At 30.8% G+C, this 43,822-nt stretch carries 42 protein-coding genes and 1 rRNA gene (1 of these 43 only partly in view); 1 reads left to right on the top strand and 42 read right to left on the bottom strand.

Going from position 1 to position 43,822, the window contains the following annotated elements:
* The 41 genes from BMW96_RS02695 to nagB all read right to left on the bottom strand — a co-directional run.
* On the bottom strand, positions 1-474 hold the start of the coding sequence (locus tag BMW96_RS02695) for a VirB4 family type IV secretion system protein (protein ID WP_092352239.1). 1,347 nt of this gene lie to the left of the window's left edge; only the first 474 of its 1,821 coding nucleotides appear in the window; the start codon lies at positions 472-474; its stop codon lies off the left edge, out of view.
* Positions 471-1,145, bottom strand: a complete 675-nt coding sequence (locus tag BMW96_RS02700) for a hypothetical protein (RefSeq protein ID WP_143050698.1) — start codon at positions 1,143-1,145, stop codon at positions 471-473. The genes BMW96_RS02695 and BMW96_RS02700 overlap by 4 nt, the downstream gene beginning before the upstream one ends.
* On the bottom strand, positions 1,111-1,461 hold the full coding sequence (locus tag BMW96_RS02705; RefSeq protein ID WP_092352243.1) for a hypothetical protein: 351 nt from the start codon (positions 1,459-1,461) through the stop codon (positions 1,111-1,113). Before BMW96_RS02705 ends, BMW96_RS02700 begins: the two co-directional genes overlap by 35 nt.
* A 49-nt stretch (positions 1,462-1,510) precedes the next feature.
* Positions 1,511-3,385 (bottom strand): hypothetical protein, encoded by a 1,875-nt coding sequence (locus tag BMW96_RS02710; RefSeq protein WP_177165809.1) that lies wholly within the window; start codon positions 3,383-3,385, stop codon positions 1,511-1,513.
* Between the two features lie 281 nt (positions 3,386-3,666).
* Positions 3,667-4,032 carry a hypothetical protein gene (locus BMW96_RS02715; RefSeq protein ID WP_092352247.1) on the bottom strand — a complete coding sequence of 122 codons (366 nt, stop codon included), beginning with the start codon at positions 4,030-4,032 and terminating at the stop codon, positions 3,667-3,669.
* Positions 4,033-4,383: a single-stranded DNA-binding protein gene (locus BMW96_RS02720; RefSeq protein WP_092352249.1), complete on the bottom strand. Its 351-nt coding sequence runs from the start codon at positions 4,381-4,383 to the stop codon at positions 4,033-4,035. It abuts the gene before it with no gap.
* Between the two features lie 88 nt (positions 4,384-4,471).
* Complete coding sequence (locus BMW96_RS02725; protein ID WP_092352251.1) at positions 4,472-5,371, bottom strand: SpaA isopeptide-forming pilin-related protein; 900 nt, start codon at positions 5,369-5,371, stop codon at positions 4,472-4,474.
* Positions 5,368-6,165, bottom strand: a complete 798-nt coding sequence (locus BMW96_RS02730) for a class C sortase (protein WP_092352253.1) — start codon at positions 6,163-6,165, stop codon at positions 5,368-5,370. Before BMW96_RS02730 ends, BMW96_RS02725 begins: the two co-directional genes overlap by 4 nt.
* Positions 6,165-7,979, bottom strand: a complete 1,815-nt coding sequence (locus BMW96_RS02735; RefSeq protein WP_092352255.1) for an isopeptide-forming domain-containing fimbrial protein — start codon at positions 7,977-7,979, stop codon at positions 6,165-6,167. Before BMW96_RS02735 ends, BMW96_RS02730 begins: the two co-directional genes overlap by 1 nt.
* A 2-nt stretch (positions 7,980-7,981) precedes the next feature.
* The gene (locus tag BMW96_RS02740) at positions 7,982-11,602 is read right to left on the bottom strand and encodes a SpaA isopeptide-forming pilin-related protein (RefSeq protein WP_092352257.1); all 3,621 of its coding nucleotides are present in this window, start codon (positions 11,600-11,602) and stop codon (positions 7,982-7,984) included.
* Positions 11,603-11,998: 396 nt separating this feature from the next.
* Positions 11,999-13,339, bottom strand: a complete 1,341-nt coding sequence (locus tag BMW96_RS02745) for a hypothetical protein (RefSeq protein ID WP_092352259.1) — start codon at positions 13,337-13,339, stop codon at positions 11,999-12,001.
* 458 nt (positions 13,340-13,797) lie between these two features.
* Positions 13,798-14,019 (bottom strand): hypothetical protein, encoded by a 222-nt coding sequence (locus tag BMW96_RS02755; protein ID WP_092352264.1) that lies wholly within the window; start codon positions 14,017-14,019, stop codon positions 13,798-13,800.
* A 2-nt stretch (positions 14,020-14,021) separates the two neighbouring features.
* The gene (locus BMW96_RS02760) at positions 14,022-16,067 is read right to left on the bottom strand and encodes a DNA topoisomerase 3 (protein WP_092352324.1); all 2,046 of its coding nucleotides are present in this window, start codon (positions 16,065-16,067) and stop codon (positions 14,022-14,024) included.
* A 47-nt stretch (positions 16,068-16,114) separates the two neighbouring features.
* Positions 16,115-16,699 (bottom strand): hypothetical protein, encoded by a 585-nt coding sequence (locus tag BMW96_RS02765; RefSeq protein WP_092352266.1) that lies wholly within the window; start codon positions 16,697-16,699, stop codon positions 16,115-16,117.
* 1 nt (position 16,700) lies between these two features.
* On the bottom strand, positions 16,701-17,606 hold the full coding sequence (locus tag BMW96_RS02770) for a ParA family protein (protein ID WP_092352268.1): 906 nt from the start codon (positions 17,604-17,606) through the stop codon (positions 16,701-16,703).
* A gap of 57 nt (positions 17,607-17,663) precedes the next feature.
* On the bottom strand, positions 17,664-17,897 hold the full coding sequence (locus BMW96_RS02775; protein WP_092352271.1) for a hypothetical protein: 234 nt from the start codon (positions 17,895-17,897) through the stop codon (positions 17,664-17,666).
* Positions 17,898-17,998: 101 nt separating this feature from the next.
* Positions 17,999-18,439 carry a hypothetical protein gene (locus tag BMW96_RS02780; protein ID WP_092352273.1) on the bottom strand — a complete coding sequence of 147 codons (441 nt, stop codon included), beginning with the start codon at positions 18,437-18,439 and terminating at the stop codon, positions 17,999-18,001.
* Positions 18,440-18,467: 28 nt separating this feature from the next.
* On the bottom strand, positions 18,468-18,743 hold the full coding sequence (locus BMW96_RS02785) for a hypothetical protein (protein WP_092352275.1): 276 nt from the start codon (positions 18,741-18,743) through the stop codon (positions 18,468-18,470).
* Between the two features lie 19 nt (positions 18,744-18,762).
* A complete protein-coding gene (locus tag BMW96_RS14025) occupies positions 18,763-18,903 on the bottom strand; it encodes a hypothetical protein (RefSeq protein WP_157796056.1) in 141 nt (46 codons plus the stop codon).
* A gap of 179 nt (positions 18,904-19,082) precedes the next feature.
* Positions 19,083-20,153 carry an immunoglobulin-like domain-containing protein gene (locus BMW96_RS02790; protein ID WP_092352277.1) on the bottom strand — a complete coding sequence of 357 codons (1,071 nt, stop codon included), beginning with the start codon at positions 20,151-20,153 and terminating at the stop codon, positions 19,083-19,085.
* Complete coding sequence (locus tag BMW96_RS02795; RefSeq protein ID WP_092352279.1) at positions 20,153-21,775, bottom strand: hypothetical protein; 1,623 nt, start codon at positions 21,773-21,775, stop codon at positions 20,153-20,155. Before BMW96_RS02795 ends, BMW96_RS02790 begins: the two co-directional genes overlap by 1 nt.
* A gap of 57 nt (positions 21,776-21,832) precedes the next feature.
* On the bottom strand, positions 21,833-23,911 hold the full coding sequence (locus tag BMW96_RS02800) for a type IV secretory system conjugative DNA transfer family protein (protein WP_157796057.1): 2,079 nt from the start codon (positions 23,909-23,911) through the stop codon (positions 21,833-21,835).
* Positions 23,912-24,651: 740 nt separating this feature from the next.
* On the bottom strand, positions 24,652-26,265 hold the full coding sequence (gene mobL / locus BMW96_RS02805; protein WP_092352283.1) for a relaxase MobL: 1,614 nt from the start codon (positions 26,263-26,265) through the stop codon (positions 24,652-24,654).
* Position 26,266: 1 nt separating this feature from the next.
* Positions 26,267-26,665, bottom strand: coding sequence for a hypothetical protein (locus BMW96_RS02810; protein ID WP_092352285.1), 399 nt, complete (start codon positions 26,663-26,665; stop codon positions 26,267-26,269).
* Positions 26,666-26,685: 20 nt separating this feature from the next.
* Complete coding sequence (locus BMW96_RS02815; protein WP_092352287.1) at positions 26,686-27,162, bottom strand: hypothetical protein; 477 nt, start codon at positions 27,160-27,162, stop codon at positions 26,686-26,688.
* 265 nt (positions 27,163-27,427) lie between these two features.
* Complete coding sequence (locus BMW96_RS02820) at positions 27,428-27,634, bottom strand: hypothetical protein (protein ID WP_092352289.1); 207 nt, start codon at positions 27,632-27,634, stop codon at positions 27,428-27,430.
* A gap of 140 nt (positions 27,635-27,774) precedes the next feature.
* Positions 27,775-28,689, bottom strand: coding sequence for a class II glutamine amidotransferase domain-containing protein (locus BMW96_RS14430; protein WP_244881242.1), 915 nt, complete (start codon positions 28,687-28,689; stop codon positions 27,775-27,777).
* 214 nt (positions 28,690-28,903) lie between these two features.
* Positions 28,904-29,881: an amidoligase family protein gene (locus BMW96_RS13840; protein WP_143050700.1), complete on the bottom strand. Its 978-nt coding sequence runs from the start codon at positions 29,879-29,881 to the stop codon at positions 28,904-28,906.
* Between the two features lie 195 nt (positions 29,882-30,076).
* Positions 30,077-30,787: a ParB N-terminal domain-containing protein gene (locus BMW96_RS02835; protein WP_092352291.1), complete on the bottom strand. Its 711-nt coding sequence runs from the start codon at positions 30,785-30,787 to the stop codon at positions 30,077-30,079.
* A 239-nt stretch (positions 30,788-31,026) separates the two neighbouring features.
* Complete coding sequence (locus BMW96_RS02840) at positions 31,027-31,545, bottom strand: hypothetical protein (RefSeq protein ID WP_092352293.1); 519 nt, start codon at positions 31,543-31,545, stop codon at positions 31,027-31,029.
* A gap of 232 nt (positions 31,546-31,777) precedes the next feature.
* Positions 31,778-32,443, bottom strand: coding sequence for a sortase domain-containing protein (locus BMW96_RS02845; protein ID WP_092352295.1), 666 nt, complete (start codon positions 32,441-32,443; stop codon positions 31,778-31,780).
* Between the two features lie 38 nt (positions 32,444-32,481).
* Positions 32,482-32,997: a hypothetical protein gene (locus tag BMW96_RS02850; RefSeq protein ID WP_143050701.1), complete on the bottom strand. Its 516-nt coding sequence runs from the start codon at positions 32,995-32,997 to the stop codon at positions 32,482-32,484.
* Positions 32,998-33,077: 80 nt separating this feature from the next.
* On the bottom strand, positions 33,078-33,473 hold the full coding sequence (locus BMW96_RS02855; RefSeq protein ID WP_092352299.1) for a hypothetical protein: 396 nt from the start codon (positions 33,471-33,473) through the stop codon (positions 33,078-33,080).
* A 28-nt stretch (positions 33,474-33,501) separates the two neighbouring features.
* On the bottom strand, positions 33,502-33,774 hold the full coding sequence (locus BMW96_RS02860; protein ID WP_092352301.1) for a hypothetical protein: 273 nt from the start codon (positions 33,772-33,774) through the stop codon (positions 33,502-33,504).
* Between the two features lie 122 nt (positions 33,775-33,896).
* Complete coding sequence (locus BMW96_RS14030) at positions 33,897-34,058, bottom strand: hypothetical protein (RefSeq protein WP_157796060.1); 162 nt, start codon at positions 34,056-34,058, stop codon at positions 33,897-33,899.
* Between the two features lie 148 nt (positions 34,059-34,206).
* A complete protein-coding gene (locus BMW96_RS02865; RefSeq protein WP_092352303.1) occupies positions 34,207-35,070 on the bottom strand; it encodes a hypothetical protein in 864 nt (287 codons plus the stop codon).
* Positions 35,071-35,182: 112 nt separating this feature from the next.
* A complete protein-coding gene (locus BMW96_RS02870) occupies positions 35,183-36,208 on the bottom strand; it encodes a hypothetical protein (protein WP_244881243.1) in 1,026 nt (341 codons plus the stop codon).
* Positions 36,209-36,307: 99 nt separating this feature from the next.
* A complete protein-coding gene (locus tag BMW96_RS02875) occupies positions 36,308-37,033 on the bottom strand; it encodes a hypothetical protein (RefSeq protein ID WP_092352305.1) in 726 nt (241 codons plus the stop codon).
* 185 nt (positions 37,034-37,218) lie between these two features.
* Positions 37,219-38,163, bottom strand: a complete 945-nt coding sequence (gene metA, locus BMW96_RS02880) for a homoserine O-acetyltransferase MetA (protein ID WP_092352307.1) — start codon at positions 38,161-38,163, stop codon at positions 37,219-37,221.
* Positions 38,164-38,224: 61 nt separating this feature from the next.
* A complete protein-coding gene (locus BMW96_RS02885) occupies positions 38,225-39,469 on the bottom strand; it encodes a deoxyguanosinetriphosphate triphosphohydrolase family protein (RefSeq protein ID WP_092352309.1) in 1,245 nt (414 codons plus the stop codon).
* Positions 39,470-39,891: 422 nt separating this feature from the next.
* Positions 39,892-40,623 carry a glucosamine-6-phosphate deaminase gene (nagB, locus tag BMW96_RS02890; RefSeq protein WP_092352311.1) on the bottom strand — a complete coding sequence of 244 codons (732 nt, stop codon included), beginning with the start codon at positions 40,621-40,623 and terminating at the stop codon, positions 39,892-39,894.
* Between the two features lie 838 nt (positions 40,624-41,461).
* Here nagB and ptsP point away from each other — a divergent pair.
* Entirely contained in the window at positions 41,462-43,171 is a 1,710-nt protein-coding gene (gene ptsP / locus BMW96_RS02895) for a phosphoenolpyruvate--protein phosphotransferase (RefSeq protein ID WP_092352326.1), read from the top strand.
* 390 nt (positions 43,172-43,561) lie between these two features.
* Here ptsP and rrf read toward each other — a convergent pair.
* Positions 43,562-43,670: ribosomal RNA gene (gene rrf / locus BMW96_RS02900) — 5S ribosomal RNA — on the bottom strand.
* Positions 43,671-43,822 lie beyond the last annotated feature (152 nt).

The raw sequence follows: 43,822 nt of genomic DNA on the forward strand, positions 1-43,822 counted from the left end.
AATCAATGACTGTAACTGCCATCCCATCACACTCAACTGCATCTTCAATTTTTGATATTCTTCATTAAGTTCACTTACACTATCGGCAATGATCATTACATTAATAACGACATTATATGTTTTATCCCTTCTCGCAACTAGATGAGCAACCATGTTGTTTAGCGCTGTCACATCCTGAGATATTTTCTCTCTTTTAGTAACATCAACTGTTTCACGATATTCTCGCTCCATTTTATTTACCTGATTTTTTATCAGATTTGGGATGTTCTCACTTGATGGTTCACACATCATATCGACTTTAATATTTGGATTTGAAGTCAATACGGAAAGAATCCCAGCATAATATTCTTTGGGTGTATTCAAAACAGTAACTATTTTGACATACTTATCCCCCATCTGGATATAATTTCTATTAAATGATAGCCCTTTGGGTGCAACCTTTGATTTAAAACTACGTTTTAATAAAGAACTCATTTTTTCTCCTCCAATCCGATCTTGCCATCCTTTAATTCAAATCTTTCAATTTCTTTTAAAACCGAGAAATAATATTCATCAATTACCGGATTGTCAAAATCATAAGCAATCATATTTCTAAAATCATCATTTGTCATAGGCGATATCATTAAGCGAGTTTCAGACATAAAACGTTTCAGATCACTGTATACTTTGTCTATCATTTTTTCATTTTCCATTACAACTAAATAGAATGAAATTTCTTTAAAGTTATTAATATACCATTCATGATAGTTTAAAAACATATCTCCAAGATTAAGTATTGACTTATCTTCTTCGTTTTTTAGTCTCTGCATTAAATTATGATTTTGTTCATCCAGATTTGGCTGCTGATAGACAAACTTCCAGTAAAATTTGAAATCAATTTTATTAAAAGCAATTGCAAGTGATTCGATTACTCTGTAATTGTCGTCAACATTAAGCATATGAATATTTAGCGGATGTATTTTAATACCTCTTACAATATATTTAGTACCAGAATCATCGATAATACATTCATTGTGTTCAATACTTTCAACATCAAGCCAATTAAGCGTTGTAGCTAATTTTTTTGCTCTCTTTTTTACACTCTTTTTCTCTTTCTTAATGCTTTTCAAGTCATTCTTCTTTATTTCTTTCGTCTTTTTCTTCATCATAATTTACTATCCCCTCAAATACATAATCTTTGTTTGAAACAAAGTAATCCAAATATTCAATCAAAAAAACCATGATATTGTGGTATACTGAATAATTCGTTGTTAGTATCCAGCACAATCCGCCAATAAATACAAAAATAATAATCCCAACAATTAGCGCTGTTCCAGATAAGTTGTTAAAACAGATAATACAGCCAACAATCATTAAAACAGTACCACTGGCAATAATGATCAGATCACTAATTCGATACATTCCAAAAATAAGTCTACCGCCTTTAAAATTAGACGGTGCTATATATCTATGTTCATCCATAGATTTGCCTCCTAACATAAAAGATGGAACAAGTTCCATCTTTGATTAATTACCATCTTCCTCTATGGCGCATGGTACTTCCTATAGTTGTTTTTCCAACATTTTGAAAAGCAGCCGCTTTAGAATTTAAAAAGTTTCCAACTCCAGAATTTTGACGATTACGCTTATCTACATTCTTTGTATTCATCATAGATGCCCGATTAACCGCAACCGCATCAATACCGCTCATACCACCAGCACGATTAAATTTGACGGCATCACCTCCAGCGTTCACAACTGCACTGCCAAGCTGTGAACGTGACATCGTATTAGCGTTATCAATTCCAAGCGAATTGGCATAGCTGATTTGACTGCTTGTCGGCGGTATGCCATTGTCACCTGACAGCATAGAAAATACCGCTGAACTTCCACCCGCATCAGTTACTGCACTGTTTAGTTCCTGAGCTGTCATCCCAGCACCGTTTATACCAAATGAATTAGCATAATCAAGCTGTGATCCTGTAGGGGCAGTATCATTCATTCCCATAGCTTCAAACGCTCCTAAAGAGCCACCTGCTACCTCAACAGCCGAAGCCATTTCACCACGAGTCATACTGGCACCATCAATTCCTAGAGAACTGGCATAATTCTGCTGATCACTGTTCGGGGCTAAGTCACTCATACTTGAATCACTCATACCGCCAAAGCCATCTGCACCGCCAGCTGCAGGATTTCCTTTACCACTGCCAAAAACGTTACTAGCCATATTTTTTAAACCAATACCTTGACCAACACCAGCTTTGCTTGAAATTTTTCCTGCTGCTGAAAATCCCTTACCAGCAAGTCCCAATGCTCCACCAGCTGCAAGTATACCAGCTCCTGCTGTTACAGCTGTCATTCCAGCTCCAAAAGCCATCATGCTCTGCATTTGCTGTAACGTACTTGCACTGGACATCTCACTACCACCTATAATTGCAGCAACACCGCTTGGAGATTTATATACAGCAAGCAATCCGCCGAGTAATATAAAAATCTTAGCAACTGTTCCTACAACAGTAGTAGACTTTAGAAAACTATCTAAAGTTGAGCTTCCAATAAAGCCAAACAAAAGCATCATCATATACAGCTGTAGCCAATTAGAGATTAGATCAGCTGTAATATATTTACACCATGTCGAATATGTATTGCTCTCTGGATCAAGAAGACTTGATATTGCATATGGTGCTAAAAAGACTTTAAAAACAAGCGATATTTGTCTTTCTGCCATCATTAATAATACTGGTATGAATACTAGCGCAACTGCAATAACTGTAGCCACACCAAAAAATAAACTGCTCCAGCTTGGATACATGTAGTAGACTTTATCAACCGCACCTGCTAAGCCAAATGTTACAGTATCAGCAATTTTTTCTAATATGTTTCCTTTTTCTTCACCAGCATTTATGTCAATGTCATTAATATCACCGCTAAACCAGTAACTCTTATAAAATGTTGATTCTAAAGCTGCATTCATTTTCTTTACATATGAGTTATATACTTTATTTATCTGACTAGAGGATAAATCAGCTCCAGCAATGTTTTTTATTGAGTTTTCGGTTTCAGTGATTTTATCAGCTGACCAATATCTAACCATTGATTTGAAAGTGTCTTTAGACATAACAAACATATCTTTTGCCTGCTCCATCTGCGAAGACAGATAATCTTTCATTGTGCTTGCGTTGCTATTCATATTACTACTATTCAAATCAATTGAAGAACTATCCACAAGCAATGTAGACAGTTTTTTACTGTCATACATTTTTGTATCATCCGTGAAATACTCAACATTGTTAACCAGCGAACTTACTAACCCTGTAGCCTGTTTCATAGCAAAAGGAACAGCAGATATAATTATTACTGTAACTGCCATCTTGATAATCATTTTTCCTGGATCAAGCTTATTCATGTATTCATCATCAGTAAAAGCTTTAAAAACTATTTTTAAAAGCCTAAAGACAATAAAAAGCACTAGAAATAATTCAATGTATATAAACCAGTTCCATATCCAGTCAAAACCATCATTAGAAAAATCAAGTCCGCATATCAGTTTTGCTGCTTCCCACAAAATATCAATGACGTTTAAAATCATTTGCATAAGTCCCCAGATTATGCTTCTTATTAATTCAGCAATATCTAACATTTCATCACCACCTTTTTGAACTTAAAAAGATGGAACTAGTTCCATCTCTAATTTGCCTGACTTAACCCAAAAACTTTGAAAATCTCAACAAGGGATTCAATAATAATTACAATTATTACCCCTCTTTTAATATTACCCCAAACATTAATTCTTTGACGTTCTTCCTCAGTTGCCTGTAAATATGTAAGTCCAATTCGACCAACATAAATAATTCCTAACCCGACCGCTGCCCACTGTACGATTAAAATACCAGCCTTGATCCAAGGATTAAGCAAATTTTTTGCTTCATCCGTATTAGGCGTTGCAACAGCTGATACAGATACAATATTTTGCAGTCCAATATAGCCTGAAATCAACAACGCTTCTAACTGATCTTTCTTTTTTAATACAAATCTTTTTATTTTATTAATCATTTATCGTTCCTCCATATTAATTTTTTCAGCGTTAATATCAATTCTTGGTGCAGTTTTAAAAAACTGAAATGTATCTACAACTACAACAGTTTTCTTCTTTTCTTCATATTCCTCAGTTTTTAAATGACCTTCAACTTCGCAAAAAAGTCCATCCTCAACATACTGAACGAATCTTTTAGCATTTTTTCCCCATGCCTTGCATGTGATCCAGTCAGTATACTCATTACCGTTAGAATATTTTGTTACTGCTATATCAAAGAAACAGCACACACTATCAGTTTCCTGATTTCCATAAAGCTGTTTATTTACTTTGCCTAAACGTCCGCTTAAAAAAACTCTATTCATTGACATGATGTAATTCCTCCATATATATAAATTAAAAGGTGGAACAAGTTCCACCTTTTATGCATGTAAAAAATCCATATCTATCTTTGCTTCATTAATTTTCACTTTTTCTTTTCTTAAATACAGCAAGTCCGATAAGTACAAAAGATAAACCGCCTAAACAACAGTACATTGCAATATCAGTGTTATCTCCTGTTTTTACCTTTTTAGGCAACAGTTCATCATACATGATTACTTCTTGAATTTTGCCTGTTTCTTCAACCTTAAATTGAATTGATTGAGCTATCTTGTATCCTTTTGGTGCAATCGTTTCTGTAAGTCGATATACATGATTTGCATACAGAGTTTTCATCATATGAGGAACATCTGTAGAAATCCATTCTTCTACTGGCACGGTTTTACCAGTAGTGATATCTTCAAGACTTAAATGCGCTCCAGGCAACTCTTTTGAAGTAGTTATATCCTGTTTAGATACCGATACCTTAAAAGGGGTATGTTTAGGAATAACTGTAACATCAAAATTCATTGAATTCTGAACATCTTCATCATATGTTGGAATACTAATTAAAGTTGGTTCAACATATTCATATTCATTGTAATCAGTTACTCTTAATAAATAGATACCTACCTTTAATTCTTTAAAAACAATTTTACCAGTATTATCGGTTATATCTGATATACCAGTAATTTTATTTTCATTTGCAATTTTATTTAATCTGATTGCTAGTTCTTCCATTTCGTCAGCTTTTTCAACTTTATTTAAATCAGTTTTTTCATCTGAGAAATCTTCTGTATATTCATACAGTCCGTCAACAACATTTCCAACTTGAATTAATTCAAATTTAACACCTTCTGTTGATGTGCCAGCGACACCGTCTTCTAGTGCAACTGTTATCGATCCAATTTCGCTATATGCATCTACTGTACTTACAGTACTTATAATTCCAACTGTACTTAATAATGTAACAGCGAAAACCATAAATTTTTTGATCATTTTTTTGCTCCTTTCTTTCTGAAAATTATAATTCCTAAAACAACAAATAATAACGGTATTGTATAAATGATAAGTTCGTGCGAGGATGGCAGACTCTTTCTTATTGCATCTTTTACACCCTGATCATATTGAATACGATGACCTGTTACCAGCAGTCTATGTGTGTTAATACCATAAGGAGTACATGTTACAAGGGTTGCAAGGTCTTTACCATCTTCAATTGTATAGTCTGCTTTTTCAGGCAATACTATTTCAATTTTATCTATTTCATATGCAAGAACTTCATCAAGTATATAAATATAAAATTTATCATTTTTTTCTAATTCATCCAGCCTTGTAAATAATTTATTTGATGGCAGACCGCTGTGCCCAGTTATAACTGTATGAGTATTATTACCACCTAAAGGTAAAGAGGAATCTTCCACATGACCAGCACCAGTATTTAAAACACTATCACTAGTACCATGATAAACTGGAATATTTACATCTATTTGAGGTATTTCAATTGTTCCAATCACACCATTACCGATATCTAAAACATCTTCATAACTAGTATTATTTTCAACAGCTATTCCTCTTTGCTGTAAATACAGGTTATTATTCCATTCTTTTGCCTCTTCCAGCATTTTTTCTTTTTGATTTTCAGTTAATATAGTAACTTTATTATCATAAGTAGAAATTAGCTTAGAAGTATCAATAGATTTAAAATAATTAGAAACAATAGGGTAGCATATTAAAGCTAATCCTATTGTAAAAATAAAAATATCTTTTCTAAGAAGTTTTTTTAATTTCATTATTTTTCAGCTTCTTTTTTTCTTTTAATTAAAGCAGTTAACATCATTGCAGTACCTGTACCAGCTAGCATTACTGTCATTGCAGAACCAGTAGCTGGCAACTTTGAACCAACCTTATTTACAACCTTAATATTTAATGAACCTTTTTCTAAATCAGTAGTTAGATTATTTACATACTCACTGTATTCACCTGTATAGAATTCTTTAAACTGAGCAGTTGCTTCTAATTTCTGTAATGTCTTATTAGTTGCACCGTCACCTTTAGTATAGTTCACACGGTTATCTTCACTGTATGTAGCTTTGATATTAATTTTAATTGGATCTTTTAATAATCTGTACCCAGCAGGGGCTTTGGTTTCCTTTAAGTAATATGTCTGACTATCAAGTCCAACGATATTAAATAACCCATCAGCATCAGAAACCATTTCTACCGCTTCAGCTGGCACTTCACCATCTGTAACACTGTCTCTGTTGATTACTATATAATCATCTCCATTATCTGCCTTTTTTACATAAACTTCTTTTGTGCATAAGCTGTCGCTATACAATCTAAATTTAGCACCTTCTAATGGTCTTTCTGGTGTCTGATCATTTACCTTTACTCCATCCATTCTAAATGTAAAGCAAACTACTGTATCCCAAGGTGTTTCACCAGTTTGCCCAATACCATCAGAATCAGGATTATTAGAATATTCTAATTTGACATCATTTTCAAAACCTGGTCTACCAACATCATCTGTCGCTTTTTCATTTAATGTTGCATTGTATTCTATTAAAATTTCTTGTCCATAATATTTCTCCATTTCAGGATTAGCACCTTCATATTCCTTAAAGAAATATTTATTTATAGTTGCTTTCAAATCCATAATTTGGATTTGAAAAGTTTCATCAACTGGTATACCTGTTGTTACAACTTTATAATCGGTATCTTTAACTAATGTTTTATCAGCAATCTTTACAGTAACAGAATCAGAATTGAATGTTAATTCTTCATCCATCTTATCATGAAGCGCAAAATAATAACTATCATATCCATTCATATTTGGTGCATATGTTAAATAGCGGTAAGGAACAGTTTGTCCGATTTCGAAATCAGCAACATCATTCCATCCATCATGATCTTTTCCAATACTTGTTCTTAAATCATCTTCTCTGATCTGTTTTTGGATAACAGGAAAATCTGATTTAATATTGATAAATACGTTTGGATTTGCAGTATTGACCATACATAAAGATGATGCACTGTGTTCTCCAGCTACATTAGTAATTTCATCTATGACATACCATCCAAATGGTACATCTAATGTATAACTTTCTTTTGCAGATGCAGGAACTGTTACAACCTGTGTCGGCTCTGCTTTATCTGCAACAAGCATATTTCTTAAACTTTCGATAAAATATCTAAAATTAGAATATCGACTTTCATTTAACTGCGGTGCTTCTACATTATTGATTACTGTATTATTATTCATTGTTTGAATGTAGTCAATTATGCTGTACTCAGTATTTTTTCCAGTTACTTTCTTTAAAGATTTTTCATATGCAGGATTCATTGTATAATTGATACTTTCCATTCCTACTGAATTTTCAGCATCAAAGATGCGGTAAACATTAAATTTCTTTCCTGCTAAAGACTGTACTTCGCCATTATCCCCAATGTTTGCATTGATAGTAATGCAACCTTGTTCTTTAGCACTTACAGAAGTAATTAAATTACTATTTGGAGCAACTAAAGTAGCAGTTGCTAATGCTCCAGAAAAAGCTGTTGATACAGCTAACAATCCAACAATTGATTTTTTTATTTTATTATTCATTTTTATTCTTCCCCTTTATTCTTATTATTTTTTCTTTTTTGATTAATTCCAATTAAACACATACATATTCCTGCACCAGCTAATAACATAGTTCCTGATGAGCCTGTTGCTGGTAACTTTGAACCTCTTTTATTAAAAATTGTCATATGACCAACATACCAGTCATTTTCAATCGTCATATTGTAATTTCCTATTGTATCTTTGATAGGTACATCGTTGACTAAGAACGTATGTACGCCATCAATACATTTAAATTCTACTTTGATTGGATCTAGTAATTTACGATACCCTGTAGGAGCTTTCGTTTCTTTTAAGTAGTAAGTACCAACTTCTACTTTATCGAAACGTAAGTTTCCATCTTGATCTGTCATTCCCTTCATCACTTCTTTAGTGCAATCAACATCTTTAAACAGAGTGAATTCAGCACCTTCCAATCTTTTACTTACATCATTCATTTTAACAATATCAAGCTTAAACCATCTCAATTTATTACTTAATGAAATAGTCATATCGCCTTTATCATTGATAGTAAACATATCTTTATTATCATCACTGTTTTTATCAGATACTTTCACAAAACCATTACTGTCAATATCAAAATAGAATTTTGTATCATTGATTTCATATCCATTAGGAGCTGTAACTTCCTGTACGTAATAGCTGTTTCCACCAGCAAGTTTGTACAAATCAATAATACCTTCATCATTTGTTTTGTAGCGACCAACTTCCTGATTTGTAGTTTCGTTAAAAATCATATATTCAGTTTCCCTTAAAGGAGCTTTAGTTTCTACATCATATTTATACAATCTAATATGTGTTTCTTTATCAGTTACAGTAATATGCTGTACTTTAGTAGTTTCACTAACATCTTTATCAATAGTGAATTCAATATCATCAGCTTTTACATAACCTGATGGTGTACCAGTTTCACGTAAGATGTAGGTACCGAAAGGCAGGTCCTTAGTAACTGCCTGTCCGTCTTTTCCATCAATATTTGCAGTAGTTACAATATCGTATATTTCTGCATTATCCCATCCATTTTCAGATACATCACTTTTTAATTTAATAGTAAATTCAGCACCATTTAATGGAGCAGTGTTGCCTTCCTGATCCAGAGCAACTTTTTCGATTTCAATATGATGTTTTTTTACCTCATCTTTAACAATTGGAAAATTTCCAGTGGTAACTTGAGCAGAACCATTAATATCATTTTGTATAATTTGTGTCAAATAGATACCGTTATCAATATTTTCAGTACTTCCATTTCCATCAACTAGTGTAGCACCATCTAATAAGTATCCGTTAGGTGCTTTTGTTTCCTGAACAGTGATTGTTCCTATTGGCAATGTTACTATCCCATATTCTCTATAGAAATCATCTCCACTAACTTTATAACTGTCCAACATTAACGCTTTATATGTTCCATTTGTTTGCTTCTTAGTTTTTAATACCCATGTTCTTGTCGCCTGTTCTGGGAGATCACTATGCTTATCATATAATGCATTATAGTATTTTACTGTAAATTCAGCACCTTCCAACGAAGCATTTCCTTGAGGATTGCTTTCACCAGAATCCATATCAGCTTTAGTGATCTGAATAGCAACTGGGTCATTTGCTGGCTGTTCAACTAAACACCCTACACCATTTAGGGTAGTAGTCTGTCCTGCATTAATAGTTACAGATGTATGTTCAGGATTAAGCTCAAATCCTGGTGATGCTTTAGTTTCTACTAATATATAATTACCAGCAATAATGTCACTGGCATAAGCATTACCGTTTACATCGGTAATCAGTGTTGCGACTGTACTGCCATTTTCATCACGAAGCTGATATTCTGCATCTGCCAAAGAGTAGCAGTCATTACCACCAGTTAATGATGAGTTGCCATTAACCTTAGTAATGCTTAGATTGCCTTTTTTAGGTCTTTTTCTAAACTTAACGATACTTGCTCCTGACTGTGAATTTACCCGTTTAGTTAAGAACCCAATTACGATCTCACTGGCTGTTTCATCTAACACTCTGACATTAATCATTTCATCCTTCCACTCACCCCCTTTTCCTGTATCAGGGTTGGAAAGATGAGTACACTGCAGTCTTAACCATCCGTCTATTTGTGTAGCTCCTGAAATTCCTTCTGTCGACCAGTTCCAGAAATTTGGATGAGCAATACCTGTAGTAGTATCAATTCCACCTTGAAGCCATACCCCTAAACACATTTGTGTACTTTGTGAATTAAGCCTGCTGTAATCTAAACCACCGCCATGATAGATCAAATTCATCAAACCAGCTTCATCTCCGCCTAAACCATATGCTGGTAAAGTGGGATTTTTCCAATCACTTGCATAGGCTTTGAACAAAGAAACTTCTCCTTTCCAGCCAACTCCTACACCATCTGGTACATCAATCGTACCTGCACATCCCATCTGGTTCATTGAAACTGCATGTACATCTGCAATATTAAAGAATTTATCAGCCAGTTTTTTAATAACTGATTCTTCATCAACCTCTACATTCACTGACTGTACAGCTGTAGAAGACTGTTCAACAGTTACTAAACCAGTTTTAGAATCATACTTAAAATCTTCAACAGGCAGACCATTGACAGATACCATCAGTTCAGACTTTTTCAGTCCTTTTTCAGTTTTTACACTAGTTTCAAAGTTAAAACCACCAACTTTACCACTGCCTACTTTTACAGTACTGCCATCATCGGTAACTGAATACTGTACATTAGAAGACAGTTTTTTAACTGACTGAGATACTGCCTGTAAAAACTGTACCTGTACATTGCCTGCAATATTACCAAAAAGATCTTTGGAAATATAAGCAATACCTGTATCCTTATCAAAATAACAGCCTTTTTTAATTACTTCACCATTATTATTATTGAAAGCAAAGATCCAGTCTTTAACCTCAGCAGTTTTATCATTAAACATAGTATCTGCAAGCCCAACATAATAGTCACTGCTTTCATCGGTATTGTATAGGGCGACATGAGCAGGAACAGTTGTAATAAACAAGTCACCAGTATCCTTTCTTAAAAAGAAGCTGTTAATCGTTTCATTATCACCAATCCTTTTTGCATCAACCAAAGTATTTTTTACTACCAGCACCTGATCAAGACGCATCATATCCGCCTTAGCGTAATCAGTATTAATATTCTTTTTGATATAGTCAGCAGTTACAGGATCTAAAATATCTTCTGATTTATCCACTTCAATTTTCTGTTTAGCCTTAACAGCATCCTTTTTCTTATCTATAACTGTAATCACTATTTGTGCTGAAGCAATAACAGGAGACTCAGAGCCTTCAACAGTATAGCTGATTGTCACAGTGATCTTAGCATTACCTGCTCCAGTTCCAATAACAGTTGCAGTATTTTCTTTACTGGAAACAGTTGCAACAGCTTCATTATCACTTATCCAGCTGTATGAAACATTTTTTGAATCTTCAGACAAAGTTACCTCAGCTTTTAAATCAGTTTTTTCATCTATCTCTATTTCTGTTTTTTCAGAAACTGCAGTAATCAGTTCAGTATTTGTTGCACTGACAAATGACATATCACCTGCAAATATTCCAAAAACCAACAATAGAGACAATAAGAACGAACTTATTTTTTTCATTTCGTTAATTCCTTTCTTTAAAAAATTTTTTGTGATGCAAGTTGAAGCTTAAGAATTATTTCTATATAATATTTATTTTTTATAAGCCAGCATCACCATACTTCTTTAAAATTGGTATTACGATCAAGCAAATTGATCAACCAGCAAAATAACAATGAGCAGTCACAAGACTGCTCATAAATGAAACATCCATATATAAACTTTTTTCATTTTTTCAATTCCTTTCCAATAAAAAAAGACAATCATTACGACTGTCTTTTGTTATTTAATTTTGTGATGGAACAAGTTCCATACCTCTTTTAGAGTTATCTCTATGATAATATTATAACACATCTATTTTAAAAAAATGTCCCCATTTTTTTAAAGGAAGATGGAACTAGTTCCATCTTAATATTACTATTTCTTTTTTGTTTCACCGCAGCTGCACTTGTAACCAGTTGTAACTGTTTCATCCCAAGCTGGTTTTACGACTACAGTTTCATCCCATGCTTCTTTAATTACTACTGTTCTTTCCTCTTGATGAGTAACAGCATCATGATGTTTTGTTCCTATTTGAACTTTTTTGATAGTATATCTACCACCACATGAGTCAGCGTGTTCAGCCCACTTTTCTACAGCATTATCACCAGCACCAAAATCTTTATTACATTTCAAGCAAAATACATGACCTTCATAAATTGGTTCATCCCAAGCTTCCTTATCAACAACAGTAACTGTTTCTGTTTTTGTTACAGCATCATGATGAACCGTTTTAGTTTCTGCTTCGTGATGTACTATTTTTGTCACCGCTTCCCAGCTGTGTGAATGGGCAGGTTTATTATCTCCTGTGTTTCCGCTATTACTGTTTCCACCGTTATTTCCTGTATTTCCACCAGTTGATCCGCTAGGCGTAGACGGTTTAGTTGCACTGTTTCCTGAACCGCTTTCTACTTTGCCTGTATTTTCTACAGGTTTTCCAGTTGTTACATTATCTTTAGCACTTACTTCACTGCTTGATTTCTTAGTTACAACAGTTTTCTTGTTTCCGTTTTCATCAGTTACGATTTCAGTTACTGCTACTTCACCTTCAGCTACAATTGGTGCTTCAACAACATTGATTTTCATTTCTTTTTCAGCTTTGTTTTTTTCAACATCACTGATAGAAATTTTTAAATTATACGTTCCCAATGTGTTGACATCAACTTTACTAGTATCAATTTGCCAGTCTTTTACATCACTGTAATCCGTTACTTGTAGTAACTGATCAAAGTTGAAAGTAGATAAATCAGTGTACTGGATTATATCAATTACATCTGGTGCTGTAATTTCTGGTTTAGTAGTATCTTTAACAGTTACTTTAACTGTTTCTTTTTCTTCTTTATAAGAGAAATTGATTTCATATTCTCCTACTCGTGGATAATCCTTTTCTTCTTTAGACACAACATTAGCGTTTTCATCCTTTGTTTCTACAGTAGCGTATTTGAAATTGTTAGTTGATTTTGCGTTTTTAACAATATATCCCGCTTTTTCTGTACTTACTTTTTGATAATTTAAGTAATCTACGACATCAGTCGAAACGATTTGCCCTAATTCAGCATCAATGTGATTTTTTGTTAAAATCAAATCTCTTTCGTTTCCAATAGATAAAGCATAACTACCAATACCGCCAAGAATCAACACACCAGCAGTCACTCCAGCAATGATTTTCTTTTTCTTTGTATTTAATAAACTGTTCAAATTTAAATTTAATTTATTCATAATTTCCCTCCAAATTAATTAGATCATTTATATCATGATGGAACTTGTTCCATCACTGTTATTTTTTAAACACTTTTCGATAATAACATTATAACATGTTTATTTTAGAAAAATGTCCCTATTTTTTTATAAACTTTTCATCATGGAACTTGTTCCGTTATTGCTACTTTCAAAAAATCCTAGCAAGAAGAATGATAAGGGCAATGAAAAGCAAAGAATCACTAATCATCCAGAATACAGGATACCTTCCTATCAGTCCCAAAGCTATCCACCATCCTCCTTTTGATCCCTTTTTCTTGTTACAGGTATCACACGCAGCAACAAGATTTCTAGGGTCATTTATATTTTTAATTCCTCCTTTTTTTAATATGTATTTATATACATTCCTATCTTTGTTCCGTTTTACCTTTTGTATTGGTAAAAGGTGATCAATTGTTACTATAACAAGCATATTTAATTTATACTTTTTTACATAATGAAGTCAATTCATCAATAGTAATTTTATTGACGTTGCCTTCCCAGTGTCCTGCATATTTTCCGGTTCTTCTATACTTGAGTCCCAGCCCTTCAAGTTTATCTTTTGCATAATAAGATTTTCCTTTTCCATTCCTTACTTCTACAGAAACAAGTTCAGTATTCAGGATGGAACTAGTTCCATGTTCACCATTATCCTTTAACATAACTACTTATTGCCTTTCTTAATGTACTTACATTTAGGATAATTTGAGCAACCTATAAAACTGCCGAAACGCCCTTTTTTTTCTATTAAAGCACTACCACACTCAGGACATATCCCTTTTGTTTTAACAGCAGGCTGCTGATCTTTTTCTTTCTTTTTAATATATTTGCATTTAGGATAGTTTGAACATCCTTCAAATGCACCATATTTTCCTTGTCTAATAACTAAGGCACTGCCACATTCAGGACATATATTTCCTGTTTTCTCAAGTTCTTTCCTAACTACTGAATCCTTTTGTTTATAATTATTTTTAATAACATCACAAACATAATCTTCTATATGCTTAACAAACACATCGGATTTAACATTGCCATTTTTTATCTCAGCAATCTGTTCTTCCCAGCTGATTGTCATTGAAACATCGGAAATTTCATTTGGTACGATATCAATAAGCTTGATTCCACGTTCAGTAGGAACAAGGTTTTTCTTTTTTCGTTCAACATAACCCCTATCCAGCAATACCTCAATTATTGCTGCACGAGTAGCACCAGTACCAAGTCCCACTCTCTCAATTCCATCAATGTTTTTAAAATCTTTAAGTCCGGCATTTTCCATAGCTGTTAATAAAGTATCGTCAGTAAATCTTTGCTTTGGTTTTGTTTCAATACTATTTACATTAGATTTTACATTATTCCAAACATTATTTTCTTTATAGCTGAAAAGATTAATGTTTTTGTTCAGTTTATCATCAGATATGGAACTTGTTCCATCTTCAAAATCTAAAGCTTTCCAGCCATGACTAACAGTACAATTAGCATTAGCCTTGAAAATATACTGTCCTGCTTTTATTGTTGCAGTTATATGCTCATACAACATATCTGGTGACATTGCTACAATGAAGCGCAGCATAATCATTTCAAGTACATTATTTTCTTCTTCAGTTATAGAAAACTTATTCAATGTTTTAACTGTTGGAATAATAGCGTGGTGATCAGATACTTTTGTATCATCAATCACCGCTTTAGGATTGAGAATAATATCAATATTCCTCTGGTTACAAATTCTCTCTGCCAATTCATGAGTATCATTTTCCATTGATGCGTTTAAGAACTTAGAATCTGTTCTAGGATATGTTATAAGTTTTTTTTCATACAGCGACTGAGCAATATCAAGCGTTTTTTGTGCATTTAATCCTAAGTGTTTGTTGCATTCTTTTTGCAATGAAGTAATATCAAACAGCATTGGTGCTTTTTTTCTTTTAGTTTCTTTTTTTACAGACTGGATGATGGAATTTGTTCCATCTACAGCTTCAGCTATTAATTCAGCTTCAGCTTTGTTTTCAAATTTAGTATCATATTCAGCTACAATATCATCATAAATTATCTGAGCTTTGTAGTAATAATTTTTCACAAAGCTCTTGATCTCTTTTTCTCGATCAACAATCATTTTTAAAGTAGGTGTCTGAACACGACCTATTGACAATGGTTTTTCACCATAAGCACAGTGCATATTAGAGAAACATCTTGTCATATTCATACCAACTAGCCAGTCTGCCTTTTCTCTGGCATATGCACATTCATATAAGTTAATGTATTTAGGTGAATTACCATTTTCAAGATTGTTAAATCCCTTTTTAATATCCTCCTCAACCATTGAATTAATCCAAAGTCTTTCTATTGGCTTTTTACACTTTAAAAAATTGTAGATGTGTCTAAAAATAAGTTCTCCTTCACGACCTGCATCTGTTGCACATACGATAGAAGTAACATCGTTCCTATTCATAAGTTTTTTTATGACAGACATCTGTTTTTTTATACCACTGTTTTTACTTAATTTAATTTTAAACTCTGCTGGTATAACAGGTATGTTTTTCCAGCTTTTCCATTCTTCCTTATAATCAGCACAGTCATATAGAGTAACCAGATGCCCGAACGCCCAAGTGCAGATATAACCATTTCCTTCACAATAACCATTACTGTTAGATAATGCACCTAATACCTTTGCAATATCTCGTCCTACTGACGGCTTTTCAGCAATTACCAGTTTCATTCCAATTTCCTCCTGTTTTTATTACACATGATGGAACAAGTTCCATCTTAGTATACCAATTCTAAATAATCTCTTAATTTTCTTAATATTACTTCCCTTGGTGTTTGAATCTTTTCAGGTACATCATGTCTTTCGTTTATACGCTGAAGATCGATCCATCTCATTTCATCAAATCTCATTAATGACGGCGTTAACATGCCATGATTAATAACAACGATTTCTTCTTCCTGCTGTTTTAATTTTCTTTCGTTGTTTTTTAAAGAAACCAGCGGGATTACTAGTGCTTTTCCATTCGCTACTTTATGCACATATGCAAAATGACCATAACGAAGTTCTTTGGGATACCCGCATCCAAAATTAATATAGATAATCGAATGTGGTTCAACATACTTTTTAGTTTTATAATATCTTTGATAGTATTTAGATAAATCCCCATTACAGATCACGTCAATATAGAATCTATTAGCATGGACTGTATCAGTGAAAGATTTTACCCAGTATTTAACATCTTCCCCTGCAACTTTTTTTGTTTCAGATAATTCAAGTAAACAGTTTTTGATATATTCAGATTCAGTTTTATCAAATGAACATTTTTTCATGATACTATTAGGATAAGATAGAACTTGTTCCATCTTATCTAAACTCCTTTTCAATTACTTCATCAACAAGCATTTGATAATCTTGTGCTACTGGGCTATTTGATACTGCTAAAAGAACATCTTTATTTAATGAAGCTTCTGTTATTGGTTTAGCCTGATGTCTAATAGTTGTACTAAAGCATCTTTCCTTATAAAGATTCTTTACCATTTCGACAACACTTCTCTCAATTTTATTTCTGTTTACCATAGTCAAGAGAATCTTAAAATCAAATCCTAACGGCATAACTGAAAGCCAATCTAGCATCATATGAACTGTCTTTGATAGTCCTACGATACTATAACTGTCAACTTTAGCTGGAATGATAATTAAATCCCCCTCATTGCAGCAGGCATTTAATGTATTGTATGTTAGAGCATTTGTATATGGTGAATTATCAATCAATGCAACATCATATTCACTTCTAACATGATCAAGTGCCATCTTCAATTTTTGTTCAACAAATCTGCCTTGCTGTTTCAATTTTAAATCCACTTCTGAAAGATTAAATGTTGATGGCAGAATAAAAATATTTCTAAATATCTCATCAGTAACATTAATATAATCTCCTACATTGATTACAGTTTCTTTCGTTACTGTATGATCCAAAAGAACATGGCTAATATCTTTTTCAAATACTGATGCACCAGTATATTCATCAATAATATTTGTGGCTGCTTCAATTCCCCCGTCTGTATCTTTAAAAGCATTGTTAATTTTATCTATAGTTTTTAAATCAATTTCATCATTTAACTTTAGTAATGTCCCTGTTGTATTCCCCTGCGGATCAAGATCACACACAAGAACCTTTAAACCTTTTTTTGCTAATCCGTAAGCTAAATTAACAGTTGTAGTTGTTTTACTTACTCCACCTTTTTCGTTAATAATTCCAATTGTTTTCATTTTTTCTTACCTCTTTCTTACTCTGATGGAACAAGTTCCATCTAAAATTTTTTAAACTTATTTTAATCTCTTAGCCATTTCTTTCAGATGAATATCATCAATTTTACGATTAGCCCATAAATGAATAGGAAACAAAATAATATACCAGCAAATAATTGCTAGGAACGAAAAAAGCAACTCAGCACTTATTCCTGTCTCACTAATTTTAAATGGCAATGCAATTGTCAACAGTATTAATACTGAACAACAGAATTTTGTGATAAATCTAATAATTTTAAATACAGCTAGCATATATATTCCTCACTTCCTTTATATTATTTTTATTGCCTCCTCACTTTCTGCTGGCACATAATCGAGCATAAAGCAATGTGGTTCCATCTTTGACTTTTGATTTATTTTACTCCCCATCTCTTGATTTTTAGCATTCTTTCAATTTCATCAATATCCATTCCTTCTCTTACAAAACTAGTAAGATAATCAATGCAATCTCCATCAAAGTCATCAGGAACTTTTATAAACTCAAATGCATATTTTTCAGATGCAATATCAATACCTTTCTTCAACATGTATCTATTATCTATATAAAATTTTGCACTACGTTCTTTGACAAGCATAATATTCACTATTTTCAGCTGTACAATTGATGATGTTAATCTCCGCACATCAAAATATCCTTCAAGTTGTTTATCTAAACACGCAACAATTTCTTTTCTAATATCAGTTGCCCAAACAATCTGTTTTTCACTCCCAGTTAAATCCGGTAAATCTTTGATAATTTGATAATACTCCTGTTTTGCTTCGTTAAATTTTTCAATACGTTCTGCTTTTTTCATAAAAATCTATTTCCTCCTTAAATTAGTTTTAAATATTGTTAAAATCATAATGATTTTGATGATGATAGTAGTATTCAATTAATTCTTCTGTATGAAATGCGTAAATTATTTTGCTTTTAACTCGAATTGCCCTTTTAAATTTCATAACAAACCAAACGATTTCACGATCATAATCTTCATCGTTTCTTTTTGGCAGCTTATTTAAACAAGAACTTGCATTATATGAATTTTTCCACGCATCTTTTAATAATCCGTATATGTATTGCTTAATTTCTTCTTTTGTTAGTTCTTTATCTCTTTCCAATTTCTCTTACCACTTCATCCTATTTCTTAAATTTTCCTAGTAGCTGCGCTCCGTAAAATCTCATCATTTCATAATCTTTATCTTTTTTGAATTCTAATAATGTTATAAACGTTGAATCAAATTCTTTAAATGCTTCCTCTTTACATGTATCAATGCTCATATTTAATTTCTCCTTCTATTTTTATTTTCAAGAGCTGCTCCCTTCATCTTCTACCAGAGCGTGATCTTCGATCAAAATCAAGGTGGAGACTTGTACTACCTTGATTTTGATCGAAGATCACGCAATGTTCCTAGACCAACAATTTTCAAATAAAAAAGATGGAACAAGTTCCATCTTTCCTAATAACAAGTAACCTGTACACCTGTTCCAGTTGGATTTACCTCATATCCAGAAATTTTACCAGCATTTTTTAGTCCTTCAGCGTAATCACATGCTGAATTATAAGAATCAATACTGTATCCCTCAAAAAACTTATTATAACTACTTGCATTAGAAGCCTTTTTACTACTATTGCTGTTTTTTTGTGGAGTTTCATTACTTTTATTTGTTGTCTGCTGTACTGGTTTATCTTTGACAATAACTGTAATTTCAGCGCTTGCTTCATTATTTGCATTATCTTTTACATGATATTTTATCAAATATGTGCCAGCACTCTTAGTATCAACAGTATTATCAATTTCCAATTTATCAATTAAATCCCCATCAACATTATCACCAACTTTAACAACATAACTTTTCGCATCAATTACTGAACCATAATCTACTTCTACAGTAGAATTATTCAGCTCTATTGTTGGATGTATATCATCATATACATCAATTATCATTTCTTGTGTTACAGTTTTTACTTTGTTGGATAATTTATAAGTTACCTTATAAGTACCTATCTCATTAAACCATTTTTCTTTCGGTAAAGTTAATTTTAAATTTTTATCATATTTTTTAATATAATCCCCTGCAAGAAAAGATTCTGATAATCCTAATTTAATATGATCTTCTTTTAACTCTAAAGTTATATCTTCAAAATAATAACCTATAGTTTGTCTGTTGATATAAATTAATGATCCGATAATTACTGAAGCTAGTATAGTCATAGATACGATAATATATCTGATAAGCTTTCTCTTTTTTACTTCCTCCGCTGCCTTTTCATATACACCAAGCTGTTCAAATATTGACTCTCTCATTTGTTTCATGGAATCATAAGGAATTCTTGGATCACATAGCATATTCATTGAATCATTATCAAGTCCAGCTTTCAGTGCTAATAGAATTTCCTCCATCTGCAAATAATCAAAAGATGTATTTGCATACCATTCAACGTCCAAGCCTTCTTTTAATCCATCTCTTATTATCTGCATCTGACGTGGATCGAACGCCATTTGTTTATAATAATCAATATCTCGCATTAATCATCATCCTCTTGATAGATGGAACTTGTTCCTTCTACATCTATCATTGCCATTTTCATTCTTTCAACAGCAGCATTTGTAAATAAATTCATTCTATCCTTTTCCTCAAGTTTTGCTAAAAAATAAGTAACAGTTTCATTATTCAATTCTTCTGGTGAAATAAATTCATTTAATACTTCTGTTCTGTCCTTGATAAGCTGAATAATTTGAACTAAAATACTGCTTTCATCAATAATAGAATTACTTTTTTCACTATCATTATATGCTGCCTGCTGTATGTTTCTAATCTCATCAAGCTGTTCCTCATATGATGCCTTTATATTCTTAATCATTTCATTTAAATCATTTATCTCCTGTTCTTTCATTTCTTGTTCGTTTACTAAAAGTGTTTTTTCTTCTTTGAGTTGTAAAAGCTCTGTCTGTATTTTATCGAAGCCTTCAACTTTCTCAGTCATATCACTTATTTTATTTTTTAGATTATTACATTCCTCATAAGCTTCATTTTTTTCTTCGACAAGTTTTTCAATTTCATCCTCTTTTTCTTCAATTTTTTTAATCGTATCCACTCTTTGACAAATTTTTATTTCTTCTGCTATTTGAAATTCACCATCTGCGTTTAAATCAAAATCATTTAAAATACCGTCAATAAAATTAGTATGACTAATAACCGCTGATTCCGATACAACAGAATCGACAAATTCACAAGTATCAAATGTGCAATATGTAAGATGTCCTTCAAATTTTGTACTTTCAAACTTACAGCTGTCAAACAAAATTCCTTTTAAGGAGCAGCTAAATATACATTTATAAAATTGTGTCTTTATGATTGAAAGTCTCATTTCATAATTAATCAACCCCGCTTTTTCAAAATCATCAGAAACAAAGATACAGTTAATAAATTTACAATTAAATAAATCAGTATTCACGAACATTCTTATATCTACTTCTTCATTTTCATAAACTTTACTAGTTATGAAATCTTTTTCTAACATATTTATATCAACATTTTTAATCGTTTCAGAAACATCCTCATCAACTTTACTTTTAGTTCTAAAATCATCACCAACATAATCATTTATAATACATTTTTGAGGACTGTTTACATCACGTATAATTTCTAAATCATTAATATCTGTTTCTAGCCAGCGTGAAGAACTTAGGTTTGCACCTATGATTCTGCATCCATCATCAAAAGAGCATCTGATCATATTCATTCCTGTTAAATCCACTAAGGAGGAAATACTCGCATTTCTTATACTTAATCGCTCAAATTGACAAGCAATGAAGGTAATATTTGGATATGCCCCGCCTACAATTGAAAAATCTACAAACCGACAGTTGATAAACACTGCTTTTCTACATATAAATTCTCTAAACTGAAAATCCACAAAAGTACAGTTTTCTGCTATAATTTCTTCTTTATCCTTTACTATTCTAATATTATCAAGCATTAAGCCGTCAAAATTTATTCTTGCATTTTCTTCAATTTTACCTTTTAGCAAATTGCAATCATCAAGTACTATAGGATTTGTTCTGGATGGAAATGTTTTAGAACTTTTAATTCCTAGTTCTTTTACTACCTCGTTAATTAAATTTTCTTTTTCTTCATTTGTTACCATTTTTCTTCCTCCTGTTTTTTATGTCTAAATAAAAAGATGGAACTTGTTCCATGCCTATTAACCAATTACGTTTGTTTCACTATCATCTTTAGCCCAGTTTTCAATACCCATATTGAAGAAATCATCCGCCAGATCATAGTATTTTATTGGTGGTTTCTCAATATAGTCAAACTTAGATTCTAAACCGCCCTTATAAAATTTATAAGCATCATATGGCTGGAGATTTGTAAAATACGGATGTCTCCTTTGAGAAAGAAACAACGCTTCACCCATCTCAAAATGTTTCAATCTATCTTTAGAAAAAAGTCTAACATCTTCATACAGTTTCTTATCTTTGTTCCAAACTTTTTCAGTACCAGCACTTTTAGATATTTCTTCCAAGGTATCATCCGCCCCAGCTAATAGGTAAACAGTATTCATTACGTTTCCTTTGATAGTTGTAGCAATTTCTTTTCCATACTGTTTATTTAATTGCTGAAAGTCCTGTATAATCATAGTTATTCTAATTCCTCTTGATCTAGCAGCAGTCAACATAGCATCAATGTCTTTAACAGGTGGCATATTCCCAAATTCATCAAGTATCATATTCAACGGTACTTTTAATCTTAAATTTGCCTCATTACGAGCAGATTTAATCAGTGCCTCATATATCTGTTTAACAAACATTGTTGAAATAGGATAATATGTTTTCTTTTCATCATGCACAATCAGAAAGACAGCAGTCTTTTTCTCACCAAAACTTTTCAAATCAATTTCGTTACTAGCCAGCACTTTTTCTACAGCTTTGTTTTGAGTGACTAAGTTAATTTTGTTTATGAAACTCGAAAAGAATGATGATTCTGTATTATCAGTGCTGCTCAAATAACTATCAAGTAATTTGATTGAATCAGCATCATTATTTCTATAATTATCTAAATAAACTCTCATTAGTTTTGTTTGTTTAGAGATGCTAATACCATATGTTTCAGCATCATCAGGCGTTATCATTTTTGATGCTTCAGTTATCAGCTTTCTAATATTAGTAAAGCTTACTAAATCAAATTTACCGCATTCCATTAAAAATATTGCTGCACCAGCAACCATATCTCTAGCCGTTTCCGTCCAAATTGGATCTTTTGGATTTGCCTCAAGACAAAGCGTATTTGCTACATCCATAACAATCTCTATTGCTTTGGAATAATCTGCTTTTATTGGTTCTGGGCGCTTAGGTTTAGGCAAACCTAATATTTCACATTTAGCTACATCCTGTTCATAATCTTTCATTTGTTTCAAAGCATCATCCTTAATTAGTTCCTCGGCTTTAATCCATTCCTGAATTGCCATTTCAAATGGATTCCATGCGTTAGAATATTCCGGATCAACGAAGTTAAGTATATAGCACTGATACCCATCGTTTTCAAATTTTGCTTTCATGTATTTTGCCAATTCTCCCTTGGGATCATTTACTACTACACTTTCGCCTGCCATACGACACCCTTCAAGCATTTCCAGTACCAGTGACCACGACTTACCAGAGTTAGAAGTACCCAGTACTAACGTATGGCTATCATTTGGATCAACATACATATAATTATGTCCTCCGGAAAAAACCAGTCCTGCTCTTTTGTATGTACTTTTATCTCCAATCTTGTACTTTTTTAAAACTGGATGCTTTTTGTTATACCTTGATAATACTGGTATTTTCGGTGGAATGTTTGTTTTAAATAAATTCTTTAAATTTTGCTGTAAAGACTTCTCAAGACTGTGCAAAGACTTATACTTCTTATTTCTTCGTATTAAAGCTCTATCAAAATAAGTTTCCACCAGATTATTATCATCAAAATTTAACCTTATCAAATTAGGTTTGATTTCTTTGAATTTAGCTAAGTGAGATGTTCTTCTTTTTTCATCATGAGTTAATCTTCGTTTTCTGTTTTTTCCAAAAAAGTTATTTAAAACTATCTCGCTCCAAACAATTACTACTATCAAAGTTAATATAAAGAAAATAAAACTTTGATCATTAAAAAATAATAATCCAAAATTCAAAGTCCATGCCATCCTATGAAAATAAACAACATTTACAAAGTTTATAGCCACAAAATAAATAGTAAATAATGACATGAAAAAACCAATTATAATATTAGACCATTTTTTCATCATTCTCCTCCTCGTAAAGATGGAACAAGCTCCATCCTAATATTTCCTTCCAAGAACAAAAAAAAGACAATCATTATGACTGCCTTTAGTTATTTAATTTTGTGATGGAACAAGTTCCATACTAACTGGTATCGTCAATCCAATTCATTTAACTACTCCTCTCATATACAAAAAAGCAGGCATCACGACTGCCTTTCAATATTAAACTATAATTTTCCATTATTTCTCATTTCTTTCACCTATTCCATAAAAATTAATTGTCTGTTTAATTTATATTTCTTTCCGAAAAAAAAGACAATCATTACGACCGTCTTTAGTTATTTAATTTTGTGATGGAACAAGCTCCATCTTTCCTAAAATTATCTATATGATAACATTATAACATGTCTATTTTGAAAAAATGTCCCCAAATTCTTTTAAATAAAAATCAACTAACAGTATATTTTTTTTCTAAATGTGCTATAATATAATTGTACAGAAAAGTGGTAGAAAAACCACAAATTAAAAGAAGGGATTGCCGTCCCTTCTTTTTTAGTACCACTACCTAAAAGACTAGATGCCTAGTCTTTTTTCTTTAGCTCTACAACAATCAAGTAAAGTATTAATAACTCTAATATTGATTCTAAATTCATGTACAGAAAAGTAGTAGTGGCACTTCAGGATAGTATTCAACATACAAATACCTCCATAAAACATTATTGCATAATTCGACAGATTCCTGCAATAATAATCAGTATTTTTTAGATTTGTTTAATATTATTAGCACGTTCCCATTCTCGCAATTCTTTATACTGTTCTGTATTAGATACATATACGTTTCTAAATTTCATCCAGCGCCTTATTTTTTTTACATAATCATTAACAACTTTTTTCTGTTTAACAATTCCCGGATTGATCTCACTATTGTTTTTAACTGAACGCTTCTTGTTTTTTTGGATGGAACTTGTTCCATCTTTATCACTGACATTCTTTTTAAAATTAATTTTCGTTTTATCATCCCAGAATTTCATCAGATCTTCTATTGTAATATCTTCAACAGCATTACCTTGTTTATCGTATATAGTTACTAATTTTGCTTCAAGCTGGTATTTACCGGTATTACTATTTAACTGCTCGTATTTTCTTTTATCAAGATACATGTACTTTTTGCCATGAGTACGAGGAATCCTTACGAAAATAAAATCATTATCTTGACTTACAAGCAAACCTTTGTTAATCGTGAAAATATAACCAGTAACTTGATTATCAATTGTTGCAGCACCATTATAATAATTATTTTCATTAGCTGAATTGGAGAATTTAAACATGTCAACATTATCTCTAACGTTAATTTCTCTGTTATTTTTTTTCTTATAATCTTTTAATATCATGTTCCCAATTCTTGAATATAGTTTATCCATCTCCGCATTTTTCATATTGGCAATATCTTTATCACCTGACTTACTAAGAAAACGATTCTGATAATCGTTAATACGTTCTAACACATTTATGTATTCATTGAAATAATTTTGTATTTCACTATCACTGAGTATTTTTCCAATGATTGTATCAATAGCCTTTTTATATGGCTTCATCACATATGAGTTATAACTTAGTCTACCAGTTTTAGGTAGAATGTTATGCAGGTCTGCAATCTCGTTTATATTTTTTTTCAAAGCATCATTACCGACAGCTTTAATCAATTCATGATACAGCTCATCCTTCTTCCTGAAAATTTTATTCTTAATTTCAAGATCAATATTTTGAACTTCTTCACGAATATGGAGCAGTTCAGTTGCAATAACATTTTTAACCCTTCTAAGTTCTGCCTCAGTCAATTTTCCTCTGGCTCGAGATTTATCTTTCTCAATCCAGTTTAAATGAACATGTGGATGCAAAGTATCCACATGTCGATTAGCCCACCATAATACATTGTTTAAATCTATTTTAAGTGTCTTACATATTTTAGGCATACAGCGATCAACTAACATTTTATAGTCAGCTACTTCTTCTAGTCCGAACTGAGATGCTGCATCCTCATCAGAAAAAGAAATAACTGTTTCCCACCAGATATCACCTTTTTTATTAAACAGAGAAGTTAAATTTTTTTCAAAATTTTTTTTATCCTCTTTTTTCAGCCATCCACTTCCTTCACTGGTGAACGTGTATTCATCCTTATTAACATAGCCAAGATAACCACCTTCATGCAGCGTTTCAAGTTCCTTATCTTTTTCATTTTTCTTTTCATCTTCTGTATAGTTATAATATCCAACTAGTGCAGTTTCATTTAAAATACCTTTGAATCTTGATCCTTCTGGCGCAGGTTTTCCATATTCAAAAAATCTAACTTTACTTATGTTAAATAACTCCGCCATACTACTTTTCCCCACTTAAATTATTGTTAATAGTGCGTTCTACTTGTTCTTCTATTTCCAGCACATTAATACCGAGTTTATTTGCAACTGCTTCATTAAATACTTTTTGACGTACATCATTTATAAGTAGTTGATTCACTGCTTCAGTAAACGGTTTTAAATATTTACTCATAAGTGATCTTGTTATACTCGTAGAAATTCTAGTGAAAAAAGATGGGTTAGAATTTACTACAACATTGTAGTAATAATCAATTGCTTCTGCTACGGCAATATTTAAAGAATACTGCTTGCCATCATCGCCTGTTTCTTCACGTGACTTCATTACTTTAACAATCTGATTAAGCTTAACTAAAGTCGATTCATCAAGCTCATAGGTACGTTTCTTTTTTTTGCTTGCCATTTGTTTCGGCTCCTTTTTAACTATTTATTCTTTTTTAATTCAACTACTTTTTTTGCTTTTGATTGAGTATATTTTCTAAACATAGATTTGCTTTGTACCAGTTCTAAAATTTCTCTAGTCTTATCTGAATTATCTGGATTGCGATACTCCTTAGAATATGGTAATAGTTTTAAAATCAGTTCGACATCCTCAATCAATTCTACTAATGCCAACTCTATATCGTTAGAACGATTATTTTTTTTAAGAGTGTTATTTATCGTGTCAAAACCATCAGTGATCTTTTGTTCAATATTTAGAATTGTTGAATCATCACAGATGGAACTAGTTCCATCCTTTAATGTTTTATCGAATGCAATATTTATTACTTTGCTCATACCGATAGAACGATTGAATTTTATACCCGCTTCATCAGCATCACGCTTAAACGTTTCTTCTAGCATTAACAATTTGTTTTCATCCTCAGAATCAATGCGGAACGTAATTACTTTTTTAGCCATTTTTTCACCTCTATTTGAATATTAAAAAACCGTATACAATTTCGTATACAACACACAAGTTGTATACGTATACGGCTTTAAAAAAAAAACTGAGCGTTGCTCAGTTGTTCACGAGGAATCACATAAAAGTGTTTACGTTTTTTTCAGTAAACACTTGTGATTTCTCCTTATCCTGCTTTTGATAAATCACCGTTTTTTCGTAAACGTATACGTATACATCTCTAATTATTAGGATGATTTATCAAAAGTTCATAGACAATAACATTTAGTCTAATTCCGACAGACTTTCGCTTATTTTTTTGTTAAAATCGTCCGCTTTTTTCTTGAGTTTCAAAAGAGACTTTTTATTTTTTTCTAAGTCAGACAAGTTAATTTTTGATTGTTTTAGCTGTTCTTCATTTTTAGAAATGACAGCTTTTTCTTCATCAATTTTCTTTTGAATTTGAGCTAATTTTTTTTCAATTTCTATCACAATAATCCTCCTTTCCAACAAAAAAAGATAATCGTTTGATTATCTTTTTTACTCAAATATACTACGTCTTTGTGAAAAATATTTTTTCACAATAACATTATAACACGTCTATTCTAAAAAAATGTCCCCATTTTTATAATTTAATCTGTAATATAAAATTCATTTTTTGTTTTATAATTTCCAAGATAATATAAATGATTTTTGTCAACCAGTTCATATATTTTATTATCTTCTTCATCAAGAAAATATGACCCACATGCCCCGCTATATTCTTGAAAATAAAATTTATCATACACACTTTCCCATGTATCCAACTGTCGAAGGGAATCCAAAAAAACCTCATAATCACACTCATCAGTTGCTACATCATCAATAAAAAAACCGTTCTCATCATTATCAAAATATTTTAATTCATTATCAAATAACTTTAGTTTTTTTTGAATACTCGTCCTTACTTCACTATTATTTTTATAGCCAATATTTGAAAAAAATAATCCATTTTCTTCATACCATCTTCCTATTTTTACTACTTCTCCATTACCATTCATGATAGCTAATCTTGAATCGTCTATCATGCTTTCCATAATTTTTTTAAATACTTCTGATTTATAATATCCTATTTTTGTATTAGATATTAAATCATAAATTATGTTTTTAATAAACAACTGTGTATCGTTTAACACACTATCTTTGTGATTATATTCTTGGATTATACCATTATGTGCAATCCCAATTGAACAACATAAATTAGTTTTTCTAAGGTATATACTGTCATTAGTTAACGGGTATGGATGACAGTTACCTTTATCAATTAAACCGCTTGTTGATATTCTAAAATGAAATACAACACTCTGATTTTTTAATCTGTACTGCTTATCATTTCTTAATAAATTTTCATAAAAATTTTCATAAGACATAAAGCCTTTTTTAATAATAATCTTATTGTTATTATTAAACATAAATCCAGCACCGTGAGGATTTTTATTCCAACATCTTTTTAAAATCTCTTTATCTGGTAAGTCAATTCCACTGTTTTTTACAATAATTATACACATATTTATTTCCTCGTTTCTTTTGCATTTTAGGAGTAACCCTTTCATTTTCTACAAGAGCGGGAGCAAGAAAAAAAGCAAGGTGGAGACTTGTACTACCTTGCTTTTTTTCGCAGATCATGCAATGTTCTTAGACAACATGGAACTTGTTCCATGATAAAAAAAACTCAAAACAATGAGATTTCATTCATTGTTTTGAGAACAATTAGAATTAAAATTACTGTAATTGCGTGTATTTACCAAACAGGAAACTTGATGGTCTTAGTTTATTGTTTGGCATTAACAAAATTATTTTTGTCACTTCATCCAAAGCAACTTTTCTTCTTTCAATACTGTTATTTTCAATATAATTTTTCATCATTTGTATTGTATCTTCATCATTTTTATATACAATTAGTTTTTCTAAATTAACTAATCCTTGATAATTTCTAGCAACATTTACAATATTATACATTAAATTAATCCGTGAATTAAATGACTCCCATAACAACGTTCCTCTACACAATCTTATTTCAACAGTTTTTTCATTTGTAGTATTTACTACTTTATATCTATCATTATGATTTCCCCCACTTTTTCTTTTATCTTTTGCAAACTTTTTTATATCTTTTACTTCATATCCATTTGGGGTTTCAAATCTACACCAACGTAAACTCTTTTGATTTCGTCCACTAATTTTAATTAATTCCTCTTGATATAATTCCATAATCGATACCATATTTTCAATAGTTATATTTGACCTCTCATGATCAATTCGTATTGCTTTTTGAGTATTATTATTAAGATTACTCAACAACAAATCATATTCTTTTGAATTAAATCCAAGTGCTTTTCTATTAAAATGAATATGCAATCCACATTTATTTCCTTTAGTAGAAACATAATGAGAATTGTCTAAAATATTCAATAGTTTTTTAAATTTGTCATTATTATTTTTATACCAACCAATTGTCATGGGATTAGAAATTATTTCAAGCCCGCAACCAATAGAGCTATCTCTTTCATATACAAATAAATTTCCAAATTCATTTTTTAAACATCCTGCCATCTCCTCTGGTGACACAATATTTCCTTCAAAATCACTATCTTGCGTTGCTTCCAGTTCAAATCCAAACAAGATATTATCTCTTTCGTTTTCACCCTCTAACATAAAATTTTGCCAGTTGTTAAATCCATGGTAACATAATAATGTCATAATAAGTTCCTCATTTCTTTTTATATTTAAGAAGCTGCCTTCCTCACCTTCTACAAGAGCGGGGTCAAGAGAAAAAGCAAGGTGGAGACTTGTACTACCTTGCTTTTTGTCGCAGATCACGCAATGTTCTTAGACACATGGAACTTGTTCTATATCAAAAAAAGAAACTGTTTTGTTTCTTTTTTTGATATAGCTTTAATCTCTTATTAAATTATCTAATATTTCAATAGCATTAATAATATCACTTGACATATATTCGCAACCACAGGCTTCAAGCATGGTGAATGTTTTCTCTAATGCTTTTTTATTTGTTTTTAAGCGCTTAATAACATCTGATAAAGTAAGTTCTCTTGCAACAGAATGAGATTCCATATTATTACTTTGGCTTTCAACTTTTTTTATTATTTTATCAACACCTCTGCCAGACATCCCTATTTTCGAACCAATCCAGTCACGTTTAGTACCTGATGGTCTTTCTTCCATCTCCTCATAAATTTTACTCCATTGTTGAATTTCATAATATCTTACTTCTTGAGATTTTTTTCTCTGCACATTATTTGACATTATTAATCCTAATTCCATTAATTCATTGGTAGGTTTTTCAACAATAGATATATTAATATAACCATCACCTAATCCGCTTTCATGGAGTTTACATATTGCTAAATAACGTGTATGACCACCTAAAAGAGTATATTTGCACCCATCAATTTCTCCATTTCTATCAACCTCACTAGCATAAGCAATAGCATTTTCCATTTGTCCATTTTCTGATATAGAGCTTGCAAGACTATCAATAACATTATCTTGATAATCATAAAAATTCATATCATTAAGTCTTACATCAGCCACGCTTACTCTTTGTGTCATCCCTAAATCCCTTGTAACACTACTTAATAAACTCATATTAATTTCCTCGTTTCTTTTTTATATTTAAGAAGCTACCTTCCTCACCTTCTACAAGAGCGGGAGCAAGAGAAAAAGCAAGGTGGAGACTTGTACTACCTTGCTTTTGATTGAAGATCACGCAATGTTCTTAGACACATGAAACTTGTTCCATGATAAAAAAACTCAAAATAACGAACTTATTTGTTTTCGTTATTTTGAGTACTAGCGATAATAAAGATTTTGTTGTTATTTTTATATTAGTCTATTAATTTACTTTTTATAAATTCTGTTATACAGTCTCTTTCAACAAGAACATCAGCAAATGTTTTTCTTAAATCAATCCGCTGCGTATCTACACAACGAATTTCGCTTAACTGCAATCGACTTTTGGTTTTTTTATTATTAATTAATACCTCAATATCCATTTCAAATTCAGGATTTGCTTTTGTTTCTTTGATTGAAGTACAAGGAATGATCAACATTTTATAACCTAAATCTTTTAAAATATAACACCAATGTCCATCCATTAACTCTTTAGGAAAACCACGTCCAATATTGAAATATGCCATCTGATGAACTTGCGGACGATTTGATAAATAATAATATGTATTATCAATATCCCGTTCTCTATCCTTGACTAAATTACAGTAAAAATATTCTAATTGACTAGTAAGATGTTTTAAAGAACAACTAAATTTTTCAACATCATACAATCCACTTTTTTCTAATTGATCTAATGATTCTTTCATTTCAATTAAGTTGCTATTTACACTCATAATTAATGCACCTCCTTCACCTTCTACAAGAGCGTAGTCAAGAAAAAAAGCAAGGTGGAGACTTGTACTACCTTGTTTTTTGTCGCAGATCACGCAATGTTCTTAGACACATCATTTAAATTAGTAAATTTTCAAATTAGATTACCAGAAATTTAATAAAAAGATAGAGCACCCAGACTAATAACTAACGGGTGCTTTTTTATTAATTCTCTTGATACAAATAACCTAGATATTATACTCTTATTGCCTTAACCAACCAATTATTGGAATTATAGCAAGTATAAATATATAAAATTTCCTGATCTAAATTATAATCAAGCATATTTATACCTGTCTCAATGTCATATAATTTATATCCATCATTTGTACACTCATTACTATAAACAATTTTATATTTATAAATATGCGAGTTGTAATTAACTGATATAACATCATTTAAACTTGCTCTATACAAATATTTTAATGATTTCGTATTATGTCCTCCTAAAAGTACTAGTTTTCCACATCCGAATAAAAATGCAGCTTCGGTCATAATACAGATATCATATTGATCAACTGCTTCTTGTGTTGAACCAATACTCAAACGAGCATTGGTACATACATTAGGAATAGTAATAGAATTATCTATTATCATTTGTTTTTCTTTTTTAGGAACAGTAAAATCATTAGTATCATTTTTTTTGTTATTATCTTCATTCCTTATTTCATTATTAGAATCATCAACTTCTTTTTTTTCTACTTCTTTTGTTAAGGCAACATACGAATTACCTGTTATCTTATTGACATTAGTAATTAAAGCCTTTTTAGAATTAGATGTTGATACATCTTGAACATAACAATTTCCAATACTAAATATAGTTATTATAACTAGTAACAGCTTAATGATTTTTTTACTCATAAAGACCACCTCTAATTCTTCATTAATCAAACTCCATTCTATTTAATTTTTAAACCATATAGCTCTAATAGCTCTTTTTCTGCCATTTGAATAGGGAAAAAACGATTTTCTTCAAATTCAATTGCATACCACTCGGACATAAATACTCTTTTATCCCTATCATGATATAAGTGTTCGCATTCCCATGGTTTTAATTTTCTTCTAATCCTTTCACAATCCTTTTCTTTATTATCCCATACCCACATTTTGGGTTTTAAATCTTCAAAGTGGTAAGGCTTAAATTGATTATGCCTAGTAGGATTTAAGCCAATAGATTGCAGATGCCTTTCCAGATTAACATCTAACCATTCTATAATATGAAAGTTATAGTAATCTTCAGTTTCCTCATGAGGAATTATCTTTTTTAGATACACAAGATGCTTTTTAGCATCATTCCATGTCTCAAAGATTTTTGGTTTATGTTTGTTAGACTTATCACTAGGATAACAGTCTGGTCCAAACTTATTAATATATATTCCTGCATAAATCCCATCTTTATATTTAATCAAATACATTTTCATTCACTTTTTTAATGACCTCCTGAATTTTAAAACTCTTTTCATATTTTCAATTAACCATTTCAACCTCAATTAAATTAATCAAAAATAATTTCAAAATATTCAACATTTTTATAATCGTGTTTCATACGTTCATAAAATTCTTTAATATCGTTAATTCTTGTTGGATCAGGGTAGTCTAATTTATAAAATTCATCTATTGCTGTTTTCAAGGCATTTACTGCAGTATCATACGGAATCAAATGTACTGATCCATCACCAGATAATAAATTATTGCATTCCTCGCATCTAAAAGCTTTATAAAAAATTCCATCTGCATATCCAAAGAAAAAAACCTGATCATCTGGAATCCCTTTGTATTCTTCTTTTTCAGTATATTCATGATAAATACTGCTTTCATCTTCAGTAAATGTCACAATATACCTTTTTGACCATATTCCGTTTGGTACTCTTATGGTAAAATCATGAGCCATTCTAATCACCTCCATTTTGATTTCACTTTCATATTTCAATATCGTCTGTAGTACGACAGTTAAAATTGAATATTAGATACTTATCTAATATTTGTCTTGTTTTAGTTAAAGCACGTTCTATCATCAAATTAGATAGGGTAATACCATCAAGGTTACTAGATATACGTATATAATCGTGTTTCATATCTCCCAAATTACGACCCTGAGCAACATAATATCTCATATATCCAGTTACTATTTCTTCGTCTGAAATTTGGTTATTTGCTAAACGTAGTAAAAAATCGGTATTAATCTTTGCCATTATAAATCACCTTTCTATCTTTTTTTAATTCCTCTATAATTTCTTCTGTTTCTGGGGTAATAACTACATTAGTTGAAACTTTAATAGGTGCTGTTTTTATTATCTTTGTTCTAGCAATATTCTTATTCTTCTAACAGCATTTTCAGCTCTTTTTCATATTCTTCTCTTAACTCATTGACCAATTCATTAACAATATTGCTATCTAATTTTATTCTGCGATTATCATTCCAAGCACTGCTAATGTGATAGCTAATATATTCTCTAATTTCTGCTGTATTTAACATTTTATCTTCCTCATTTCTTTTATATTTAAGGAGCTATCCCCTTCACACTTTCTACAAGCGCATGATCTACATAAGAAGGCAAAGTGGAGACTTGTACTACTTTGCTTTTGCATGTAGATCATGCCATGTTCATAGACTCAGGCATTGCTTATAAAATATCAATTAATTCTTTAATTTCAGATGAAATTTTGTCTAATAAATCATCCACTTCATATAATCCAATTTCTACAGCAGCATCTGCTGTCTTTTTGACTTGACTAATATTTTTTTCCAACATTTTCTGAATATCTTCTTTTGTTAAAGCACCATTAGCATTTCTAGTTACAGTATGTTCTTCATTTTCTAGAATGGAACTAGTTCCATCATCATCCTCAAATGTTTCACCCCAAAAATCTTCAAATGTCGTTTGTCCTTCAAACACTTCATACTCAACAGTATCAGCTTCAGCTTCGTTTTCTTCATTGTTTGAATGTACTTCAGGTTCACTAAACTGTTTAATCAATTTGTCAACATAACGACCAGATATACCTAATTGATTTCCAATCCAGTCTCTCTTAGTTCCAGCCGGTTTTTCATCAATTAATTCATAGATTTTTTCCATGATTTTAATTTCATGAAATCGTTCTTCAGGTTTCTTTTTTCGCTGAATATTATTTTTTACAATCATTTCAAGTTCTTCTCTTGTAGATTCGGGCTTATTTACAACAGAAATGTTAATGTAGCCGTCCCCCTCACCAGCATCACGCAATTTACTAATTGCTAGATAGCGTGTATTTCCACCTAAAAGAGTATATTTGCGACCATCAATTTCTCCATTTCTATCAACCTCACTAGCATAAGCAATAGCGTTTTCAAATTGTCCATCATCACGAATTGAGTTCATCAGCGCACCAATAAACTCGTTTTCAGCTTCGTCGTAAACCGCTTCATTTAAACAGTTTATTCTTACATCATCAATTAATACTCGTATAGTCATCCCTAGATCTCTTGTCATACTATCTAATAATCCCATTTTCATTTCCTGTATATAATTGGCTTATTTAACTGTCAATTATATACTTTTCCTTTCGATATATTTTGTTTATAAAGTATGTGATTATCTGTTTCAAATCTTTAAAAAGCAGTTAGCACATCCAGTATTTGTAGACTTCGTCATACCACCACTGGTTCAAAATTGTTTCTATATGTTCCTCAAACAATGCTATATTATCTTTTAGGCAAGTAACAGACTGTTTCGTTCCAAGATAGATCGAACTGCCACTCACTGGGTCACTCCATCTAGTTAGATAAATCAATCCATGAATACGGTGTATGAGCTTATGAAAAGCTTTATTGAGATAGAACTTTCCCTCACGCAAAGCAATCTGCATATCATAGATTCTAAAATTTAGTCTGGTTATCATGGCATTTTTTATATAGATTTTCTCTTTACTTTTGAAACTTGAACTCTTAACAGTTATCCGTGAAAAATATTTTATACTGCTTTTCCAAAAATCACGATCTAACAGCATTCCTGCATATACAGCGGTTTTCAAAAGACGTTTATGAAACCTACTGAAAGAAGTATATTTAAATATTTCCTTCTCTGTTTTTGCAACATAGAAAGTTTCTTTTACAGTACAGCCATTTTCATCTTTTTTTACATCTCCTTTTTTGTGTACTAGAACAGCATCTGGGTTATCTTTTTTGCATAGTTTTTTAGTTTTGATGCAGTAATAATAATCTTTTGTATATTTCACTACCATTGTCTGTTTTCTTTTAAAATATTTTCGAGTAAAGCACAGAACATGTATGTATTCACCATTACCTTGAGAAACAAATTTATAGCAGTATAAAAAGCTATCCAACTTAAACCATGGAGATAATGCAAACATAAATTTTTTGATAAAATCATGCTTTAATGTATCTGACATATTGACTGGAATCATAACTTCCAGTGTGTGTGCATAGATGTTAGAGTAGACTTTCTTATTCTGGTTTTTGCCATAGATATATTTATGTTTGTCTTTATAGTCACATTGATGTTCGATAACTGTTTTATAATCAGTACGATTACTGTAAATAAGGATATCACCACCTTCCAGCCATCTGTAAATATCTTTTCTTGAGTTACATGTATCATAAGCCACATAGCTATTATGAGTAATCACTGCTTCCTTCCTCCTAAATTAACATTAAAGCTCCGCTTTAATGTTTTTTTTATTTCAGACCTATTTTTGGCGCTGAAATCATGAAATTTTTGACTTATATTATAAGATCGAACTTTTTGTTTTTTCTTCGATTTTGTGTTTTATCCCGACATAATTTTCTTCCAGTTGAGGTTTTAATTTAATTTTTATTTCAGGGTGTTTGTACGATATTCGATAAACAGCACTTACAAACTCATTTGTTTCTTCTTTCTTGCAATTTTTTAATTCTGCTGCCAAAAAATTAAAGATTTTCGTTGTATCCAAATTTTTTATCTCAGCTTCTGTTAGAAGAATTTTAACAACCGCATTTAAAGCATAATTTAACGTGTGATTTCGCTTGTAGTAATTAAAATAATCTATTATAGAAAAATCTATATTTCTATCCAAATAAGCAATTATTAAACATGCTGTATTAAAATAATAAGCAATCTGTCGTCTGTCCAAATAAAACTTATATACCATATTTTCAAAATTGCTGTTCATAAAGCATCTGTATTCAATAATCTCTCTTAAACGGCAGTCATATTTTTCTAAAATTGCTAAAAGCTGGCTATATTTATAATAATGTTCCTCAGCTTCTAATTTTTTCATTAAGGCAGCAAACTGTTTTCCTACCTTTTTAATCGAACTATCCCCTACCACGATTACGGATGTGCTAAAAGAAGGAATATAATCTTCAGTTTCAGTAAAAGTTGCGTAAACAGACTTATCCATTTTAATTAGATTATGGATTACTTCTCTCTTTACATGAATTTCGTGCTTATTCAGTTTTATCCACTGTCCCATAATTACCCCTTTCTATACAAACAAAGAGAGAGGTTAAGCCCTTATGGGTTTAACCTCTCTCTTTGTTTGTATTCCTTTTTGTTTTTAGCCTTTTTTATTTTAAATTTTATCTTATAACCTTTTATTATGTTCGAGTGTAAATGCTCATATCGCACCAGTAAGAAAAAAACGGCAGGATTGCCGTTTTATTTTTGTTGTTTTTTTATACTTTCTAATTCATTTAAATCAAAAGGTGTTAACTGGTAAACGTAATAATTCAACCAATTACTAAATAACAAATACGCATGAGAACGCCACTTTACTAAAATCTCGTTATGCATATCATCATTTCTATAATAATTTTTAGGCATTGTAGCAATATCCGAGATTGCTAAATCTCGTCTATATTCTTTATCTAAAGTATCAGGGTCATATTCTGGATGCCCTGTTACAAAAAAACGTGATCCATCCTTTTCAGCAATCAAATATACCCCAGCTTCATCACTACTAGCAAGAATTTCTAGATTCTCTATAGTTGCAATATCCTCTGCCATAACTGTTGTATAACGTGAATGAGGAGCATAAAATTGATAATCAAAACCACGTAATATTTTTCGTTTCATCTTATTAACATTGGTATGATGAAAATATACTCCTGTTAATTTTTCTTTTAATGCATGTTTTTCAATGCCATAAAAATAATAAAGTGCTGCTTGTGAAGCCCAACAGATAAAGAAAGAACTAAACACATGTGTTTTTGACCACTCTAAAATTTTCTCCATTTCCTGCCAATAATCAACATCTTCAAATTTTATTTTTTCTACTGGTGCACCAGTTATTATAAAACCATCATATTTATTTTCCTTGATTTCATCAAAAGTTTTATAAAAAGCTAAAAGATGTTCTTGGGATGTATTTTTAGATTCATGACTAGCCATATGAATCCAATCAACTTCTATTTGTAAAGGTGTATTTGAAAGCATTCTTAACAATTGTGTTTCAGTAACTATTTTAGTAGGCATAACATTTAAAATTAATAATTGTAATGGTCTGATTTGTTGTGCTAATGCCCTATTTTCATCCATTACAAAAATATTTTCATCTTTTAAAATCTTACTTGCAGGTAAATCATTTGGTATTTTAATAGGCATATTTTGCACCTCCGATATTGTTTAGTTTAACATATCTTAGATTAGATTTTAAGTCTAAATATTAAAATGAAATCAATTCATTAAAAATTTGAATAATATATTCATCTGACATCCCAGATAGGTAATCAATTATACTTTTTATAATTGCTTTGTCATCTTCAATAAAATCATAAATAATCTTATTTTCATAAATATCTAATCGTTCTAATCCTTTCATTCTACTATATTTTTTTAACCAATGAACAAACCCATTAATAGCATGAGGATAATCATCTTGATCTTTAAGTAACTCATTAATTAAACTACTATTACTATCCTTTGCAATAAGATAATACTTAATGAAAAAATCAAAAATAGAATTTAAAATTAAATTAACATAATTTGTATGAATTTGTACCCGATCAATCAAATATATATTTTGGTAATTAAATTTCATAATTGTTTTCATAATTTCAAAAGCTTCCTGAGACAAAGAAATTCCATTTACAGGATTACTATTTTCACAAACTTCCTGAATAAAATAATTTACTATTGTCCCATTATTAATTGCATTAAACTTATAATCACTCGCAATACTATTTAACGATGCTCTTAACACCTCTACTTTATTTTCCTTAAGTACTTTCAACCTCAATGCATCTTCGATATCTCGCGCCAAATAAGCAATCTTATCAGCCATTTTAACAACACAGCCTTCCCAAGTATATGGATTATACAACCCTGCACTTGTATAATCATTTAAATCAATATACTCATTTCTTTTAACAATGCATTTTTGATTCATTTCACCACAATGTGATATTATTCCATCACGAACTGCATAGGTTAAATTAAGATTTTGCCGATGATGTAAATTATCTTCTAATGTTTCAATATTATCAATAAAATGTAAACTATTTCGTTCATGCCAAAATGATTCTAAACCATATTTTTTAGCTAATTCATTTATAATTCGTTCACCACCATGACCAAATGGTGCATGGCCTAAATCATGACCAACAGCAATTGCTTTAGTCAATTCTGTATTTAAACCTAAGTAATTAGCAATTGTATAACTTATCGATTCAACTAAATTTACATGTTCACTACGAGTGCATACATGATCATCCTTTACTGCAAAAAACACTTGTGTTTTATGTTTTAATCGACGATATGCTTGACTAAAAATAATTCTTGTATAATCACGTCCAAACTCACTTCTTAAATCATTATTTCTTTGGTATAACGGCTCTAATCTTTTTTTTGCGTTCTTAAATTCTGGATGGAATTCATCCATTCTAACATCTTTAAATAAATTTTTTGTCATATTAATCCCCCTTTTTTGTAATTATATGACACTTTTTAAATTAAAACAAATCACAACTATGATTTTAAAACCAAAAAAAAGGATTTAAAAGTGAAAAGATAAATATCTTGAATTTTAATCATAATAAAAAAACTTTTATTAAGTTATTCATCTATTGATGTAATTTATATTTAAAATCATTAATTGATGACCTTAAAAAATTCCCTTTCATTATATAATTTAGATACAAAATCTAAACAAACAATACTAATATAATAATCATCATTTTAATATATATAACATAAAAAATAATATGGAAAACAAATATGATAAGTAAAATAAAAAGATAGAAATTCATGATGATTATCATCAAGATTTTCTACCTCTATTTAATTCCTTAAACACTGAAGAATTAAAGTATCAATAATTTTACCTATTATAACTTATTTTGTTAATAAACTTGCTGCCGCTTTATCAACAATTACTACTACATCACTATGATCTTGAAGCGCACTTGCTGGTACATCAGTAGTTTTTTGACCTTCAACTAATACTTTAATAGGTTCCGCTTTATTTTCACCACATGCTACTAACAATACTTTTTTAGCTTGCATTATATTTGAAATACCCATAGTAATTGCATGTGTTGGTACATCATCAATTTTTCCATCAAAGAATAAACGAGCATTATCTTGACGTGTACTTTCTTTTAATTCTATCATATGAGTTACTGAATCAAAAGAAGTACCTGGTTCATTAAAACCAATATGCCCATTTGATCCAATTCCTAGTAATTGAATATCAATTGGATTTTCAGCTAATAATTTATTGTAATCATCACAACTTTCTTGAATTTCACCAGCCCCATTTGGTACATGAACATTTTCTAATTTAATATCAATACCAGAGAATAGATGTTTATTCATAAAATAATGATAACTTTGTGGATGACTTGCTTCTAATCCAAAATATTCATCTAAATTAAACGATTTAATATCTTTATAAGAAGTCCCGTTCTCCTTATGGTCTTCAATCATCAATTCATACATTCTAATTGGTGTAGAACCTGTAGCTAATCCTAAATTAGCAGCTGGATTATTTTTTACTACCTCTAACATAACTTTTGAAGCTTCAACACTTGCTTCTTCATAATTTTCAACTATAATTAATTTCATATTGTGTCCCTCCAAATATATGATACTATTTTTATCTAAAAACTTCAAGTTAAAGCTTGAATTTACCTACATTAACGAGTAATTTTTTTGTTTTAAAGATTTCTGATTAAGATTTAATCCAATATTTCTTCATTTATTACTGTCTGTCTTTTTTTGCACTGTTTCATGTCTTTAAAAAATTTTCTTTATTCCTACCCACAATGAAATAATGTATTAGCAAAATATCTCTTCTATTATTTGGAAAGTTCTAATGGCTAAAATGCTTAAACCCTAATTTCTAAGTACTGATTTTATAGACACTACTGGTTTTTTATTACATTTTAATTAACTGCTTTATTTTATAAGTAAGCTGATTACAAAACTTCTCAATACATACTACATTAATATAATTACTGATAGTATCACCATAAAGTAAGATCATAAGATGATTTCTAAATAATATAGAAAATACTATAATTATTAATATACCTATTCATATTCCAATAACAATATTATGTTAGAAACTTTTTCAAGTTAATGATGACATTAATCTGATATTCTATTTAGATATTATAAAATCCATACTATAACAATTTAACTACATCCAAAAACATATTTAACCCAATCTATTATGTATTACTTTTCTAATAGTTTGCATTATATTTATTTTGAAAATTATACTTTTCAGTACTATAAATTGACTTTGCTTTTTCATCCTGAAAAAACACATTTACTTTATCACTCATCTAAATACCCATAACCTTTCTAAGTTGTGAAAAAAGATTACCCAATCGACGATATTTCTTTATTTTTCACATAAAATAAGGTAGAATAAGGAATGTATGGAGGTGTTTTTATTATGATAAAAGGTATTGGGGCATCTAGTGGGATTGCAATTGCTAAAGCCTATAAACTAGTTATGCCCGATTTAACTGTAACTAAGGTTACTATTGCAGATACAGATGCTGAAATCAAAAATTTTGATGAAGCAATGTCACAAACCGCAAAAGAATTAGAATCAATTAAAGAAGCTGCTACTAAGAACCTATCTGCTGAAGAAGCAGCTGTATTTGATGCACATGCATTAGTTTTACAAGACCCTGAATTAAAAACTCAAGTAGAAGAAAAAATTAAAAATGAAAAAATTAATGCCGCTGCAGCATTAGACGAAGTTGCTAATATGTTTATTGCAATGTTTGAAAGTATGGATGATGATTATTTCAGAGAAAGAGCTGCTGATATTAAAGATGTATCTCGTCGTTTGTTGGCAAATCTACTTGGTAAATCATTACCTAATCCTGCTTTAATTGATGAAGAAGTTGTTATTATTGCTGATGATCTTACTCCTTCTGATACAGCACAATTAAATAAAAATTTAGTTAGAGGATTTGCAACTAATATAGGTGGTAGAACTTCTCACTCAGCTATTATGGCTCGTTCATTAGAAATTCCTGCAGTTGTTTCTTGTAAAACAATTACTGAAACTACTAATGATAATGATATGATTGTTTTAGATGGTGAAGCTGGTATTGTAATTATCAATCCTACTGATGAAGAAATTAAAGAATATCAAGCTAAACGTGAAGCGTTTATTGCTTATAAAGAAGAATTAAAGAAAATGAAAAATGAAAAATCTGTTACTTTAGATGATCATCATGTTGAATTAGTCGCAAATATTGGATCACCAAAAGATATTCAAGGCGTAATTGATAATGGTGGTGAAGGTGTTGGATTATTTAGAACTGAGTTTTTATATATGGAATCAGCTCAATTACCTACTGAAGAAGAACAATTTAATGTTTATAAAGAAGTTCTTGAAGGACTTGAGGGTAAACCAGCTGTTGTTCGTACTTTAGATATTGGTGGAGATAAAGAAATTGAAGCAATAGATTTACCAAAAGAAATGAATCCATTCTTAGGTGTAAGAGCAGTACGTTTATGTTTCCAAAGAGAAGATATTTTTAGAGTTCAATTAAGAGCATTACTTAGAGCTTCAGTTTATGGTGATTTAAGAATAATGTTCCCAATGATTGCAACTTTAGATGAATTTAGAAAAGCAAAAGGCATCTTAATGGAAGAAAAAGAAAAATTAGTAAATGAAGGAATTGCTGTTTCTGATACATTGCAAGTTGGTATTATGATTGAAATTCCTGCTGCTGCAGTATTAGCAGATCAATTTGCTAAAGAAGTAGACTTTTTCTCAATTGGTACAAATGATTTAGTTCAATATACATTTGCTGCTGATAGAATGTCTTCTGGAGTTTCTTACTTATATCAACCTTTCCATCCATCAATTTTACGTTTAGTTAAACATGTAATTGATTCAGCGCATGCTGAAGGTAAATGGACTGGAATGTGTGGAGAAATGGCTGGAGAAGCAATTGCTGCCCCATTATTAATTGGTTTAGGATTAGATGAATTCTCAATGTCTGCTACATCAATTCTTTCTCAAAGAAAATTAATAAGATCAATGAAAAAATCCGAAATGAACGAATTAGCTGCTAAAGCAATTAATTGTTCAACTATGGAAGAAGTAGTTGCTCTAGTAAAAGAATATATAGAAATGTAATAAAAAAAAGCTGTAACGAAACAAACTTAAAATAAGTTAAGTTCGTTCAGCTTTTTTTATATACAAAAATAATCTTTTTTTTGAATTACTAATTATTGATATTTTATTATTAAATAAGACATCTTCTATTATTTTTACTTGCTTTTAGTACAATGAGAATACAAGCAATAATTAGATTTTTAATCATCATTGTCCCCTGATGTTCTGCTAATCCATCAGCAATAACTTTATAATAAACAAGACAATGGTAATGACTTTATTTAAGATCAATATTTTATCAGCCTAAGCAATAACTAAGCTAAAATATCTAATAGAAGTTAAAAAATAATCTCATCAGGAAATAAAAATTCCAGAAGAAAGTACGAGGAAATAAAAAAAGACAAAAAAAAGAACCGGCAGCTTGCTATTGTCGCACCGCAGTACTATCTTCGCCGTTATGATGCTTAACTTCTGTGTTCGGTATGGGTACAGGTGTGTCCATCATGCTATCGCTACCAGATCTTCTTTTTTAAGCAATCCCTTTTGAGAATCACTCAAAACCGGATAATAGTTCTACTGCGTCTTTTGTCTTCCTTTTCTCTCAAGCCTTAACCTTTCTTCTCTAGGTTAAGTCCTCGACCTATTAGTATCAGTCCGCTTAACATGTCGCCA

Origin of the sequence: Thomasclavelia cocleata (assembly GCF_900102365.1) — a bacterium.
Taxonomy (GTDB): domain Bacteria; phylum Bacillota_I; class Bacilli_A; order Erysipelotrichales; family Coprobacillaceae; genus Thomasclavelia; species Thomasclavelia cocleata.

What these genes read in the sequence shown, in the direction of transcription:
- BMW96_RS02700 (WP_143050698.1), bottom strand. Translation starts at nt 1,145, where the DNA reads ATGAAGAAAAAGACGAAAGAAATAAAGAAGAATGACTTGAAAAGCATT.
- BMW96_RS02705 (WP_092352243.1), bottom strand. Translation starts at nt 1,461, where the DNA reads ATGGATGAACATAGATATATAGCACCGTCTAATTTTAAAGGCGGTAGA.
- BMW96_RS02710 (WP_177165809.1), bottom strand. Translation starts at nt 3,385, where the DNA reads ATGAATAAGCTTGATCCAGGAAAAATGATTATCAAGATGGCAGTTACA.
- BMW96_RS02715 (WP_092352247.1), bottom strand. Translation starts at nt 4,032, where the DNA reads ATGATTAATAAAATAAAAAGATTTGTATTAAAAAAGAAAGATCAGTTA.
- BMW96_RS02720 (WP_092352249.1), bottom strand. Translation starts at nt 4,383, where the DNA reads ATGTCAATGAATAGAGTTTTTTTAAGCGGACGTTTAGGCAAAGTAAAT.
- BMW96_RS02725 (WP_092352251.1), bottom strand. Translation starts at nt 5,371, where the DNA reads ATGATCAAAAAATTTATGGTTTTCGCTGTTACATTATTAAGTACAGTT.
- BMW96_RS02730 (WP_092352253.1), bottom strand. Translation starts at nt 6,165, where the DNA reads ATGAAATTAAAAAAACTTCTTAGAAAAGATATTTTTATTTTTACAATA.
- BMW96_RS02735 (WP_092352255.1), bottom strand. Translation starts at nt 7,979, where the DNA reads ATGAATAATAAAATAAAAAAATCAATTGTTGGATTGTTAGCTGTATCA.
- BMW96_RS02740 (WP_092352257.1), bottom strand. Translation starts at nt 11,602, where the DNA reads ATGAAAAAAATAAGTTCGTTCTTATTGTCTCTATTGTTGGTTTTTGGA.
- BMW96_RS02745 (WP_092352259.1), bottom strand. Translation starts at nt 13,339, where the DNA reads ATGAATAAATTAAATTTAAATTTGAACAGTTTATTAAATACAAAGAAA.
- BMW96_RS02755 (WP_092352264.1), bottom strand. Translation starts at nt 14,019, where the DNA reads ATGTTAAAGGATAATGGTGAACATGGAACTAGTTCCATCCTGAATACT.
- BMW96_RS02760 (WP_092352324.1), bottom strand. Translation starts at nt 16,067, where the DNA reads ATGAAACTGGTAATTGCTGAAAAGCCGTCAGTAGGACGAGATATTGCA.
- BMW96_RS02765 (WP_092352266.1), bottom strand. Translation starts at nt 16,699, where the DNA reads ATGGAACAAGTTCTATCTTATCCTAATAGTATCATGAAAAAATGTTCA.
- BMW96_RS02770 (WP_092352268.1), bottom strand. Translation starts at nt 17,606, where the DNA reads ATGAAAACAATTGGAATTATTAACGAAAAAGGTGGAGTAAGTAAAACA.
- BMW96_RS02775 (WP_092352271.1), bottom strand. Translation starts at nt 17,897, where the DNA reads ATGCTAGCTGTATTTAAAATTATTAGATTTATCACAAAATTCTGTTGT.
- BMW96_RS02780 (WP_092352273.1), bottom strand. Translation starts at nt 18,439, where the DNA reads ATGAAAAAAGCAGAACGTATTGAAAAATTTAACGAAGCAAAACAGGAG.
- BMW96_RS14025 (WP_157796056.1), bottom strand. Translation starts at nt 18,903, where the DNA reads ATGAGCATTGATACATGTAAAGAGGAAGCATTTAAAGAATTTGATTCA.
- BMW96_RS02790 (WP_092352277.1), bottom strand. Translation starts at nt 20,153, where the DNA reads ATGCGAGATATTGATTATTATAAACAAATGGCGTTCGATCCACGTCAG.
- BMW96_RS02795 (WP_092352279.1), bottom strand. Translation starts at nt 21,775, where the DNA reads ATGGTAACAAATGAAGAAAAAGAAAATTTAATTAACGAGGTAGTAAAA.
- BMW96_RS02800 (WP_157796057.1), bottom strand. Translation starts at nt 23,911, where the DNA reads ATGAAAAAATGGTCTAATATTATAATTGGTTTTTTCATGTCATTATTT.
- mobL (WP_092352283.1), bottom strand. Translation starts at nt 26,265, where the DNA reads ATGGCGGAGTTATTTAACATAAGTAAAGTTAGATTTTTTGAATATGGA.
- BMW96_RS02810 (WP_092352285.1), bottom strand. Translation starts at nt 26,665, where the DNA reads ATGGCAAGCAAAAAAAAGAAACGTACCTATGAGCTTGATGAATCGACT.
- BMW96_RS02815 (WP_092352287.1), bottom strand. Translation starts at nt 27,162, where the DNA reads ATGGCTAAAAAAGTAATTACGTTCCGCATTGATTCTGAGGATGAAAAC.
- BMW96_RS14430 (WP_244881242.1), bottom strand. Translation starts at nt 28,689, where the DNA reads ATGTGTATAATTATTGTAAAAAACAGTGGAATTGACTTACCAGATAAA.
- BMW96_RS13840 (WP_143050700.1), bottom strand. Translation starts at nt 29,881, where the DNA reads ATGACATTATTATGTTACCATGGATTTAACAACTGGCAAAATTTTATG.
- BMW96_RS02835 (WP_092352291.1), bottom strand. Translation starts at nt 30,787, where the DNA reads ATGAGTTTATTAAGTAGTGTTACAAGGGATTTAGGGATGACACAAAGA.
- BMW96_RS02840 (WP_092352293.1), bottom strand. Translation starts at nt 31,545, where the DNA reads ATGAGTGTAAATAGCAACTTAATTGAAATGAAAGAATCATTAGATCAA.
- BMW96_RS02845 (WP_092352295.1), bottom strand. Translation starts at nt 32,443, where the DNA reads ATGAGTAAAAAAATCATTAAGCTGTTACTAGTTATAATAACTATATTT.
- BMW96_RS02850 (WP_143050701.1), bottom strand. Translation starts at nt 32,997, where the DNA reads ATGTATTTGATTAAATATAAAGATGGGATTTATGCAGGAATATATATT.
- BMW96_RS02855 (WP_092352299.1), bottom strand. Translation starts at nt 33,473, where the DNA reads ATGGCTCATGATTTTACCATAAGAGTACCAAACGGAATATGGTCAAAA.
- BMW96_RS02860 (WP_092352301.1), bottom strand. Translation starts at nt 33,774, where the DNA reads ATGGCAAAGATTAATACCGATTTTTTACTACGTTTAGCAAATAACCAA.
- BMW96_RS14030 (WP_157796060.1), bottom strand. Translation starts at nt 34,058, where the DNA reads ATGTTAAATACAGCAGAAATTAGAGAATATATTAGCTATCACATTAGC.
- BMW96_RS02865 (WP_092352303.1), bottom strand. Translation starts at nt 35,070, where the DNA reads ATGGGATTATTAGATAGTATGACAAGAGATCTAGGGATGACTATACGA.
- BMW96_RS02875 (WP_092352305.1), bottom strand. Translation starts at nt 37,033, where the DNA reads ATGGGACAGTGGATAAAACTGAATAAGCACGAAATTCATGTAAAGAGA.
- metA (WP_092352307.1), bottom strand. Translation starts at nt 38,163, where the DNA reads ATGCCTATTAAAATACCAAATGATTTACCTGCAAGTAAGATTTTAAAA.
- BMW96_RS02885 (WP_092352309.1), bottom strand. Translation starts at nt 39,469, where the DNA reads ATGACAAAAAATTTATTTAAAGATGTTAGAATGGATGAATTCCATCCA.
- nagB (WP_092352311.1), bottom strand. Translation starts at nt 40,623, where the DNA reads ATGAAATTAATTATAGTTGAAAATTATGAAGAAGCAAGTGTTGAAGCT.
- ptsP (WP_092352326.1), top strand. Translation starts at nt 41,462, where the DNA reads ATGATAAAAGGTATTGGGGCATCTAGTGGGATTGCAATTGCTAAAGCC.